Source organism: Brevundimonas sp. D3-1P (genome assembly GCF_055809335.1).
The window spans coordinates 165,194-220,490 of the sequence record NZ_CM147908.1 but is presented as its reverse complement, the minus strand read 5'-3'; the positions used below and the strand labels follow the sequence as shown (position 1 = coordinate 220,490).

Genomic DNA, 55,297 nt, shown 5'->3' with positions numbered 1-55,297 from the left:
TCTCGGGCGTCGTCACCAATGTCCAGGTCGGCCCGGGCGGCTTCGTCGCCCAGGGCGGCGTGGTCGCCGAGGTGACAAATCCGGCCCGCGTCGAGCTGGTCTTCAACGCACCGCCGCAACTGGCGGCCCAGGTCCGCGTCGGCTCGCGCATGCGCGTTACCGGCCCTCAGGGCGAGTTCGACGCCCTGGTGGTCGGGGTTGCGGCCGACGCCGGCCTGCAGGACAGCGGCGCGACCGTGATCCGCGCCCGTCCGGACGGCGGCGGCCTGCCGCCGGCGGGTTCGCCCGTCACCGGCGCTGTCGTCACCGGAAATCCTTCCGGCGGCGCCCTGACCGTGCCGTCCGAAGCAGTGCAGACGGTCGACGGCGCCACAGTGGTTTTCGTCCGAAATGATCACGGTTTCCGCGCTCAGCCCGTGCTGGCCGGACGTCAGGCCGGCGGCTCCACCGAGATCCTGCGCGGCCTGACCGGAACCGAACGCGTCGCGGCGGCCAACGCCTTCCTGCTCAAGGCCGAACTGGCCAAGGGCGAAGCCGAGCACGGCCACTAAGGGAGGGCGATCATGTTCAAAGCCATCATCGAAGCGTCCGTCCGCTTCCGCTGGTTCATCGTCCTGGCCACGACCCTGGTCGCGGCCTGGGGCCTGTTCCAGTTGACCAAGCTGCCGATCGACGCCGTTCCGGACATCACCAACCGGCAGGTGCAGATCAACACCGTGGCCCCGGCCCTGGCCCCCGAACAGATGGAGCGTCAGGTCACCTACCCGCTGGAAACGGCGATGGCGGGCATTCCTGGAATCCAGAGCACCCGCTCCCTGACCCGCAACGGCTTCAGCCAGGTCACCGTCATCTTCAGCGACGCGACCGACATCTATTTCGCCCGCCAGCAGGTGGCCGAGCGGATGGCCCAGGCGCGTGAGAACCTGCCCGAGGGCGTCGAACCGGCCCTGTCGCCGATCACTACCGGCCTGGGCGAAGTCCTGATGTGGACGGTCGACCTCAAGCCCTTCGACGCCAAGACGGCGCGGGCGGGCCGCCCCGGCTGGCAACCCGACGGCGCCTATCTGACGCCCGAGGGCGAGCGGCTGGCGACCCCCCAGGCGCGCGCCACCTATCTGCGCACCGTGCAGGACTGGATCATCGCGCCCCGGATGCGGACCGCGCCCGGTCTGGCGGGCGTCGACGTCAACGGCGGCTATGTGAAGGAGTACGCCGTCCGCCCTGATCCGGCGCGGCTTGCCGGCTATGGCTTGGGCTTGGGCGACCTAATCCAGGCACTGGATCGCGCCAACACCCAGGCCGGCGCCGGATACGTGCAGCGGGCCGGCGAGGCCCTGACCGTGCGTACAGACGCCCTGGCCCAGACGGTCGAGGATCTGGCCCAGGCGCCCGTGGTCAATCGCAACGGCCTGGTCGTGCGCGTCGCCGACGTGGCGGTGGTCGAAATCGGCCAGGCGCCGCGTCTGGGCGGGGCCAGCCGCGACGGCCATGAAGCGGTCATCGGTACGGCCCTGATGCTTGCGGGCGAGAACAGCCGCACCGTGGCTCAGGCCGCCGCCGAGCGGCTGGAGCAGATCAGCGCCAGCCTGCCGCCCGACATCGTGGCCGAGCCGGTGCTGAACCGCAGCGCCCTGGTCAACTCCACCATCAAGACGGTGGCCAAGAACCTGACCGAAGGCGCCCTGCTGGTCATCGTCGTGCTGTTCCTGCTGCTGGGGAACATCCGCGCGGCGACGATCACGGCCCTGATGATCCCGATCAGCTTCCTGTTCGCGGTCATCGGCATGAACCGCTTCGGCATCAGCGGGAACCTGATGAGCCTCGGCGCCCTGGACTTCGGCCTTCTGGTCGACGGCGCCGTGGTGGTGGTCGAGAACACCCTGCTCATGCTCAGCCAGCGCCGAGCGGATGTGGGCCGCGCCCTGACCCGCCACGAACGTCTGGGCGTCGCCGCCAACGCCGCGCGCCAGATGGTCAAGCCCGCCGCCTTCGGCCAGCTGATCATCCTGCTGGTCTTCACCCCCCTGCTGATGCTGGAAGGGGTCGAGGGCAAGACCTTCATCCCCATGGGCGCCACGGTCATGCTGGCTCTGGTCGGGGCCTTCATCTTCTCCTTCACCTTCGTCCCGGCCATGACGGCCCTGCTCGTGCGCGAACCCAAGACCGTCCATGTCGATGACAAGGGCGAAGCCCTGGAGCATGAAACCTTCCTGCTGCGCCACGCGCGCCGCTGGATCGAACCGGCCATCCGTGCGGCCGTCGATCGCCCCAAGGTGGTCCTCGCCGCCGCGGTCGGCGCCCTCGTTATCGGCGGTGTGGTTTTCACCACTCTGGGCCGGGAGTTCATCCCGACCCTGGACGAAGGCGACATCGCCATGCAGGCCCTGCGCGTGCCCTCGGCCTCGCTGGAGCAATCCCTCGCCATGCAGATGGCGCTGGAACGCGCCATCACGGCCCAGCCCGAAGTCCAGACCATGTTCTCCCGGACGGGCACGGCCGAGGCGGCGGTCGACCCCATGCCGGCGAACATCTCCGACGCCGTCATCGTCTTGAAGGACCGCAGGGAATGGCCTGATCCGAAACTGCCGAAGGAGGAGTTGATCGCCCGCATCGAAAAGGCCGCCTCCACCCAGTTGGGTAACAGCTTCGAGTTCAGCCAGCCGATCGAGCTGCGCTTCAACGAGCTGATCTCGGGCGTCCGCACCGATCTGGCCGTCATGGTCTATGGCGACGATTTCGCGCAACTCCAGGCGACGGCGGATCAGGTGGCCAACGCCCTGCGCGACACGCCCGGTTCGGCCGACGTGCGGGTGGAGCAGGCGTCGGGCCTGCCGACCCTGACGGTCAGCGTCGACCGCTTCGCCGCCGCCAACTACGGCCTGGCGGCTGCAGACGTGTCGGAAGCGGTCTCGGCCGCGATCGGCGGCGCCGAGGCAGGACAAATCTTCGAGGGGGACCGTCGTTTCGACGTCGTGGTCCGTCTTGACGATACGCAGCGGAACAACCCCGCCGCCCTCGCCGCCCTGCCCGTCACCACGGCGGCCGGTCTGACGGTGCCCCTGTCTTCGATCGCCCGCATCCAGGTGGCCGAGGGCCAGAACCAGATCAGCCGCAACGACGGCAGTCGCCGCATGGTGGTCCAGGCCAACGTCCGCGGCCGCGATCTGGGCGGCTTTGTCGGGGACGCCCAGGACAGGGTCGGCGCCCAGGTCAAGCTGCCGACCGGCTATTCGCTCAAATGGGGCGGGCAGTTCGAGAACCTGAAGCGAGCCGAACAGCGGCTCGGCCTGGTCATCCCGGTGGTTTTCGTCCTGATCGGCATCCTGCTGTTCATGGCCCTGGGGTCGTTCGCGGAGGCGGGGCTGGTCTTCGCCTGTGTTCCCCTGGCCCTGGTCGGCGGGGCGCTGGCCCTGTTGCTCAGGGGCATGCCTTTCTCGGTCTCGGCGGCGGTCGGCTTCATCGCTGTGTCCGGCGTCGCGACCCTGAACGGTCTGGTCCTGATGCAGGCCATTCGCGAGCGGCTGCAGGCGGGTCAGAACCCGCACGACGCCGCCCTCTTCGGCGCCTTCAGCCGCCTGCGGGCGGTGCTGACAACGGCCCTGGTGGCCATCGTCGGCTTCATCCCAATGGCGCTGGCGCACGGAGCCGGGGCCGAGGTGCAGAAGCCTCTGGCCACCGTGGTCATCGGCGGTCTTCTGACGGCCACGGCCTTGACGCTGCTGGTGCTGCCGACCTTCGCGGCCAAGGCCGTCAAACATCGCAAGGCGGAAGGGATCGAGGACTGATGGGCGGATCCCGGGAACAGGATACGCTTCAACGTCGCACGCTTGTCGTCGTTCTGGCGCTCAACGTCCTCCTGTTCGTGGGTCTCGGAGTCGGCGGCCTGTTCGCCGACTCCAGCGCCCTCCTCGCCAACCCGCTCGACAACGGCTCCAACGCCGCGGTTTATATGATAAGCTTCCTGGCCATCGGCCGGACGGTGTTTTGGAAGACCTGCGCCGCCCGGCTGTCGGGGATCATGCTGTTGATCTTCGCCGCCGGCGTCCTGCTGGCCGTAGGACGGCGCTGGATCGTAGGGACCGAACCGGTCGGCTGGACCATGATGGGTCTCGCCGTCATATCGGCGGTCGTGAACCTGATCTGCCTTGTCCTGCTCAAGCGTCAGGACGGCGACGACGTCAACCTGGAGGCGGCGCAGACCTTCAGCGTCAATGACTTCGCCTCGAACGGCGGCATGCTCGTCGCCGGCGGACTGGTCACGGCCCTGAGTCAGGCCTGGCCAAATCGAGCGGCAGGCCTCGCCTTCAAAGGCGGAATGGACATCCTCCGCGACGCGAGCAGCGTCGCCGTTGAAGGAACAATCTCGTGAATCCTCCCAAACAGCACGGGCGTGAAGGCTCCGCCGTCCCTATCGACATCCAGGGCGTCCAGAAATGGCGCAAGCTCTTCATCCTGGCGGGCCTTTTCGCCCTCCTGGCCTGGACGCCGCTGGTCAAGGCCCGCCCCGAATTTGAACACCCCGTCGAACATCTCGGCCTCATCGCCATCATGATCTGCATCTTCGGCCGCGCCTGGTGCTCCCTTTACATTGGGGGGCGCAAGAAACAGGAAATCGTCTCCAACGGCCCCTATTCCCTCTGCCGCAATCCGCTCTACGTCTTCAGCTTCATCGGCGCCTTCGGCGTCGGCGCCATGTCAGGCAGCCTGACCATCGGCCTGGTGTTCGCCCTGGCCTGCTGGGGGGTCTTCCGGGCGGTCGTCGAAAGGGAGGAGCGCTTCCTCGCCGGCGCCTTCGGCGCGACCTATGAACGTTACCGCCTCCGGACGCCGCGTTTCCTTCCGGATCTCCGACTGTGGCGCGATGAGGCGGAACTTACGATCCGCCCCGCCTTCTTCCTTCGCACCCTGAGAGACGGCCTCGTCTTTCTCCTGGCCCTGCCCCTGTTTGAACTTCTGGAGGGCCTCCAACAGTTCGGCTGGTTCAGCGTCATCTTCCAACTTCCCTAAGGCGAAGCATGGATCGCCAGCGTCTTGTGACCTCTCTCGCCGCTCTTCTTGCGGCGCTCGCCTTCCTTGCGGGCGCCGCCGTTCGCCTCGCTTCGCACGAGCGCGACGTTCAGGCGGAGTCGCCGCCCTCGCCTTCAGCCCCCTCTCCCTCATCCGAGGAGTTCAAGCATGCCTAGTACCGTCAGACTCGACATACCGGTTCTTCTCCCCGAAGCGCCTGATGCCTCGGACGCCTGCGTGGAACGGCTCGTCAAACGCCTGTCTGGCGCTCCGGGCCTGTCCCAGGTCCATGTCGCGGAATCCCCTTCCGGGCCCCAGCTCTGCCTGCACTACGACCCCGAGCTCCTGTCGCCGGACGAGGTGCGCCGCAAAGCGCTCCAGGCCGGAGCCGAGATCAGCCAGCGCTTCGGCCACCTGGTTGGCTGGACCCAAGGCGTGCGCCACGCGCGGCACGCCCGTTCGCTCGAGACCGATCTCAAGGCCGAGCCCGGCGTCCTCGAGGTCGGGCTAGACGCCGCCGGCGCGGTCCGCGTCGAGTTCGACCAGAACCGGACCACCCGCGACCAGTTGATGAAAACGCTCGCCGGCCACGGCCTCGCCTTCTCCCTTCAGCCCTTCTCGGCCAGGTCTGAACATGCCGCCGGCGACCACGCTGGCCACGACCACGGCCACGGCCACGGGAAAGAGGATCACGCCGACCATGATCACGCCCATGGAGGGATTTTCGGCGCCAACACCGAACTGATCTTCGCCCTCGCCGCCGGCGGCGCCCTCGGTCTCGGCTTCGCCCTGGAAAAACTGGCCTCGGGCTTGCCGGGCTGGATCCCGCTCGCGCTCTTTCTCTGCGCCTACGGCCTGGGCGGATTCTTCACTGTGCGTGAGGCGATCGACAACCTCAGACGCAAGCGCTTCGAGATCGACACCCTGATGCTGGTGGCGGCGGCGGGCGCGGCCGCGCTCGGCGCCTGGGCGGAAGGCGCCCTGCTCCTCTTCCTCTTCAGCCTCGGCCACGCCCTCGAGCACTACGCCATGGGCCGGGCCAAGCGCGCCATCGAAGCCCTGGCGGAACTGGCCCCGCGCACAGCCCGGGTGCGGCGTGACGGCGAGGTGATCGAAATACCCGTTGAGGCGCTCGAGGTCGGCGAGGTGGTGGTGGTCAGGCCCAATGAACGCCTGCCCGCCGATGGCTTCGTCATCAAGGGCGCCACCAGCGTCAATCAGGCCCCGGTCACCGGGGAGAGCATGCCGGTCGACAAGCAGCCGGTCGACGATCTCGCCGAGGCCCGGGCCCGCCCCGCCTCCATCCTCGCCGCATCCGCCGTCTTCGCAGGTACAATCAACGGCGCCGGCGCCATCGAGATCGAGACCACCCGCAAGTCCAGCGACACCACCCTGGCCAAGGTCGTGCGCATGGTCAGCGAGGCGGAGACCCAGAAGTCGCCGACACAGAGGTTCACCGACCGGTTCGAGCGCGTCTTCGTTCCCCTCGTCCTGGGCCTGGCCTTCATCCTGCTCTTCGCCTGGGTGGTGGTCGACGAACCCTTCCGCGACAGCTTCTACCGCGCCATGGCGGTCCTGGTGGCCGCCAGCCCCTGCGCCCTGGCCATCGCCACGCCGAGCGCCGTCCTGTCGGGCGTCGCCCGCGCCGCCCGCGCCGGCGTCCTGATCAAGGGCGGCGCGCCGCTTGAGAACCTCGGCGCCGTCGACGCCATCGCCTTCGACAAGACCGGCACCCTGACGGAAGGCCGCCCGCGGATCACCGACGTCATCCCCGTCGACGGGGCCGACGAACGCGCCCTGCTGACGGTGGCGGTCGCCGTGGAACGGCTCAGCGACCACCCCCTGGCCGAAGCGATCGCCCGGGACGGCGCGGCGCGTCTCGACGGCGCCGCCGTCCCTGCCGCTTCAAGCCTGCAGAGCCTGACCGGCAAGGGCGTCGCCGCCGAGCTCGAGGGCGTCACGGTCCAGATCGGCAAGCCCGAGATGTTCGGATCGGACGGCGTGCCGGTTCTCGGCGCCCAGGCGACCAAGGCGGTCGATCGCCTTCGCGCCCAGGGCCGCACCCTGATGGTGGTGCGCCAGGGCGAACGCGATCTCGGCGTGATCGGCCTGCTGGACACGCCGCGTGCGGCCGCGCGCGACGCCCTGACAAGACTGAGATCTCTAGGCGTCCGGCGCATGATCATGATCTCGGGCGACCACCAGGAGGCGGCCGAAGCCATCGCCGGCCAGGTCGGGCTGACGGAGGCCTGGGGCGACCTCATGCCCGACGACAAGGTCGAGGCGATCAAGCGCCTCCGCGCCGAGACCAAGGTCGCCATGGTCGGCGACGGGGTCAACGACGCCCCCGCCATGGCCACGGCCACGGTCGGCGTGGCCATGGGCGCGGCGGGCTCCGACGTCGCTCTGGAAACCGCCGACGTGGCCCTCATGGCCGATGATCTGTCCAATCTCCCATTCACGGTCGGTCTGAGCCGTCGCACCCGAACCGTCATCCGCCAGAACCTGTTCGTTAGCCTCGGCGTGGTCGCCTTCCTCGTGCCGGCCACCATCCTCGGTCTCGGCATCGGCCCGGCCGTCGCCCTGCACGAAGGCTCCACTCTCCTGGTGGTGTTCAACGCGCTGCGCCTGCTCGCCTACCGCGATCGACAGGCGCCCGCATCCTATCCGGTATAAAGCCCATGAAACGCCTTAGCTGGCTTACCCTCATCGCAGCCTTCCTGGCGGCTGCAGCCTTTCTGTTCGGCATGATGTCGCGTCAATCCTCGCCCGATCGTCCGGCGGCTGCGGCCGTCCAGCCGATCGACGAGCACGCTGGCCATGCCGACGCCCCGGGAGACACGCCCTCGACCCGCTCCTTCAAGGAGGCTAATGAACATCTTCACCAAGCCACTGACATCCGCTGGACCGGCGACGCCGACGTCGATTTCATGCGCGCCATGATCGCTCATCATGAGGGCGAAATCGCCCTGGCCCGGATCCAGTTGCAGCACGGCTCTGACAAGGACGCCCGTGGGTTGGCCCAGGACCTCATCCGGGCGCGCGACACGGAAATCCTGCGAATGCGCCTCTGGCTGGCGCGACGCGAAACTCAGCCGGCGCCGAAGAGCGGCGCCTGACATGGCGCGCACCGTTCGATGGAGGGAAGGCCGGCCCGGCAAGCGTCGTGGCAGGCGGCTGCCGCCGCCCCGGGCGAATCCGCTTCTCGACGGGCTCGCTGTCCTGACGGCGAGTTTCGTGAGCGCCGGCGCTGTTCTCACCTTCGCCATCTTCTGCTTCAGCACGCTCGGATGGCCGGTGCACGTGGTCTATGGCGTCGGCCTTCCCCTACTCGCCCTGGCCGGTCTGCGGCTCGCACCACGCGCCCGTCCGGGACTCACCCTGACCCTTCTGTTCAGCCTGCTCTGGCTCGGAGGCTCTGGCTTTCTCTACGTCGTGCGCGACGACCTGAACCCTGTACGCCACTATCACGGCCCGCCCGGCGCGGCTCACGGGGACGCCGGCGTTTCGCGCCCAAGCGAGGCCTCCGGTCCCTCAGGTCATGCTCAAGGCGCCGAGACGGCGTCCTCTGGCTGAGACGTCTCACGCAAGGCGTCCAACACCCGATAGTCCTCGACGGTCGTGCGGCCCAGCGATCCAGGACGGAGACGAGGGTGTCCTCCAGCCGCACCAAGCCTCTTTCGCGATCAGCTGTGAAAGCTCGTAGCCTGGTCTTCACGCCCTGACGCAGCGGCCGGCGCGAGAGACTTGATGAAACGGACGCGCTCCAGGTGGAAATCCAGCTCCGGCTTGTAGCCCGCCTCGGCGAACGCTCGCTGTTGAGGCGGCGCCAAGGCGGCGCCATCGACTAGCCACCATTGCGGATTGGCCGAGGCCTTGGGCAGGAGGCCGCCCAAGATGCGTTCGATGTCGCGAAAGCTCAGTTCAACCTCAAGCGCCTTCTGACGACGCAGATACCGAACAAGCGGGTCATATTTGGCCATGTTTCAGCCTGCTCCCGTTCTTCGGCGCATCGAGCCGCCGGTCCTTGAACGCCTGCGCCTATAACGGCGCCCGTCGCTTCGGAAAAGACCGGCCCTGTGGAACAGCTCGGCTTGAAAACACCCCGCAGCTTCACCGCGACAGAAACCAAGACCCAAGGCGTTCCGAAGACCGCTAGCAAACTCTCCCGCAAACGCGGTGGTTCCGCGATTGAACGTTGGATCAACCGGTTCATGTTCACGTCACTGGCGAAGCCGCTCAGCTCCGGCTATCTTCCCTCCATGGCCAATTCCTTCGCGACGCCCTCGAAATCGGTCCAGAAACGCGGCTCTGTGGTTTCCCGGCGCGCGACCAAGGGCGCGAGCTCCAAGGTCACCTTCAGCGGCGTGACGGTTATCGCTCCTGTCCGTCGTCGAAACATTTGGCGCAGGTTTGGCGTGGCGTTAACGGAGAGCGGGCCTCGTCAGGGGTTGGCTTTTAGGCGGCGAGCTTGCGGTGCTGCAAGCGGCGATGTTCGATGGTCTGTTTCTTGATGGCGGCGCGCTGGGCGTGGATCTGCCGATCGCGGCCAAAGTAGGCATCTGCGGGCGTCACATTGCCCAGGCTTTCGTGATAGCGCTGGTGGTTGTAGTGCTCGATGAAGGCTTCGATCTGGGCTTCGAGATCGCCGGGCAGGTAATAATTCTCCAGTAGGATGCGGTTTTTCAAGGTCTGGTGCCAGCGCTCGATCTTGCCCTGTGTCTGGGGGTGAAAGGGGGCGCCGCGCACGTGGCTCATGGACTGGGCCTCGATATAGGCGGCCAGTTCGCCCGCGACATAGCTCGGGCCATTGTCCGAGAGCAGGCGCGGCATGTGCAGCACGGTGGCGCTGTCACAACCTGATGCGGCCAGCGCCAAGTCCAGCGTGTCGGTGACATCGCCCGCCGTCATGGTGGTGCACAGCTTCCACGAGATGATGTAGCGGGAATAGTCGTCGAGCACGGTTGAGAGGTAAACCCAGCCCCAACCGATCAGCTTGAAATAGGTGAAGTCGGTCTGCCACATCTCGTTTGGTCGCATCGTCTTGGTGTGGAACTCGTCGCGGGCCTTGATGACGATATAGGCTGGGCTGGCGATCAGATCCTGTGCCTTGAGCAGGCGATAAACCGTGGCCTCGCAGACAAAGTACTGCTTCTCATCGGTAAATTTGGTGGCCAACTCGCGGGGCGAGAGTTCGCTTTCCTCCAGCGCCATGTCGATGATCTGTTTGCGCACATTCTCGGGCAGCCGGTTCCATACCCGGCTTGGCGCCGAGGGGCGGTCTTCCAGCGCCTCAGGCCCACCATCAAGGTAGCGGGCATACCAGCGGGCAAAGGTGCGGCGTGGGATGCCCAGTTTCTCCAGCGTCTGTCGGGTGGGCAGATGGGATTGCTCGACGAGGCGGATGATCTCGAGCTTTTCTGCGGCGGGATACCTCATTCTTGGTCGCCCCCATCCGCGATCATGCTTTTTTTAAGCAGGCGGTTCTCGAGCGTCAGGTCGGCCACGCATTCCTTGAGAGCCAGTGCTTCACGGCGCAGATCCTTGACCTCGTCACTGGTGGCGGCACGGGCCGTGTCCCCGGCCAGACGGCGTTTGCCAGCCTCAAGGAATTCTTTTGACGCAGGAATAATACACGCTCTGGGCGATGCCTTCGCGGCGGCACAGTTCAGCGATGCTCTCCTCGCCGCGCAGGCCTTCGAGCACGATGCGGATTTTATCCTCGGCCGAGAAATGCCGGCGTGTGGCACGGCGAATATCTTTCACCACCACCTCGGCGGGCTTCTTGGTGGGCTTGGCAGCCAATTTTGGGCTGGAGGGATTGGGTCTCATCTGCGTTCCTTACGTCACTGCGACGAGACCCAATCCCTCCATTATCCGCAACCCCAGATCTGTGCCAAAGGCGCTGACGCCGAACAATCGCTCCCAAACCCGCGTCCGCCGATGTCAAACGCAATGTGGCGATGAGCAGCGAAGCGCTTGAACGCGCCAAGAAGCGACTGATGCGCCCTGGCGTCCGTCTCTACGCCCGCAAGGATGTTCCGCTCTATTCCGCCGACCCTGACCGTCCCGGCGTCTTCATTCGCGAACTGAACGGCAAGACGGAGCGCGGCGTGCTGGAGAACGGGACCTTCAAGGTCACGGGTTGACCAGCCTCCGCGTCGCGGTAGACGCCATTCTCGCCGCCCAGATGCAGACAGAAAAACCGCTCGCCATCATCCTGGCGGGGCACAATGGCTCGGGTAAGTCCACCATGTGGCGCCGGTCCCTGGCCGACACTCTGCGGATTCCGCTGATCAATGCGGACCGGATGATGCTGTCCATTCTTCCCGAGGCCGGCGACGATGGATTCCTCGCGGCGTGGGCCGCTGAGCTTCGTGACACGGATCGCGGCTGGATGAGCGTGGCCCAGCAGGGCGTCAACGCCTTCGCGGGTCACGCGATGGCCGCTCAGGTGCCCTTCGCCATGGAGACGGTCTTCTCCTACTGGGAACCGCAGGAAGACGGCCGGATCCTGTCCAAAGTCGACCTAGTCCGAGACATGCAGGCGGCAGGCTATTTCGTGCTGCTGTTCTTCGTCGGCTTGGCCAATCCCGAACTATCCATCCTGCGCGTCCAGACGCGCGTGAGCAGCGGCGGCCACGGGATCGAGGAAGGCGTCTTACGACGCCGTTTCCCCAGGACTCAGCAGGCGATCAAGCTGGCCGTCGATGTCGCCGACGCCTCCATCCTCACGGACAACAGCCGGTCCCATAGGGAGGCCTTCACCGTCTGCCGCGTCCAGATCGGCGGCCAGGAGGAGTTCGACGTGCGGCGCTCCGCCTCCCCCGCCGCCCTGATTCTCAACTGGCTGGAGATCGTGGGGCCGGACGCTGAGGCTCAGGCTCCGCTCGAGACCGACCCAGGCAGGCAGTAGGCCGACCAAGCCTGCATGACCTCCCGTCGCTTTCGCAAGGCGTCGCTACGTCTGTAGGCCCGCTCGGTTTCGTCGCCGACGGCGTGGGCGAGGCATTCCTCGATGACCTCCCGGGCGTAATGCGTCTCGTCCCCCGCCCAGTCCCGGAAGGTCGAACGCATGCCATGAGGCGTGCAGCCCGGCGCCAGGTCCCGCAACAGCATGTCCATCGCCATGTTGGACATCACCCCGCCCTTGGGGCCCGGGAAGATCAGTTGATTGGGTCTGACCCGCGCGGGTCGGATCGCCTCCAGCACGGCCAGGGCGCCGACTGACAGGGGCTGGCGAAAGGCCCGCTCCTTCATACGGCTCTTGTCGAGCTCCCAGACGTCGTCCCGGATCTCGCCCCAGGTCGCCTCAAGCGTCATGGTCTCCCGCGACGCCGTGAGGATGGTGAACTCCAGCGCCCGAGCCGACATTCCCTGACTGTCTGCCAGACGCTTCATGAAGGCCGGTATCTGAACATAGGGCATGGCCGGCATATGCCCGCGCTGCAGCCGGGGACGCGGCGGCAACAGGTGGTTCAGATTGCCCTTCCACAGGGCCGGGTTTTCTCCGGTGCGCAGCTTCATGACCCGAGCGTAGTCCAGCACGCGCTCCAGCCGCTCGCGCAACTTGCCCGCGGATTCGGCCTTGGTCAGCCACATGGGCTGAACGACGGACAACACAGTCTCGACGTCGATCTCATCGATCGGCCTGTTCTTGATGGCCGCGGCATGACGCTCGATCGAGCGCATCCAGCCCGCCTTGGTCTTTCGGCCCCGCCAGCCGCCTTCCTGGGCCGCCACATAGTCCTTCCAGCACGCCAACAGCGTCGGCCGCCCTTCGACCCGAACCGGCCGGGGCGGATCCATAGGCGCCACGGGCGCGGGAATGGGGGCGGACTGACCGCACTCAAGAGGATCCCGCCCTGCCGCAACGGCCCGTTTCGCGGCGTCACGGGCGAGCCGGGCGTCAACCAGGGAGACGTCGAGGAAAGAACCCAGTCCCAGGTCCCTTCGTGCCCCACCCGAACGATAGCGATAGATCCAGCTGCGTCCGCCGGTCCCGGAGACGACGAGATAGAGACCGTCGCCGTCGGAATAGTAGCCCTTGCTCTTGAAGCCTCGGACACTTCGATCCGTGAGCTTGTTGACCTTCAAAGCCATGAACACGCCCCCCCGCAAATCAATCCGGAAACCTGATTCTAGTGGCTCCTCATTTCATTTCCACAGCCTTCCTTCCCATCCAGCTTCCCATCCACCAGACAAAAGCTTGTAGAAACGCGCCGAAACGGCTCGAAACGAAATGAAAAACACAACACATTGTATTGAAGCAGTTTTCGCGGAACCAACCGCACCTCGGCGACACGATATGGAAAACTATTTCCAGCCTCTACCCGCGGAGCCATCTCGGTCTTGTCGTCGGTGGCTATCAGCAGGCGCACGCGGGCTGCACGGCTTGAGCGGAGATCGAGGCGACGCGGTGTCGCTGATCTGGATGCCCTGATCGCAAATTTCGACAAGCAAATCGCGGCTGCGCCTGGCAAGGCATCCAAGCGGCTGCACAGGTTCAGATGAATTTCGACAATCGCGCGCCGGCCAGGCTCAATCTCGGCGTTGTTCGCCTACGTCATAGCCAAGCGAAACGACGCGCCCCCTATGTTCAAGGGCGACGACTTCAGCCGCACCGATCTCGCGACCGTCTTGCCTGTCTGACTGGGCCGATCAGTCGTCGCGGTGAACACGCTCGCGGCGCTCGTGGCGCTCCTGGGCTTCGACCGACAGGGTGGCGGTCGGACGGGCTTCCAGGCGTCCCAGGCCGATGGGTTCGCCCGTATCCTCGCAATAGCCGTAGGTGCCGTCCTCGATCCGACGCAAGGCGTCGTCGATCTTGGAGATCAGCTTGCGCTGGCGATCGCGCGTGCGCAGTTCCAGCGCGCGGTCGGATTCGGACGAGGCCCGGTCCACCAGATCGGGGTGGTTCTCGGTCTCGGCCTTCAGATTGACCACCGTGCCCTTGGACTCGCGGAGGATGTCCTCTTTCCAGTCCAGCAGCTTCTTCTTGAAATAGGCCTGCTGCCGTTCGTTCATGAACGGCTCGTCGTCGGACGGGCGATATGGGCCTGGTTCGTCGGTCACAACGGACGCCAAAGCGTTCATCGATCTCACGCTCTCTAACACGCCCCCCTGTGGCGCAGAAGGCCGTATAGTCAGCCTGACGAGTCGCGGCAACGCGGTTCTCGATTCCGTGATGCAAATGGGGCCGGCAGACGAACAAAGTGACATTTGTCACTCACCTCACAAGCTTAGCCGCCTGACATCCGTGGGTTTTTCAGCCTCGGCCGGCGGGGCGGCGCATTTCCGCCTTGGCCAGTTCGACCGAGGCGCGCAGGTCGATCTGGTCCAGCACGGCGTTCAGCCCCGTATCGCCGTCGTCCGCCCGCTCCTCGCGAAGACTGCGCGCCAGTCGGTCCAGCAAGGCCTCGTCCGCCTCGCCGCCCAGCAGCGCCAGTTTCAGTTCGTCCAATCGATCCAGCAGCCCGCCGCCTCTGCGGATGGCGCGCCGGCGCCGCTCCAGCGGCCCTTCCACGCCCTGCAGCGCCATAAGGGCCGATACATCCGACACCCCGCCCGTCGCGGCGCTGGCGGTCGCGGCGGCGGGCGCAGCCGGCGCGGCCGCCTGTCCCAGCGAAAAGCCGCTGGCGGATCGCGCCGTGCGCGTGCTGGTCGGCGTGCTGACGCCGTTTGGCCCGACAACCTTCATGCCCAGGTGCTCCGCATCATGGGCCATGGATGACGGACGGCGATGACTGTTTGGTTAACGCCCCGGCAAATCCTGCCGCATCCACCTCGCGTGAGAGCCGATGGGCGTTGAATTCCCTTGGTTAATCGTGCGGCATGATCCTGGCATGGCGTGTGACGTAAAGCTGCGTGGACGTTCGACCGATGCAAAATCTGCTTGCCCGCCTTGCCGCCTGCGCCGTCGCCGCCCTGACGGCCTCGGCCGGACCGACGCTGGCCCAGGCCCAGATGCAGTCGCGCATCAAGGACATCGCGGCCGTGGAGGGCGTGCGCGGCAACCAGCTGGTCGGCTACGGCATGGTCATGGGGCTGAACGGCACGGGCGACTCCTTGCGCAACTGCCCCTTCACCCGCCAGTCGCTGGAAGGCATGACCGAGCGGCTGGGCGTCAATATCCGCGGCTCCAACGCCAACACCAAGAACATGGCCGCCGTCATGGTGACGGCCGACCTGCCCGCCTTCGCCACGCCGGGTTCACGCATCGACGTCTCCGTCGCCTCAATGTGCGACGCCAAGAGCCTGTTGGGCGGATCGCTGGTCGTGACCAGCCTGCAAGGGGCCGACGGCCAGGTCTATGCGGTGGCGCAAGGGTCGGTGCAGACCGGCGCGGTGTCGGCGTCCGGCGGATCGGGCTCTTCGGTGACGCGCGGCGTTCCGACCGCCGGCCGCATCGCCTCGGGCGCCCTGGTCGAGCGCGAGACCGGTTTCCAGATGGCGAACATGAACGAGGTTCGCCTGAACCTGCGCAACCCGGACTTCACCACCGCCCAGCGCGTCGCGGCCGTGGTCAACGCCGCCTATCCGGGCGCGGCCCTGGCCGAGAACGGCACGGTGGTCGCCCTGCGCGCCCCAGCCCAGCTGGGCATGGCGGGCTTCATCAGCCGGATCGAAAACCTGCCGGTCAGCGTGGATACGCCGGCCAAGGTCATCATCGACGAGGTGAACGGCGTCATCGTCATGGGCGATGCGGTGCGCATCTCGCGCGTCGCCATCGCCCAGGGCAATCTGACCATATCGGTGGACGAGCAGCCCATCGTCAGCCAGCCCGCGCCCTTCAGCCAGGGCCAGACCGCCATCGTCCCCTCCAGCCAGGTCAATGTCGAAGAGGACCTGGGCACCCAGATGCGCCTGGTCGGCGGCGGCGCCAATCTGTCGACCCTGGTCAACGGCCTGAACGCCCTGGGGGTCAGCCCGCGCGACATGATCAGCATCCTTCAGGCCATCAAGGCCGCCGGCGCCCTTCAGGCCGACATCGAGGTGATGTGAGCATGAGCGACCTGACCGTCTCCGCCGACCTGCTGCGCCCCGCCGCCGCCGCGCCCACGCCCGCCAACCGCGACAAGATCAGGGAAACCGCCCAGGCCTTCGAGGCCACCTTCATCTCCCAGATGCTGAAGCCCATGTTCGACGGCCTGTCGACCGACGGCCTGTTCGGCGGCGGTCAGGCCGAAGCGACCTGGCGCAGCTTCATGCTGGACGAGATGGCCAAGACCACGGTGAAAGCCGGCGGCATCGGCCTGAGCGGCCCGGTCATGTCGGAAATGCTGAAGATGCAGGAAGGACGCCCATGACCGACCATGAGCTGTCGCAGGCGCGTGTGCGCCAGTTGATCGTCCTGACCCGCCGCCTGACCGAGCGCCTGTCCGCCGAGACCCAGGCCTTCGCCGACCGCCGCCCCCAGGATGTCGCCGCTGGCCTGGCCGAAACGCAGGAGATGGCCAACCTCTATCGGCGCGACACCGCCCATGTGAAGGCCAACCCCGCCCTGCTGCGCGGCGCACCGCCGGAGGACAGGAAGGCGCTGACCGAGGCCACACGCGCCTTCGACGCGGTGCTGAGCGTCCACGCCCGCGCCGTCGACGCGGCCCGCCAGATCTCCGAAGGCCTTGTGCGCGCCATCGCCGCAGAGGTCACGGCCGCCCGCACTCCGGCCAGCGCCTACGCCGCCGACGGACGCGCGGCCCAGGGCGACGGTCGGGCCGTGGCCTTCAATCGGACCGCCTGACGGCCGACTGTCCGCCATTGCCGATTTTTTAAGCGCGGCCGTGCCAGGGTGGCGCCATGACGCTGACCACTCGTCTTCTTGGCCTGGCCTTCGCATCCGCCGACACCCTGGTCGAGGTGGATCCCGGAGGCACGGTGTCCTTCGCCATCGGCGCGGGCGCCGTGGCGGGCGAAGATGCGGGCGCGACCTGGACGGGCCGGTCCCTGGCCGACCTGCTCCACGACGGATCTGCCACCCTGGCGGCCCTGAAGGCCGTGAAGCCGGGCGTTCGCATCCCGGCCGCATCCATCCTGGTGAAGGCCGGGCCGGACCGCGTGCGGCGCGCGGCCTTTCGCGCCTTCGTCCTGCCGCAGATGGCCCCGGCCGTGTCCTGCGCCATATCCTACGAAGGTCCAGCCTTCGCCTTGGCCGATCTGGAAACTCGTCCCCTGGTGCAGGCGGACGCCTTCCTGGCCGATGCGGGCCGTGTCCTGGACGCCAACGCCGACCTGGCCCTGTCCTTCCTGGACATCAAGGGGCTGGACGACGTCGGCGGCGACGTCGCGGACCGCCTGAACCGCCGTATCGAGGCCACCCTGCAATCGGCGGCGGTTCCCGGATCGAGCGCCGCCCAGCTGACCGGCGACCGCTTCGCCCTGCTCCGTCCCGCCAACGACCGCCGCGACATCGCCGCGGAAATCATGGAGGCCGGCCGCGCCGAAGGCCTGTCCTTGGGCGCCGAGGCGTTCAGCTCGCCCGTACCGCCCGGCTCGGATTCGCTGTGCGTGCTGCGCGCCATGCGTTTCGCCATCGAAGGCTGTCTGAAAGGCGACGGCTTGGCCAACCCCCAGATCGCGTTTGCGGATTCCCTGAAACGCACCTTCCGCGACGCCGAGACCTTCCGCAGCGTGGTCAAGTCGCGCGAGTTCCAGGTCCATTACCAGCCCATCGTCCATCTCGGGTCCCGCGCCGTCCATCATTTCGAGGCCCTGGCCCGGTTCAATCCCAATACCGGCCCCGCCGACGCCATCCGCATGGCCGAAGAGTTGGAGCTGATCGAATCCTTCGACCTGGCCGTGGCGGAAAAGGTGCTGAAACGAATGCGCCAGCCCGGCGCGGGCCTGCTGAAGATGGCGATCAACGTCTCGGGCGCCTCGCTGGGCGACGACGCCTATGTCGAACAGTTGCTTCGCATGACGGCCGGGGCGCCGGAGGAACGCCGCCGCCTGATCGTCGAAGTTACCGAGACCTCGGCCGTCGCGGACATCGAGGCGGCCAATCGCCGGCTTTCGGCCCTGCGCGAGGCGGGCATCAAGGTCTGCATCGACGATTTCGGCGCCGGGGCCGCCGCCTTCGACTATCTGCGAAAGCTGGCCGTGGACGCGGTCAAGGTCGACGGCGCCATCGTGCGCGACATCCTGACCGAGGAGCGGTCGAAGACCCTGTTGCACAGCATCGTGGAGATGTGCCGCTCGATGAAGCTCGAAACCATCGGCGAGATGATCGAGACCGAGGCGGTCGCCGCCGAACTGAAGTCGGCCGGCGTCGATTACGGCCAAGGCTGGCTGTTCGGTCGCGCCGAAGCCGAGCCGCGGGTCCAACTGTCCGCCCCGCCCGCCGCCCGCCGCCGCGGCACGGTCGAAGCCTGGGGCTGAGGCGCAGACCTAGAGTCCGACCGTCCGGTCGATGTTCGACGCCGCCGGAAAATCTGCGTCGCTCGGGCATCGATGTTCGACCCGCCAAGGCTCAGCCGCCGCTGGGCCGCGATCAACCGGCGTTCACGCCCCTCTCACGCAGCGGCAGGGCTCTGGCCGCCAGTCGCAGCAGAGTGATTTCGCCGGCGCCGTTGCGACCGACCACGCCGGTGCGTTCAGGTTCGGACGTCAGCCTAGATTGTCAAAAAGGGTCGCGTCCTCAGACGTCCGGGCGATTTTGTCGACGGTCGCGAATGCGGACGGGGACGCGCTTGGGCTGGGGCGCACGGGCGTGAACGATCACGAGCAGCATGGCGGACAGGGCGGAACCGGTTGCCAGTGCGATGATCATGGTCTTCAGGCCTTCTGCAAAAACGCTTCAGAACACGGAGGATGGGTCCAGATCGGACGATGCGCAAGTCCGACGACGAACACGGCCGCGTGAGGGAGGGCGGAACGTCCAGTGGCGCGGCCCCGCGCGTCCCTCTATCTGACGGCCATGTCCAGCCCCTTCCGCATCGACGATTCGGCCGGAGCCGACGCGCGCCGCGCGGCCGCCGTACAGCGCCTGCGCGACGAAACCGGCATAGACGAGCCGATGATCGACGCCCTTGTGGAGGCCTTCTACGCGCGTGTCCGCGACGACCGGCTGATCGGCCCGATCTTCGCCGCCCGCATCGACGACTGGGGCCCGCATCTGGCGCAGATGAAGCTGTTCTGGTCGTCCGTCGCCCTGTCCACCGGCGTCTATCAGGGCCGGCCCATGCCCAAGCACCTGCCCCTGCCCATCGACGCCCGCCACTTCGACCGTTGGCTGGAGATCTTCGTCGCGACCGCCAACGACCTCTGCCCGCCGGTTGCCTCCGCGCACTTCATCGAACGCGCCCGTCGTATCGCCGAAAGCCTGGAACTCGGCGTCGCCAACGCCAACAACGTCCTGCTGGCCAAGGGCGAACGCTACACCCGCCCCTTCGAAGGCTGGACGCCGGAATAGATCAGGCAGAACGATCTTCCAAAGTGTGGAAGATGCGAGTGACGACGACGTTAGCGCCCTCCACACGATAGCGAATGACATAGCCGGCCTGCCCAAATCGGACGATCATGTCGCGACCGCCGATCCGGTTCTTGGGCGCACGCTCTGGAAACGTCCCCAGAGTTCTCAACGCCCCGTCCAGCACATCCGCAGCGCGCAAGGCGGCTCCTGGCGACACATCGGCCAGAAAGTTCGAGACGCGAATCAGATCGCTACGCGCCGGCGGCAGCAGCCGAACCCGATAGTTCACGTCTTCTCCGCCAGTCTCCGCTCCAGATTGGCGTGAAAGTCACGAAGCGCGTCTTCCAATGGAATGGTCGCGCCCGTGCGCTCATACTCCGCCCAGCGTTCCTCATCTTCTGCGACCCAGGCCGCAGAATACTCGCTTACGCCCGCCATGTCAGTGTCGCCGATCACGTCTTCCAGCGCCCGTAGCGCATAGGCCGTTGGCTCCACGCCCGCAGCCTCGGCCGCTGCCTTCAGACGCCGCGCCTGATCCTCGTTCAGGTGAATGTCGAACCCATCAGCCATGCGGGACGATAACCCAACCGGCTGAACGTCGCAATGTTCCCACATTGTTCTTGCTGAAACGCGCGAATTGATCCCCATATAGCGTCGTCGCGCCGGAGCCGTCCGGCCCTCTCCGCGTTCCCGGATTCAATGACCGAAAAGCACAACTTCATCCGCGTTCGCGGCGCCCGCGAGCATAATCTCAAGGGCGTGGACCTGGATATTCCGCGCGAACAGCTGGTGGTGATGACCGGCCTGTCCGGTTCGGGCAAGTCGTCCCTGGCGTTCGACACCATCTACGCCGAAGGGCAGCGCCGCTATGTCGAGAGCCTGTCGGCCTATGCGCGCCAGTTCCTGGAACTGATGGGCAAGCCGGACGTGGACCTGATCGAGGGCCTGTCGCCGGCCATCTCCATCGAACAGAAGACGACCTCCAAGAACCCGCGCTCGACGGTCGGCACGGTGACGGAGATCCACGACTATATGCGTCTGCTGTGGGCGCGGGTCGGCGTGCCCTATTCGCCGGCCACCGGCCTGCCGATCGAGAGCCAGACCATCAGCCAGATGGTCGACAAGCTGACCGCCCTGCCCGACGGCGAGCGCATCCTGCTGCTGGCCCCCGTCGTTCGCGGCAGGAAGGGCGAGTACAGGAAGGAAATCGCCGAGTGGCAGCGCCAGGGTTTCCAGCGCCTGAAGATCGACGGCCAGTTCTTCCCGATCGACGAGGCGCCGACGCTGGACAAGAAGTTCAAGCACGACATCGACATCGTCGTGGACCGGATCGTCACCAAGCCGGATCAGGAAGGCCGCTACGCCGACAGCCTGCAGACGGCCCTGGGTCTGGCCGACGGGCTGGCGACCGCGGAATGGGCGTCGACGCCCGAGGGCGAGACCGCGCCGCGCACCCTGGTCTTTTCCGAACGGTTCGCCTGTCCGGTGTCCGGTTTCACGATCAGCGAGATCGAGCCGCGCCTGTTCTCGTTCAACAATCCGTTCGGCGCCTGTCCCGTCTGCGACGGCCTGGGGGTCAAGCTGGCCTTCGACGCCGATCTGGTCATCCCCGACCGCGACAAGACCCTGCACAAGGGCGCCGTCGCGCCCTGGGCGCGGGGGCCGTCGCCCCTCTACACCCAGACGCTGCAATCGCTGAGCCGCCACTACGGCTTCTCGATGGACAAGCCGTGGCGGGACCTGCCGGCCCAGGCGCACAAGGCCATCCTGCACGGCACGGGCGCGGAGAAGATCAAGTTCACCTACGACGACAACGCCCGGAAATACGAGGTCTCAAAGCCGTTCGAAGGCGTGCTGCCCAACCTGGAGCGCCGCTGGCGCGAGACCGACAGCGCCTGGGTGCGCGAGGAGCTGGCCCGCTATCAGTCCGAGACCCCGTGCGACGCCTGCCACGGCAAACGGCTGAAGCCCGAGGCCCTTGCGGTCAAGGTCGGGGGCGAGGACATCGCCGACATCTCCACCCTTTCGATCTCCAAGGCCTATCTGTGGTTCTCGACCCTGGAGGAGAGCCTGAGCGAAAAGCAGATGGAGATCGCCCGGCGCATCCTGAAGGAGATCTGCGACCGGCTGCGGTTCCTGAACAATGTCGGCCTGGACTATCTGAACCTGTCGCGGTCGTCCGGCACCCTGTCGGGCGGCGAGAGCCAGCGCATCCGTCTGGCGTCGCAGATTGGCTCGGGACTGACCGGCGTCCTCTATGTGCTGGACGAACCCTCCATCGGCCTGCACCAGCGCGACAACACCCGTCTGCTGGAAAGCCTGAAGGGGCTGCGCGACCTGGGCAATTCGGTCCTGGTCGTCGAGCACGACGAGGAAGCCATCCTGACCGCCGACTATGTCATCGACATGGGGCCGGCCGCCGGCGTGCACGGCGGCACGGTCTGCGCCGAGGGCACGCCCGAACAGGTCATGGCCAATCCGAACAGCCTGACCGGCAAGTATCTGACCGGCGCGCGCGAGATCGAAATCCCGGCCGAGGGTCGCCGACCGATCGACCGCAAGCGGATGCTGAAGATCAGCGGGGCCAGCGGCAACAATCTGAAGAGCGTGACAGGCGAAATCCCGGTCGGGGTCTTCACCTGCATCACCGGCGTCTCCGGCGGGGGGAAGTCGACCTTCACCATCGAGACCCTGTACAAGGCCGCCGCCCGTCGCCTGAACAATGCGTCCGAAGCCCCCGCCCCCTTCGACCGGATCGAGGGGCTGGAGCATTTCGACAAGGTCATCGACATCGACCAGTCGCCCATCGGCCGCACCCCCCGCTCGAACCCGGCGACCTACACCGGCGCCTTCGGCCCGATCCGCGACTGGTACGCCGGCCTGCCGGAATCCAAGGCGCGCGGCTATGGCCCCGGCCGGTTCAGCTTCAACGTCAAGGGCGGCCGCTGCGAGGCCTGCCAGGGCGACGGCGTCATCAAGATCGAGATGCACTTCCTGCCCGACGTCTATGTCACCTGCGACGTCTGCAAGGGCAAACGCTATAACCGCGAGACGTTGGAGATCGTGTTCAAGGGCAAGTCCATAAGCGACGTGCTGGACATGACGGTCGACGAAGCGGCGAACTTCTTCAAGGCCGTGCCGCCGATCCGCGACAAGATGCTGACGCTGGAGCGGGTGGGCCTGGGCTATGTCAAGGTGGGCCAGCCGGCGACGACCCTGTCGGGCGGCGAGGCCCAGCGGGTCAAACTGTCCAAGGAGCTGTCGAAACGCGCCACCGGCCGCACCCTGTATATCCTCGACGAGCCGACCACCGGGCTTCACTTCGAGGATACGCGCAAGCTGCTGGAGGTGCTCCAGGAACTGGTCGAGGCCGGCAACACCATCGTGGTGATCGAGCACAATCTCGATGTCATCAAGGTCGCCGACTATCTGCTCGACTTCGGTCCCGAAGGCGGCGACGGCGGCGGCGAGATCGTCGCCGTCGGCACGCCCGAACAGGTGGCGGACAACACCGCCAGCTGGACCGGCAAATACCTCAAGGAGGTGCTGGAGCGGCACGAAGCGCGCCGCAAGGCCCGGGTCGCGGCCCTGGGCACCCCTGCCGCGCCGGGCGGCGCGGCTCCGGCCAAGCCCGTGCGGAAGAAGGCGAAGGCCTCCGCCTGATCCGAACGACCGCCGTCAGCGCCCCCTGGACATGCGGATGGCTTGCCACGCCGCCGAGAAGGGGGCGTACAGCACGGCCAGTTGCAGCGCCGACAGGAAGGCGTTGACAACCGATGACACCAGCAGGGCCGGCCAGGCGCGGGCCAGAATTTGGCCTAGGCCCAGGTCGGCGTAGCGCGACAGGCTCTGGACGCCGCCGGTCGCCAGATCGGTCGCGGCGCCGATGATCATGCCCAGGATGCTGACGATAAGGGACATGACCACGGCGATGACCGCCATGCCGAGCAGGGCCCAGAAATGGCCCTTCGTGGCGGAAAAGGACTCCAGGATCACGATCTTGCGGCGATCCACTGTCATCGGCACGGCCAGGCTGAACTTGACCGCCAGCCAGACCACCAGGGCGAAGGCGGCGAAGATCAGCAAGACGCCGAGCAGGATCAGCAGCGGCTGGCCCGAGGCGGCGCCGAAGCCGATGGCGGCGCCCACCACCGTCATGGCCGCGCCGGACGACAGGCCGACGATCACGGCGACGGCCAGGGTCACGACCAGAACGCGCACCTCGTCCATGCCCAGCCGCAGATAGCCCCAGCGCGTCTCTTCCGGCCGCAGCACTGCGCGGGCCACCGCCGCGCTCAGCACCGCGCCGATCACCAGGCCCGCAGGCGCCGCCAGGGCGAAGGCGCTGGCGTAGACGGGACCGAGGGCCTGAAAGTCGGCCATCGACGGGTTGGCCGACTGTTCCAGCGCCTCGCCGGCCGCCATCAACGCCGCCCACTTGTCCGCACCCAGGCCGAACATGACCAGATACAGCAGCAGATAGGTCAGACCCCAGGCCAGGGCGACCACCGGACGACGGCGAACGACGCGGAACCCTTCGAAGGCCGCGTCGGTGGCGGAAAAACTCATGACAACTCCGGGTGCAGATTCGTCTCCACCCTAGCGCATCCGCGCCTCGGCGTCCTGCGTCAGGCCGCCGACTGAATTGTCCAGTCGGCGATCTGGGTGTTGATGTCGCGCGTGGCGGCGTCGAAGGCGGCGACGATAGCCGACACCCGGTTCTCGCCGGCGGGCTGGGTCACGGTGAAGACGCGCTCGACCGAACGCCCTTCCTCGGGGCGGATGGCCGCGCCGTCGGTCCGACGCTCGGGCGTCGAGCGCAGTTGGGCCCGGGCTGTGACGACCACGTCAGGCGCGGCCCCCGGCGCGGCGTAGCGGGCCTCGAACGTCGTCACCGTCACCTGCAACACCAGGGGCGGCGTGCCCGGCTCGCGGCGGCCCAGGACGCGAATTCGATCGGCCCGGTTGGCGAAGGCGGCCTTCAGGGTATCGTCGAACAGGGTGGACGCGGGCGAAACCCAGCGCGCCCCGCCGATATAGGCGGTCTCGAGCCCCGTCACGCCCAGGATGCGGTCGTCGCCGGCCGCCTCCGGGAATTCGATGCGGCGGATGGAGACCGTCAGGGGCGCAGGCGACGCCCCCACGGCGGAGGGCGCCGCCAGCGGCAGGCCGAAGCGATAATTCTGCACCGGGTCCGGCGTCGACAGCAGCGAACAGCCGCCAAGAGCCGCCACAGCGGCGAGACCCGCCGCCAGACGAAGGCCGGAACGAACGACGGAACGAGGGATCACGGCTGAACCTCCAGCTCTTTGGATTGGGGACGACCGATGAAGTCGCGGGGGCTGGCGCGCACCTGGTCGATCAGGGCCTGAAGAGAGCGGGTGGCGTCCTGCAGTTCCTCGATCGTGCCGGTCAGCTGCGGCAGGCTGGACGTCGCAAAGTCGCCGAGCGGCCGCTCCAGCCCCGTGATCGATCGGTTGGCCGAGGCGATGGCCGTGCGGGCCTCCGCCGTCGCCTGGTTGATGTTGGCGATGGCCTGACGGCCGTCGGTGTTGACGATCTGGCGCGTATCGACGGCCAGGGCCTGATATTCCTTCACGGCCGCATTGGCGCTGGTGACGGCTTCCTCCAGCTGCTGGAAGATAGCCTTGCGGGCCTCAAGCTCGGTGGTCAGGGCCTCGACATTCTTCACGCTGGTCGAGAAGCTGCGGATGTTGTCGTCCGACATGACGCGGTTGATGCGGTTCAGGGCGTCCACCGTCTGGGCCAGCACGGTGCCCGAACCGCTGAGCAGTTCGGCGATGGGCGACGGCTGGCTTTGCAGCACCGGCACGACATTGTCAGGATACTGGTCCTTCAGCAGGGCGCTGTCAGGCGAGCCGGCGGTGATCTGAATATAGTTCACGCCAGTGATGCCTTGCGTTTCCAGTTGGGCGCGCGAGGTGACGCGCACCGGCGTCGAGCCGTCCACGCGCACGCGGGCGATGACCTGGTCGCCGCGCTTGGTGTCGATGTGCACGTCGGTGACTTCGCCGACCCGGATGCCGTTGAAATGCACTTCCCCCCCCTCCGACAGCCCGTTCACCGGGCCGTAGAAGACGATGTCGTACAGGTCGTAGTCGCTGTTGAACTGCAACCGGGCCAGCCAGATGGTGAACACCGCCAGCGCCGCCAGCAGGGCGACGGTGGCGATGCCGACCGCGGCGTAATGTGCGTCTCTTTCCATGCTCGGCTCTCCTCAGGCCGCACTTCTGGCGACGGCGCGGCCGCGCGGCCCCAAAAAGTATTCCTTGATCCACGGATGATCGGAGCGTTCCAGCTCCTGCACCGTGGCCTTCTCGACCACCCGCTTGTCCGCCAGGACCGCCACCTTGTCGCAGATGGCGTAGAGGGTATCGAGATCATGGGTGATCATGAAGACCGACAGGCCCAGATCGTCCGCCAGCTGACGGATCAGATCGTCGAAGGCTGCGGCCCCGATCGGGTCCAGCCCCGCCGTCGGTTCGTCCAGGAAGACCAGTTCCGGGTCCAGCGCCAGGGCGCGGGCCAGGCCGGCGCGCTTCTTCATTCCGCCCGACAGTTCGGCCGGCTTCAGATAATGGTGCTCGGGCTTCAGACCGACCATGGCGATCTTCATCTCGGCCAGTTCGTAGATCACCGACTTCGGCAATTTGGTATGCTCGATCAACGGCGAAGCGACGTTCTCGAGCACCGACAGGGCCGAGAACAGCGCGCCCTGCTGGAACAGGATGCCGGTGCGACGCTCGATATCGGCAGCTTGATCGTCGGTCAGGGTGGCGCGGTCGTAGCCCAGCACCTTCACCGAGCCGCCCTCCGGCTCCTTCAGGCCGATGATGGTGTTCAACAGGACCGTCTTGCCCGCGCCCGATCCGCCTACGACGCCCATGACCTCGCCACGCTGCAGGTCGATGTCCAGGTTTTGGTGGATGACGCGGTCGCCGAACTGGCTCAAGAGGCCGCGCACCTCGATCAGATTTTCCGTCCCCGGCGCGTCGGCGGCACGGACGGCGGTCTCTGGCTTCGCGCCGCTCATATGTTCAGCTCCAGGAAGATCAGGGCGAACACCGCGTCCAGCAGGATTATGGCGAAGATGGCTTGGACGACGGCCGCCGTCACGCGCCGCCCCAGGCTTTCCACGTCGCCGGCGACCGACATGCCCTGGCGGCAGCCGATGGCGGCGATGACGAGGGCGAAGGCCGGCGCCTTCACCAAGCCGACCATCATGTGCTGAGGCATGCCGCCGACTTCCACTAGGCGCTGGAAGAAGAAGGACGGGCCGAGATTCAGCGAACTCCAGCAGACGACGAGGCCGCCCAGCAGACCGCCGATCATTCCCATGAAGGTGAGCAGCGGCAGCATCAGCACCAGGGCGGCCACGCGCGGCACCACCAGGGCCTGAAACGGATTGACGCCCATGACCTGCATGGCGTCGACCTCCTGGTTCATCCGCATCGAGCCGATCTCGGCGGCGAAGGCGGACGAAGACCGGCCGGCCAAGAGGACCGAGGCGATCACCACCGCGAACTCGCGGAACATGGCCACGCCGATCAACTGCACCGCAAAGACCTGAGCGCCGAAGTCGGCCAGCAGGTCCACGCCGATGAAGGCCACCACGGCGCCGATGAAGAAGTTTGTGATCACGACGATGGGAATGGCGTCCAAACCGGAGCGTTCGGCCTGGCTGACCCAGGCGGGCCAGCGGATGCCGCCCGGATGGCGCAACGCCTCGGCCACGGCGGCCATCAGACGGCCCAGGAAGGCCAGGGACAGCATCGCCTCGCCGGCGAAGTCATAAACGCCGCGGCCGATCTTGGCGAAGGTGCGCACAAAGGCGCTGGCGGGTTTGGGAGCCGGGGCGCTCTTGCGCTCCAGCAGTTCGATCATGTGATAAATGCGGCCCGCCTCGGGGCGCGCCTTCCACTGGCTCTTGGGCAGTCGCCCGCTGGACGCCTTCACCAGGGCCAGGGCGCCGGCGGTGTCGAAACGCCCCAGGCCCGAGGTGTCGATGCTGGCGATCTCGCGGCCTTCCAGGTCGCGGCTAAGCTCGGCGGGAAGACGGCCGAGCGCCGTCGTCGTCCAGTCGCCGGTCAGCCGCAGCCGCGCCGCGCCGTCCGCCTCCACGATCTCGTATTGCGCCTGGCTCATCGGGCCTCGAACGACAGGTCGGACATCGCGATCATCCCTTAGCCGATGCTTTGGGACCGCCAAGCCGCGCAGCCGGAATCCTTACGGCGCTAATGGTCAAGGCCGCCTTCGATGTCAACGGACGATGACATTTGCGCGGATGAATGTCGCTGAACCGTGTCGCGGCCGCCTCCCCCTGGATGGTTGCGCCAAACCGTGACGCTGGCGTGGATGGCAAACGCGGTCGAACGGGATTCGTTCTCTCGTCTCAGCCCATCAGGGCCCGGACAGCCGCTAGATCGTCGATGAACAGCCGTCGCGCCTGCGCCTTCGCGCCGGGGTCGGGCAGGCGAAGGAGATAAGACGGATGAACGGTCAGCATGGCCGTCCCGCCATCCGTCAGGGCCAGCGGCGTGCCGCGTTCGCGCATCACCGCCGGCTTGCGTCCCAGCACCGCCAGCCCGGCCGTGGCGCCCAGGGTCAGAACCACCTTCGGCTTCAGCAGCCGGCGCTCGGCGTCCAGCCACCAGCGGCAGGCCTGGACCTCGCCGGCGTCGGGCGTCTTGTGCAGCCGTCGCTTGCCGCGCGGCTCATGCTTGAAATGTTTGACGGCGTTGGTGACATAGACATCGGCGCGGTCGATCCCCGCCTCTTCAAGCGCGACGTCCAACACCGCGCCCGCCGGGCCGACGAAGGGACGCCCGGCAAGATCCTCCTGGTCGCCCGGCTGTTCGCCCACGATCATCAACCGCGCCTGTTTCGGCCCTTCGCCGCACACGCCCTGGGTCGCATCGCGATATAACGGGCAGCGACGGCAGGCCTTCACTCCTTCGGCCACTTCGACCAGACTTTCGGGAACGGCCTGCGCATCCGGGCGCGCGGCGTGCAGGTCGGGCGCCACGGCGCGGGCGAAACGGGCGTTGGGCGAAGGCGCGGGCGTGGCGACCATGGCTTCCGTTCGAACCGACGAGGCGGCCACGAGTTCCGGGATAAGCGCGGCCTCAGGCAGATTCTTCCAATAGGTTTTGGCCATCTCGCCCTGCATGGTCTTCACCTTCAGCCGGGCCGGATTGAAGGTCGAGGCGTAGTAGGTCTTCCAGAACGCTTCGACCTCGTCCTCGGCCGGCGCCATGTCGCGCGTCGCCGGCGGACCGAACCGCATGTTTTCGCCATCCCAGAAGGCCGAGCCGTCCGGCGTCAGGATCGACCAGCGCATGGTGGTGAAGCGACGCTGGAAAAACGGCGCGGTCTTTTCCAGCACGCGGTGCGGCGGCTCGAACCAGGCGACCCAAGCTTCGCCCCGGTCGTCGTGCGCCTGACGAAAGCGGACGAAGGCCTTCATCTTGTGCGAGGCGCGACTGACGGTCTTGGCCCGTTCCATCGCATCGGCCACATCGCGGTCGGAGACCACCCGGATCAGATCGGGTTCGTCCCTGAGTCGCCACAACAGCCGATACATCAGGTCGAACCGATCCTCGGCGCGGTGCAGGATCACCTCGCGGGCCAGGTCCACGAAAGATGCAGGAACGGCGAACGTGTTTTCGATCCGCTCATCTCCGCTTTCGCGGGGGCGATCGGAGCCGGGCAGGTCGAACAATCCGCCTTGAACGGCGGATGCCCCGCCCGCCACCACGAACCGCGCATCCGCCGGCCGCACGCCGGCCAGCCGGAACGCCCGCGCCGCCTTGCGCCAGCCGTCGAAGTCGGTCTCGCCGCCCAGCGTCGCCGTCGCCATCAGAACAGACTCAACTGTTTCGGGGCCCGGCCGCCCATCTGCGTCTTCAGATCGGCGGCGTCGGTCAGGGCGCCCGGCGTCCAGTCCAGGGCGGTGATGAAGGGGCGGACCTTGGCGACCGAGCGGGTCAGCCGTCCGATGTCCTCCAGGCGCAGGGTGCGATAGCGACGGACGGACACGATCCGGTCCACCGCCTTCACCCCCAATCCCGGCACCCGCAGCAGCATTTCGCGCGGCGCGCGGTTCACGTCGACGGGAAACTGCTCGCGCTTGTTCAGCGCCCAGGCCAGCTTGGGATCGACGGCCAGGTCCAGCATTCCGCCAGAGGCCCCCTCTGCGATCTCGGGCGCGGAAAAGCCGTAGAACCGCATCAGCCAGTCCGCTTGATACAATCGATGCTCGCGCATCAACGGCGGCTTGGACAAGGGCAGGACGGCGCTGGCGTCGGGGATGGGGCTGAAGGCCGAATAATAGACCCGCCGCAGGCCGTAACCACCGTACAGCGAGGCGCTGCGGTCCAGGATTTCGGTGTCCGCCGCCCCGTCCGCCCCGACGATCAACTGGGTGCTCTGGCCCCCAGGCGCGAATCTGGGCGGCTTTGTCTTGTCGCGCCGGGAAGGTCTGGCCGCCTCGACGCCTAGCCTCACCTGCCCCATCGCCTTCTTGATGACGCCCACGTCCTTCTGCGGCGCCAGCCGGGCCAGCGCCTCGTCGCGCGGAAGTTCGATATTGGCCGACAAACGGTCTGCGTAGAGGCCCGCCATCTCGACCAGACGCGGATCGGCCTCGGGGATCAATTTCAGATGGATATAGCCGCGAAAGTCGTGAACCTCGCGCAGCGTCTTGGCCACCAGGACCAGCTGCTCCATCGTATAGTCGCTGTTGCGGATGACGCCCGACGACAGGAACAGGCCCTCGATATAGTTGCGCCTGTAGAAGTTCAGCGTCAGGTCGACCACCTCGTTCACATCGAACCGCGCCCGCTCCACGTTCGACGACGCGCGATTGATGCAATAGGCACAGTCGTAGATGCAGAAGTTGGTCAGCAGTATCTTCAGCAGACTGATGCAGCGCCCGTCGGGCGTATAGGCATGGCAGATGCCCATCCCCTCGGTCGAACCGATCCCCTTGCCGTCGACCGAATTCCGCTTCGCCGTGCCCGACGACGAGCAGGAGGCGTCATATTTCGCCGCATCGGCCAGAACCGAGAGTTTTCGACGGAGATCGAGACGCGCCATGGTTCATGATATGTTCTCGTCCGAGATCAAGTCCAGCTTCACCGTTCTGCTTTATTTTCAGGGGCTTCAGCGCAGCAGGTTGAGCAGCGAAGTATTCTTCAGCGAATTGATGATCTGCGCCGAGGCTTCGATCGCCACCTGCGCCTGCTGAAGGTCGGTGATGGCCTGGGCGGGGTCGTAGCCGGTCTTGTCCTGCATCATCTTTTGCAGGGCGGTCTTCTGGCCCTGCTGGGCGTCCAGGGCGGCTTCGACATGGTTCTGCATAAGGCCGTTCCTGGCGGTCTGGTCGGTCAGGCCGGCGTTCGCCTTGTCCAGTTCGGCCAGTTGCGCCTTCAGGAAGGCGGTCACATCCGCATCGGGTTGGCCCGTCAGCGTCCCGGCGCCGGCCGGCGTGTAGGTCACGCCGTTCACCGTGACCGGCGCGCCGTTCTGGAAAGCCTGGATGTTGCGAAACACCTCGGTCAGCGGCCCGCCGACCTCGCTGGCCAGAAAGCCGGTCTCCAGCGTCGTCTTCTCGTCGATGCGCGACTTGTGCTTCAGGGTGTCGTTGGCGAAGGTCGAAGCAGTCGACGGCGCGGTCGCCAGATCGGCCAGGGTCGCCGCCTTCGCCGGCGCCACGTCCCCCTGCCCCCCGGCGAACAGATAGGCGCCCTGGTGCTCGGCGTTCAGCCCGCCCTGTACGGTCTGATAGTGCAGGCCCAGTTCGGTCATCAGATTGGTGATGTTTCCCGCGCCCAGGCCGTTGGCGATGGCGTCGCGGGCGCCTGCGCCGCCCTCGTAGATGCGGGTCAGGGCCAGGTCCTGGGCGCTGAGGCGCGCGGCGACCGTTTCTCCAGTCGAGATGAAGCCGTCAAGCCGCGCCTGGGTCGAGGTCAGGCTGGTCAGCTGTTCTGCGCCGCGACCGTAGCCGGCCATGTTGGTGGCGATCTTTTCGCTGTCGATCCGCTCCTGCGCCTGTTGGGCGCGGCTCTGGGCGCTCATCAGGCTGAGCAGGGCCGACTGGAAGTTTCCGTTCGTGGCGACGCGCGTCATTGCAGGATTCCGATCAGAACGTCGTACATGTCCTTGCTCGCCTGGATCAGGCGGGCGGAGGCGTTATAGGCCTGTTGGAAGGTGGTCATATTGACCAGTTCCTCATCCATATTGACCCCCTGGGCCGAGGTGCGACGGCTTTCCGCCTCGGTCGAAAGGGCGGCGGCGGTCTCGCTGCGGGTCTTGGCGGCCGAGGCCTTGCCGCCGATGTCGCCGGCGAAGTCCGCCGCATAGGCCGACAGGGTCTTCGTCCCCCCCGCATTGCCGCCGGCCGAGGCGAAGGCGACGTTGCGCTTGCCCACGTCGCCAAGGGCCAGGCCGCCGCGTCCGTCGCTCTTGCTCAGCGCCGGCGTTCCCGCCGCCGCCGCCAGGTTCAGTTGCGCCAGGGCCAGTTTGCCGGGGTCCTGTTGAATGTCGCTGCGAACGCTGTAGGCGCCGGCCCGCGTCGCGCCTGCAGCGCCCAGGCCGAACAGTTCGGATATGGAGACGCCGGACGGGCTCTGGGTCGTCGCATCCTTGACGACGCTCATCGTCGTGGCGGCCGGATCATAGGCCTTGAAAGCCAGTCTGCCGGCGGCGTCCAGGCTGAAGGCGCCGTAGCGGCCGACGCCGGTGATCGGATCGTTCAGCGCGCCCAGCAGCTCGCCCATCGTGCCCGCGCCTGCGGGGACGGAAACGGTGATGTCCCGCTGTCGTGCGCCGGATTCCCCGGCGAAGCGGAACGTCAGGCTCTCGCCCGCATCGAAACCATGCTGCGAAGTCAGCGTCAGCCCGGTCTCATAGAAGGTCGGCGTGGTCGTCGTGACCAGGTCGTTCAGCCCGAACCAATGGGAAAAGCCGCGGCCGCCCTTACTGCCAGGCGTCGTCGCATCGTCGGCGATGGCCACGCCGTTCCCGCCCGCGCCGTCAAGTTGCAGCCGCCCGTCGGCGAAGCTGGCCGTGACGGCCCCGCCCATCTGGGCGTTCAGCACCCCGAGGAAGGTCGATGGATCGGCCGCGACGCCGTTGATCGTCATCGTCGCGCCGGAAAAGACGATCTGGGCCGAGGCCTGAACGACGCCGGCGGCGTCGACGGCGGTGATGGTGGTCGCCCCCGAAAAGCCGTTGAGCGCGTTTTCCAGGGATTGGCCGGTGTTGCGGCCCGCCAGGGTCGTCGGGGCCGGCACGCTGCTGTTGGCGTTGTGGGCGCGGTTCAACTCGTCCGCCATCTTGGCCGTCAGTTCGCCCAGGCGCGCCGCCGCCGCCGGCGCATCCACGTCGCGCATCTCGACCAAGCCGCGAATCTGGCCCGACGATACGCCGTCCAGCAGCGGCCAGCGCGTGCCGCTGGGCTCGGTGATCATGATGTCCGAAAAGGCGGTGGTCGCATCGACCGTTCCGGCCGATTGGTAGGAGATCGTCGCATGGCCTTCGCCCACCAGGGTCGTGCCCGCATTGGTGCGCAGGGTGACGCCGCCGTTCGCGCGGGGCTCGACCTTCACGTCCATATATTTGGACAGTTCGTTGATTAGGCCCAGCTGGGCGTTCTGGGCGCCGGTCACGTCCTGATTGACCACCGAGCCCGAGGCGATGGTCTTGTTCAGCTTGTCGATCTGTTCCAGCAGCGGGTTGATCGTCTCGACCGCGCTTTGCAGCCGCCCGTCGGCCTCCTGGCGCGCGGATTGGATCTGGGCGGCGATGCCGGCCGCCTGGTTGAACATCGACTGGGTCTTGTAGATCGTGTCCTGGCGCGCGGCGGACGAGGTCGGGCTTTCGGCCAACGTCGCATAGCTGGCGAACAGCTTGTCGACCTGGGCGAAGAAGTTGGCGTCGCTGCTGGGGTCGCCGAACTGGCTCTGAATCTGGTCGTAGAGTTCGGATCGCACGCCCTGACGCGCCGCATCCGATCCCGCGCTCAGCGCCGCCGCCTGAAGGAAGCGGTCCGTCGCCAGCCGAACGCGCGTGATATCCACGCCCGCGCCGTATCCGTTGGTGACGGCGGCGGACTGGTCGGCGACCTTGCGAACATAGCCGGGGGTGTCGACGTTGGCGATATTGTCGGCGGCGACGCGCAATTGCGACTGGGCGGTCTGCATGCCCGAGGTCGCGATATTCATGATCGAGTTCAGCGACATGGACGCATCTCCCCCGCCCTACCCGGCAAGCCCTGCACTGCCGCGCGCAGTTCTTGCCCAGCCACGCCCCGACGCCGCTCGGACAGAGCGTTGTTTTTCAATGGGATCGTGGATCGGACATCCGTCATGACCGATGAGGCGCGCAAGCGCCGGGCCAGTTGGGGTTGACCGCAAGCCAGGCGTTCAAGCGGCGCGACCGTGACCCGCCAAGCCGGGCAAAAAGCGGCGACAGCGCGGCAATAATCGACCGCCATGCGTCGCGCACGGTCAAGAAATGTCGGATTCGCCGTTGTTTCTATTGACCTATTTCTTTGGCCCGCCCCTTGCGTCGGCCGTGCCGAACCTTGGCGCAGCAGGCGCCGTCCTCTTCGCCTTCGAAAGCCCCCGCCCGACCATGTCGATCGCATCCGCCCTGTTCGCGCCCGCCGCGCCGGTTTCGACCGGAACGTCCACGGCTGCGTCGGGCGCCGGAGCCGCCGATGCGGGCCTGTTCTCCACGAAGATGGCCGCCGCTGCGGAACAGGCGGCCAACGACAAGGGCGCCGCGCAGGCCCGGCCCGGCGTCGTGCATACGACGAGCATGCGTCTTGTCGCGAACGCAGAAACCGACATTGCGACTGACGATCCCGCCCTGATCGAAACGCCAGGCAAGCCCGTCGGCACAGATCGCCTGACGCCTCCGCCCCCTGAGACGGCGGACGTCCCGAAAGAAGAGGCGAAAGCGGCGCCGGAGCCGAATCCTCAGGCCAGGGAAACGGTTGAAGCCGTTGCGCCCTCCCCCTCCCCTCAGGTTTTCGGGCAGACCACGCCCGTCTCACCCGCATCGACCCAGACGCCGGAGGCTGCGCCTGCAGTCGAAGGGGCCGCCGGCACCGATCAACCTCGACAGCCGACCACGAGCGTCGTTCCGCCTCCGCCGTCGGCTTCGACAGGTGCGGCCGCGATGTCGGACACGGCCGAAGCGGCGTCGCCGGTCGCGCTGAAAAGGGCTTCTGCGGAGCTGGGCGCGGACGCCGTCGAACGTCCGCTGCAGTCGCCCCCGTCTGTCGAGACGGCCAAGGCCGCCTCAGCTGTTGAAGCGGAGGCGAAGACGAATGTCGCCAAGCCGACGCCGGAGACTCCCGACGCCATGGCCGCGTCCAGGGGCTCTCAAACCGCGTTGGAACCCCATGAGACGGCCAAGCCGACCGTCGCGAGGCTTGCGGCCGAAGCGCCCACCGCTCCCCCCGCCCCCGCCTCATCCGTCGTCGCGCCTGCGGCGGCTCGGCAGAGCCCGGTCGCCTCCCATGCGGCGGCGCAAGCGGCCCTCGCCCGGCTGGCGGCCGACGCCCAGGTCCCTTCGGCACAGGTTCAGACGATTGTCGCCGTCGCGGCGCCGAAGCCGCTCGCCCCGACGACCGATCTGGCCGCCGCCGCATCGATACTGACGCTGGCCGAGCCGGACGGCCAGGCCGAGCCTGCCGATCAGTCGCCCGGCAGGCCGACGCCAGACGCGCCCGCCCCATTGCGCCCCAGTCGTCGCGACCTGCTTCAAAGCGCCGAAGCGGTCTTGAAGGCCGACGCCCCCGCGCCAACCGCCGCGCCCGCCGAGGGCAAGACGCCGGCCGAGGCCGCCACGACCGCCGCTCCTTCAAACCCAGCGTTCGGCGCCAAGCCTGCATCGCCGGAGATCGCATCGGCGGAGGCGCCGGCACCTGTCGACCTAGGCGCCGACGCTCAGCCCGCCTCCGCCGCGACCGGCGACGCCGCCCGTGCGCAATCGACCGCCGCCGATCATGGCCTGGGCCTGTCCACCCTGTCGCGCGTCACGGTGGAGACGACCGCGCATCTCGCCGCCCAGATCGCGCGCAGGCTTGAGGGCCGCTCGACCCGCTTCGACATGGTCCTGACGCCCGAGGATCTGGGCCGCGTCGACGTCAGTCTGGAAATCGACAAGGACGGTCAGCTTTCCGCACGCCTGGCCTTCGACAATCCCGCCGCCGCCGCCGATCTGCGCGGACGGGCGGACGAACTGCGTCGCCAGCTTCAGGACGCCGGCTTCCAGGTGGCGGGCGATGCGCTGGACTTCTCGCAGCGCGACCCTTCGGCCGGCGGCGGCGCCTTCGAACGCCAGCAGCAACGCAACGCCCTGTTCGCCGGCGGCGGCCGCCTGGCGGCCCAGGCCGACGCCCCCGTCCTTCCGGCGCCCGGCGCCTGGACCAACCATTCCCTGACGCCCGAGCGCGTCGATCTGAAGGTCTGACCCATGGTCGACGCCGTCTCCACCTCAACCGCGACCAGCCGCATCGGCAGCGGAACGACCGCCCTGGCCTCGAACTTCGAGACCTTCCTCACCCTGCTGACCACGCAGATGAAGAACCAGGACCCGCTGTCGCCGCTCGACTCCAACGAGTTCACGGCCCAGCTGACGCAGATGGCGGGCGTCGAGCAGCAACTGCTGACCAACGACCTTTTGACCAGCCTTCTGGCCGCGCAATCGGCGGGCGGGCTGGACAACGCCTCCAACTACATCGGCAAACAGGTCACGGCGGCCTGGACGGCGACCGAATACAACGACGGCAAGGCGACCTGGGCCTACGAACTGGGCAAGGACGCCGACAAGGCCACGCTGCAGGTCGTCGACAGCAAGGGCGCCGTGGTCTGGGAAGGCGCCGCGCCCGACAAATCCTCCGGCCTGCACACCTTCACCTGGGACGGTCAGATGAAGGACGGCGGCGCGGCCGAGGACGGCGGCGTCTATACGCTGAAGGTCGCCGCCACCGACGCCACGGGCGCCAAGGTCGACAGCCAGGCCCTGATCCAGGGCCGCGTCACCGGCGTCGAAATGTACGACGGCGCGCCGTATCTGGTGATCGGCGATTCCATCCTGCCCCTTTCGACCGTGATTTCGCTGAACGAAATCAAGGCCCAAACCACCAACGACGATACGGAGAATCCGAACGTCCCCACCGGGGAGGCGGCCGCATGATGCGCTCCGCCGCCTTTTCGATGATCTCTTTGTAAGGAGCGTTCTTCCATGAGCCTCAACAGCGCCATGCTGGCCGGCGTGTCCGGTCTCGCCGCCAACTCCGCCGCCCTGGCGGCCATTTCCCAGAACATCGCCAATGTGAACACCGTGGGCTACAAACGCACGGCGGGCGAATTCCAGACCCTGGTCAACAGCCACACCAAGTCCGGCGGCGGCTATTCCGCCGGCGGCGTCGCGGCCAACACCCGATCCTTCATCAGCCAGGAAGGTCAGCTGCAACGCACGACCGAAAGCACCGACCTGGCCGTCAACGGCCAAGGGTTCTTCGTCACCACCACCCAGCCCGAAGGCGTGTCCGCGACGGACACCCGCCTGTTCACCCGCGCCGGCGCCTTCCGCGTCGACAAGCTGGGCTATCTGAAGAACAGCGCCGGTCTCTACCTTCAAGGCTGGCCGGTGGACTCCAACGGCGACATCTCGACCGACCCCTCGGACCTGTCGCGCCTGCGCTCGATCAACATCGGCTCGGTCGGCGGCACGGCCGAACCCACGACGCGGGTCCAGATCAACGCCAACCTGCGCTCCACCCAGGCCGTGTCCAGCGCGGCGGCGGCCCAGTCGTACAAGGGCGTGGAGGACACCACCGCCCCCACCCCCGCCAAGCACGACGTGTCGGTCGCCTATTCGCGCATCGACGCCAACCATTATGCGGTCACGATCAAGACGGGGATCACCAAGATCACCGGCGTGGCGACCTACGACGCCGCCGGCGCCCTGACGGCCTTCGCGCCCGACAATGCGGCCAGCACCAACGGCACGGCGACCAGCACCGCCACCCAGATGACCATCACCCCCACCAGCGCAGGCGTGCCCGGCGCGCCCTATACGCTGAACCTTGCGGATGTGGGCTTGACCACCAACGGCATCGCCAAGACCAAATACGATCCGACGGTCAACTCGATGGCGATGTACGACGCCGACGACGACAATCCGTCGGGGGTGAAGCCGGACTTCAAGATGAACATCCCGGTTTCGGACTCCAAGGGCGGTCAGCGCAACCTGGAAATCCGCTTCCTGAAGAGCGACCAGCCGAACCAGTGGTACGCCGAAATCGTCGCCGTGCCGGCCGAGGACGTCGTCACCGGCGCGCCCTACGCCAACGGCCAGATCAAGACCGGCCTGATCGCCTTCACCCCGGCCGGTCGCCTGGACATGGACACGATGAAGTCCTGGCCGGCGGGCACGGGCCTGTTCGATGATCCCGAGAACGCCACCTTGTCCTTCCTGAAGTCGGATCCCAACAACACCATCGACCCCAACGATCCGACCGACAACGGCAAGATCAAATGGGCCGACGGCCTGGGCATCGCCGACCAGACCGTCACCCTGGACCTGAACACCTCGGCGGGCGGCCTCAGCCAGCTGAACACCGCCTCGGTGGTGCAGTCGACCGTAACCAACGGCACCGCCTTCGGCAATCTGAGCGAGATCACCATCGACGAGAGCGGCTTCGTCACCGCCATCTTCGACAACGGCGTCATGCGCCGCATCGCCCAGGTCGCCATCGCCACCTTCCCCAGCCCCGACAGCCTGAAGGAGGTGTCCGGCAACGCCTACGCCGTAAGCCTTCAATCCGGCACCTTTAACCTTAAGGCGGCGGGCACCGGCGGCGCGGGCGCCATCGCCGCCCAGCAACTGGAATCCTCGACCGTCGATCTGTCGGCCGAATTCACAGGCCTGATCACCACCCAGCGGGCCTATTCCGCCTCGTCCAAGATCATCACCACGGCCGATGAAATGCTGGCCGAGCTGATCAACATCAAACGCTGATCGGCGAGTAAGTAAGCGTTAGTCTCGATGAATCGTCGCGAAAGCAAGGTTTACGGAGTCGCTCGCGGAGGGACGGATTTTATCCGTTCCTTCACCACGACGCTTAAACGGACCTTAGTCGGGGCCGCCTACCTTCATGACACTTCGGTGTTGGTGAAAGAGGCATAAGCCCATGTTGCAAGAGCGACGCCTTAATAGCAAAGGCGAACAATACGTGGTCGGACCGACTGGCACGCCCCTGACCCTGAACGACCTGCCGCCGTCCAACACGGATCGGTGGGTGATCCGGCGCAAGGCCGAGGTCGTCGCCGCCGTCCGCGGCGGCCTGCTCAGCCTCGACGACGCCCTGGCGAAATATCGCCTGACGGCGGAAGAGTTCCTGGCCTGGCAAAAGGCGATCGACAAATGGGGCATGCAGGGCCTGCGCACGACGCGCATTCAGAGCTACCGCTCCTAAACGACTTGTCCGAAAGACGGCGAGGGCCGCGTCCGGCGACGGAGGCGGCCTTTTCGCGTCAGGGCCTCGAAATCGCGCGGGTTCGATCCTAAATGGCCGCGATGACCCTGGTCGAAGACATCTGTCCCGTTCCGAACGTCGTCCGCACCGACATGGATGCGGCGGTCGAAAGCGCGCGGGCGGCGGTCGGCCTGCCGGTCGGGTCGCGGGTGGTCGCGGCCATGTCGGGCGGCGTGGATTCCACCGTCGTCGCAGCCCTGCTGCACAAGGCCGGCTACGACGTCGTCGGCGTGACCCTGCAGCTCTACGACCACGGCGCGGCTCTGAAGAAGAAGGGCGCCTGCTGCGCGGGCCAGGACATCCACGACGCCCGTCTGGCCGCCGACATGATCGGCATCCCCCATTACGTTCTGGACTACGAAAGCCGGTTCAAGGACGCGGTGATCGACCAGTTCGCCGACAGCTATCTGAAGGGACAGACCCCGGTCCCATGCATCCGCTGCAATCAAACCGTGAAGTTCCGCGACCTGCTGGACGTCGCCCGCGACCTGGGCGCGGAGGCGATGGCCACGGGCCACTACGTCCGTCGCGCCGCCGTCGGCAACCGCTCGCAGATGAGGAAGGCGGTCGATCATTCCCGCGACCAGTCCTATTTCCTGTTCGCCACCACCCAGGACCAACTCGACTACCTCCGCTTTCCGCTGGCCGATCTGGAAAAGCCCCAGGTGCGCGGCGTCGCCGCCGAACTGGGGCTGAAGATCGCCGCCAAGCCGGACAGCCAGGACATCTGCTTCGTCCCCTCGGGCGACTATCGCACCCTGATCGACCGGTTGCGCCCGCAGGGCCGAGAGGCCGGCGAGATCGTCCACATGGACGGCCGGGTGCTCGGCCGCCACGCCGGCATCACCGACTACACCATCGGCCAACGCCGGGGCCTGAACGTCGCCGTGGGCGAGCCCCTGTTCGTCACCAGGCTGGATCCCGAGGGCCGCCGGGTCATCGTCGGCCCGCGCGAGGCCCTGCTGACCGCGGCTCTGACGCTGGAGGAGACCAACTGGCTGGGCGACGAGGCCACCATCGTCGAGGCCGCCGAAGCCGGCGTTCCAGTCCTGGCCCGTGTCCGCTCCACCCGCCAGCCGTCCCCCGCCCGTCTGACCTTGGTCGACGGCGCGATTTCGGTCGTGTTCGACCAGGGCGAGGAAGGCGTCGCCCCCGGCCAGGCCTGCGCCCTCTACGATCCCGCCGACCCCGACCGCATCCTGGGCGGCGGCTTCATCGGCGACACCCGGGCGGCGGCGTAACCTTGCTGGTAGTCTCCGAAAACTGGGCAGGCCGACATCGATCAACTCAAGTGTGGAGGCCGCGTGGAGATTTGCTGGATTTTTGCGCTATGTTGATCGTCACATCGGACATCAAACTTGCATCTGAGTGTCGCGTGGCTGTGAACTGCCTATTGCAATGACGGCGTAATCCCCGGCTCGACTAAGCAGGGGATAAAAATGCATCGTCAAACCAAACTGCGCCTCCAGCTGATGCTGGGGACCGCGCTTCTCTCCACGCCTGTTTCCGCCCTCGCCCAAACCGCTCCGAGCCAACCCGCTCAAACCCAGCCTGCCCCGGCGGCCGCCGCCAATGCGCCCGTCGGCCTGGACGACATCGTCGTGACCGCCACCAAGCGGGAAACCAATCTGCAGGACACGCCGATCTCGATCTCGGTGCTTGGCTCGGAAGCCCTGGCGAACCGCCACGTCCAGAGCCTGATGGACCTGGCCGACGGCGCCGTGCCCAGCCTGCGCGTCGCCACCTTCGAGGCCCGCCAGTCCGCCCTGACCATCGGCATCCGCGGCATCGTCCCCAACGACGCCAACCAGCCCGCCCGCGAACAGGGCGTCGGCGTCTATGTCGACGGCGTCTATCTGGCCCGCCAGCACGGCCTGGCCTCCGCCTTGCTCGACATCGAGCGCGTCGAGGTCCTGAAGGGTCCGCAAGGCACGCTGTTCGGCCGCAACACCGAAGGCGGCGCCCTGTCGCTGGTCACGAAGAAGCCCACGGGCGTCTTCGGCATGCGCGCCGTCGCCGGCGTGGGCAATCTGGACTCCTACAACTCCGAACTGCACGTCGACTTCCCGGCCCTGGGCGACTTCGCTTTCAAGGTCGACGGCGTGATCCAGGTTCAAGGCCCCGTCACCAAGAATATCCTTCCGGGCGAGGAAGGCTTTGGCCAGTACGACCGTCGCGGCCTGCGCTTCCAGACCCGCTGGACCCCGAGCGACGACTTCACCGCCACCCTGGCCGCCGATATCGGCAAGGACAAGAACACCCCGTTCTACAGCCAACTGCTGAACTTCAACCCGAACGGCCTGCCGGTCGTGCCGTGGACTTCGACCACCGTTCCCTCGGGCAGCATCCGCGACCTGGCGCCGATCGTTCAGGTCGAAGGCTCCGAGCGCATGACGCAGGCCGACATCGGCGTGCCTCAGCAATGGAGCGTCGACGATACGCGCGGCGTCGATCTGCACCTGTCGTATCGCCCGAACGACTCTCTGGAAATCCGCTCGATCACCGCCTATCGCGACCTGGACGTCGAGCAGTACGATAACATCGCCGGCGCGCACCGTCCGCCGGTCGTCGGTCCGAACGGCAACTTCAGCCGCTACTCGCTGGCTGGCTTCTGGCAGCATCAGTTCAGCCAGGAACTGCAGGCCGTCGGTTCGCTGGGCGACAGCATCGACTACGTCGGCGGCGTCTTCTACTTCAAGGAGACGGTGTCCGACGACGCCTCGACGCCCTCGACCAACCGGTGGAACGCCGACGGCACGGGCTACACCATCCTCGATCCGACCCCGACCATCCGGGGCTTCCGCTCTCTGGACCGCAAGTCGACGGCCCATTCGGAATCCAAGGCGATCTACGGCCAGGCGACCTGGACCCCGGCGCAGATGCAGGCTCTGCACCTGACGGTCGGCGGCCGCTACACCTGGGACGACAAGGACGGCACGCTGGAACTGATCAACAACAAGCTGCCGGTCTACGCCGGCGTGACGGGCGAGCTTCACTTCGCCACCTCGGTCGACCGCTTCGATCCGCTGGTCACTCTGGCTTACGATCTGAGCGACAACGTCAACGTCTACGGCAAATATTCGACCGGCTATCGCGCCGGCGGCGCGTCCTCGCGTTCGCTCAGCTACCGCTCGTTCGATCCCGAGGAGGTCAAGGCCTACGAACTGGGCCTGAAGAGCGACCTGTTCGATCGCCGCGTCCGTCTGAACGCCGCCATCTACCAGATGGACCGCACCGACAGCCAGATCGACTTCAGCTATGTGGAAGACGGCGGGCGCAACACTCTGGACACGATGAACGCCGAAGGCACGACTAAGATTCGCGGCGTGGAGCTGGAAGGTCAGTTCCGAGCGACCGAGAACCTGACCCTGTCGGCCGGTTATGCCTTCACCGACATTTCGATCCCGGATGCGGTGAACCCCAGAACGGGCACGAGCCAGCCGGTTTTCATCATCTACACGCCGGAGAACGCCGCCAACGTCGCCGCCGATTGGTCTTCGCCCTTCATGGGCGGCACGCTGAAGGCGCACATCGACGCCAACTACGCCGATGCGACCCACAGCTTCGAGCAATACGCCGTCAAGAACGACTCCTCGTTCATCGTGAACGCCCGGGTCGCGGTCGCCGACATCCAGACCGGCGCCGGCGGTCCCCTGCTGGAAGTGGCCCTCTGGTCGCGCAACCTTCTGGACGAGACCTATGTCTACCGTCGGGATCCGGCAAACCGGAACACCCTGGGCGACTACGGCAACTTCAACAATCCGCGCACCTTCGGCATCGAACTGCGCGCCTCCTACTGATCCTCCCAGAGGCTCGAAACTGGCCCCTCTCGCTCGTCGAGAGGGGCTTTTTCGTATGGTTCGTGAAGCCTTTGCGACGCGCCGATGAAACTTGTCCGAAGGCGTACGGTTTTTCTGGATTTTGCGGCGGACGCCGGTCATGGCGGCGAAACGGAGGCGCCATGAGCAGCTTGATCCTGATCGCCGATGAAGACCGCGAAGGCGCCGATGCGCTGGATGTCGTCCTGCGCCGCGAGGGCCTGCGCACCGTCGTCGTCGAGGACGGCCAGCAGGCCATCGACATCCACGCCGCCCTGAAGCCGGATCTGGTGCTGCTGGGCGTCGCCCTGCCCGTGCGCGACGGCTGGGACGTGCTGGGCGAACTGCGGCGGCTCGGCGAGACGCCGGTCGTCATGATCGGCGCCGACGGCCAGCCCCGCCAACGGCTTCATGCGCTGCGGATCGGGGCCGACGACCACCTGGCCAGGCCCGTCGATCCCATCGAGGTCGCGGCCCGCGTTCAATCGCTCCTGCGTCGTTCTGGCGGCGGCCGCGCAGCCAAGGTGCTGCGCGTCGGGCCGCTGGAGGTCCAGCTGGAGAACTATATGGCGGCGGTGCTGACCGCCGAAGGGCGCCGACGGCTGGACCTGACGCTGACCGAATTCCGCATCCTGGCCCATATGGCGCGAACGCCGCTGCGCGTCTTCAGCCGTGCGGAAATCATGCAGGCCTGTTTCGCCAATCAGACGGTTCTGGAGCGCACCATCGACAGCCACGTCAGCCACCTGCGCCGCAAGCTGGAGGGCGCCGACGCGGCCGGCCTGCTGACCAATGTGCGCGGCGTCGGCTATCGCCTGGAGGCGGAGGCCTGAACGCCTACGCCGCTTCCTTGGGCATCACGTCGCCGACCGTGGGCCGGTTTTCGGCGCGGGTCAGCTTGATGTCGCGCGGCTTGACGATCTCGTTGCAGCAACCGCAGGCGATACGGGGCGTCAGAGTGTGGCCGCAGGTCTGGTGAACCATGTCGATGCCGCTGTCGGCGTCGCCATAGACGTGTTTGGCGCCCCAGCCGTGCAGCGTCACCAGAACGCCGTACAGGTCCTTGCCCTTGGAAGTCAGCACATATTCATTGCGCGGCGGGCGCTCGGAATAGAGGCGCGGTTCCAGCACCCCGTGCTGGACCAGGCTTTTCAGGCGGGCGGCCAGGACGTTGCGCGCCACGCCCAGGTTCTCCTGCCACTGTTCGAAACGGCTGACGCCGTTGAAGGCGTCACGGATGACCAGCAGGGTCCACGGATCGCCGATCACCTCCAGCGTGGCGGCGATGGAGCAGCTCTGGCGGCTATAGTCGGCGGTGCGTCCCATGGACGAGAAAGTGACCCCGCGTCAGCCGTTTGGCAAGGGTTGCGAATCCGAACGCATAGAGTAAGTCTTGTTTGGCAACGGACGTGCGGGCCTGAGGGTTCGTCAGCCTTGTTCCTTGACTGGCGGAAGCTCAGGTCAGGCTCCAAAAGCCGTGATCGAACGATCGGGGGCTTCCGCCGACTTTCCACCTGCCGCAGGATCGCGCCATGACCGACGCTGTTCAATCGCCCGTCTCGCTCGACGCCGCCTTGAGGTTCAAGACGTTGGACGACGGCGGTCTGTCGGCGCCGGTCCCGGGCCATTTCTCGAACGGCCCCGCCGCGCTGGCGCCGGAAAAAGGGTTTCCGTTCGGCGGCCTGCTGGCGGCGCTGTGCGCCCGATCCATGCGTCAGGGGCTGGCTGTGGCCGCGCCGCTTCGGTCGCTGTCGGTGCAGTATCTGTCGGCGGCGGCTTTCGACGAACAGATCGCCTTCCGCCCGCGCCTGCTGCGCGGCGGACGCAACGTCGTCTATGCGGCGGTCGAGGCCGAGCAGGCCGGTCGCCTGACCCATCACGCCACCGGAACCTACGGGCTGGACGCCCCGACGCCCGCCGTCTCGCCGCTGCACGCCCCGCCGCCGGCTCTGGGCGGGCTGGACCCCAGGGCCGCGATCCATGGCCCGATGGCCCCGCGTTTTTCTCGGCACGTCGAATATCGGTTCGACGGCGGCCCCAACATCCTGGGCGGAAACGCCGACAGGGCTGCGGTGGAAAGAACCTGGATGCGGATGGCGGATCGGCGTCCGCTGGACGAGGTCGGACTGTGCTATCTGCTGGACGCCCTCTATCCCCCGGCATGGACCCTGTCGAAGACGCCGGCGGCCATGACGACGGTGGACCTGCGCATCGACATCCTGACCGATCCGACGCCGGAGAACGCCCCCGACGGCTGGGCCTTCTTCGAGTTTCGGATGCTGGACCTCGGCCTGGGCTGGACGGTGGACGAGGCCGCGGCCTGGGGCGCGGACGGGACGCCGCTGGCCCTGTCGCGACAGCGGCGAAAACTGCTGCCGCAAAGAAAGGCCTGAAGTCGGCCTCCATTCGTGCTTATCAGCGACTATTCAAAGTCTCTGGAGTCCCGCTGCATGAGTCGTCGAAATCCCCTTCTCGACCTGGGTCGGATCGCCGTCGCCGCGATGGGCTGCCTGATGCTTCAGGGCTGCCTGGTCGGGGCCGTCGCCGGGGGGACCGCCGCCGTCGTGGGCGGCACGGCCAAGGCCACGGGGGCGGTCGTCGGCGCCGGTTTCGACGCCGTCACCACCTCCGACGAGGAAACCCGGCTGAAACGCGAACGCGAGCAACGCGACTATGAGCGTGAACAGCGCCGCTGCGAACAGCGGCGGCGCCAGGGACGGCCCTGTTGACGCCATGACCCCGATCCTCCTGATACCCGGCCTGATCTGCACGGCCGAACTGTTCGTCCCCCAGTTGCCGGCCCTGTGGACGCACGGTCCCGCTACCGTCGCCTCGACGCTGGAGGGCGAGACGATGGCGCATATGGCCGCCGCTGTCCTGCGCGACGCCCCGCCCCGCTTCGCCCTGGGCGGGCTGTCCATGGGCGGCTATGTGGCGCTGGAGATCCTCCGCCAGGCGCCGGACCGCGTGGTCAGGCTGGCGCTCATGGACACCACCGCGCGACCGGATGCTCCCGAACAGAGCCGTCTGCGCCGCGCCATGATCGAGAAGGCGGTCAGTGGCGGCTATGACGACGTCCTGGCCCAGACCATTCCAAACCTCGTTCACCCCAGCCGCCGCGACGACGCCGAATTGATCGGGACACAGACGCGGATGGGCCGCTCGGTGGGGGTCGAGGGCTTCGTGCGCCAGCAGACGGCCATCATGAACCGGATCGACAGCCGCCCCTTCCTGTCCGCCATCGCGGCGCCGACCCTGGCGCTTGTCGGAGACAAGGACGCCTTGACCCCGCCCGACCGCGCGCAGGAAATGGCCGACGCCATTCCCGACGCCCGTCTGGTCGTCGTGCCGGAGTGCGGCCACATCTCCACTCTGGAACGGCCCGAGGCGGTCAACGCCGCCCTGGTCCAATGGCTGTCGGCCTAAAGGCTCAGCACACACCGCTCGTTTATCGTCGGGCGCGCCACCTGCACCCGGCACAGGCCCGGCCAGGCGGGCTTCAGCGTCTTGGCGAACCACAGGCACAGATTTTCCAGGCTGGGCAGCTCCAGCCCCTCGTGCTCGTTGAGCATGCCGTGGTCCAGCTGCTGCGCCGCCGCCCTCAGCGCCCGGTCCAGCGCGCCCAGGTCCGCGACCCAGTTGTGCTCGGCGTCCAGGGTCTCGGACCGGATCGTCGCCTCGACCGTGAAGGAATGGCCGTGAACGCGGCGATAGATGCTGCCTTCGGGCTCGTTGGGGAAATGGTGAGCGGCGTCGAACGTCGCCTGTTTGGTGATCTCGAAGACGGGCATTAGCGGACGCCGATATATTTGTGGGTCTGGACGCTGAGGCGCCACTGGGGATGGGTCAGGCAGTATTCGATGGCGGCGGCGGTGTTCTCCGCCTGGTCGGGACCATCCAGGGGCTGCAGCCAGAATCGCTCGAAATCGAGGTGTTCGAACCGCTCCGGCATGGCCTTGGCCTGCGGATAGACCAGCTTCAGTTCCTGGCCCTTGATCTGGATCACCTCTGCGTCCGCCTTGGGACTGACGCAGACCCAGTCGATTCCGTCGGGCGCCTCAAGCGTGCCGTTGCTTTCGATGGCGATCTCGAATCCGCGCGTCTTCAAGGCCGCGATCAGCGGCGGATCCAGTTGCAGCAGCGGCTCCCCGCCGGTGCAGACCACCAGTTTCGGATCGCCCTGGCGCCCTCGCCACATCCCGGCGACATGGTCAGCCAACAGGTCTGGCGTCCTGAACTTGCCGCCCCCGCCGCCGTCGACGCCGACGAAATCCGTATCGCAGAAGGTGCAGACGGCTATCTCCCGATCCTGCTCGCGCCCGCTCCACAAATTGCAGCCGGAAAAGCGCAGGAAGACCGCAGGCCGCCCCGCCTGCCCGCCCTCGCCCTGAACCGTCAGGAAGACTTCCTTCGCCGAATAGGTCACTTGGCGGCGGCCCATTCCTGGTATCCGGCCTCACGCAGTTCGCACGCCGGACATTCGCCGCAGCCATACCCCCAGACGTGCCGATGGGCCCGGTCGCCCCGATAGCAGGTGTGGGTGTCCTCGACGATCAACCGCACCAGCGGCTCGCCCCCGATCCGATCCGCCAGTTCCCACGTCTGGGCCTTGGTCAGCCACATCAGCGGCGTGTCGATGATCACCGGCTTGTCCAGCCCCAGGGACAAGGCCCGCGCCATGGCCTCCATCGTTTCGTGGCGGCAATCGGGATAGCCGGAAAAGTCGGTCTCGCACATGCCGCCGACCAGAACCTCCAGCCCGCGCCGATCCGCCAGGGCCGCCGCCGCGACCAGGAAGATCAGATTGCGGCCGGGCACGAAAGTCGTCGGCAGGCCGCGCGCGTCCATCTCGATCTTGCGGTCGGCGGTCAGGGCGCTGTCGGCGATCCGCCCATAGCCGGTCAGGTCCACCACATGATCCTCGCCCAGACGGCTGGCGTATTGCGGCAGGGCCTTGGTCATGCCGGCGCGCACGGCTTGGCGAGCCTGCATCTCCACGACATGGCGCTGGCCATAGTCGAAACCGACCGTCTCGACCCGGTCGAACCGTTCCAGCGCCCAGGCCAGACAGGTGGCGCTGTCCTGCCCGCCCGAAAACAGGACGAGCGCCGTCTTCTGCGCGATCTGTTCGGCGGTTGGAACGGTCGTTTCCAGGATAGCGCTCATGGTGAATCTGCGGTCGGCCGGTCGGCCGCGCGCATGCGTGAAAGAGATGAAGACCCCCAGATGGGTCGGGCGCGCCTCATACACCAGATGCGCCGCAGGGGCAAAAAAGGCGGATTCGCGTCGCCCCTGTCGCAGCTTAACCAATCCGCAAGCGATTTCTGGCCTAAGTCCCCGGAGAGTATGGAGTTCCGGGCAGTATGCCGACCATCGAGACCCTTTCCGAGCGTCCAAAGCCGGTGGCGCCGACGACGCTCGGGTGCGAGGTGCTGGCGCGTTTCGAACGCGAGCCGGACACGCTGGTCATACCCGTCGTCGATGGCGACCGGCCCATCGGCCTGGTCGAGCGCACCGCCTTCCTGCAAAAGATCGCCGCCAGGTTCGGCCACGCCCTTTATGATCTGCGCCCCATAACCTTCGCCATGGATCCCGAACCGGCGGTGGTGGAGGCCGGCGTCCGCATCGACGCCTTTTGCGACTTCATGGTGAAGGGCGGTCCTGCGGCCTTGCTGCGGGGCTTCATCGTCACCCACAACGGGGCCTATCTGGGCGTCGGCACGGCCGCCACCTTGCTGCAGGCGGTCAATACGCGCCAGCGCGAACAGAACGCGCAGTTGGCCGAACAGGCGGCCCTCCTCAGCGACACCCGCACCCAGGCCCTCGCCGCCGCGCGCGCCAAGAGCCAGTTCCTGGCCATCATGAGCCATGAGTTGCGCACACCGATGAACGGCGTCCTGGCCGTCGCCGAACTTCTGCGTCGTCAGCCGCTGACGTCGGCGGCCCAGGCCCATGTGCAGACCATTGTGGATTCCTCCGAAACCCTCCTGCGCATCCTTCAGGACGCGGTGGATCTGTCCAAGGCCGAGGCGGGCGAATTGGAACTGTCCAGCAAGCCCACGCCTCTGCGCGCCGTCATGGACGACATCCAGTCGATGTGGGAGCCGCGAGCGTCTCAGGACGGAGTCACCCTGCTGGTCGGCTACGAAGGCGATACGGAACTGGCGGCCGTGATCGACGGCGTGCGCCTGAAACAGGTATTCAACAATCTGATCGGCAACGCCTTGAAGTTCGCCCGAAACGGCGTCGTCGAGGCCGGACTGAAGGCCTGGGCAGAGGGCGACCGCATCCATATGGAGGCCCGCGTCCGCGACGACGGACCGGGCGTCGATGTCGATCGAGTCGATTCCATCTTCGAGCCCTTCGTCCACGGTTCCGGCCCGGACGGCGCCGGCCTTGGCCTGTCGATCTGCCGGCAGGTCATCGACCGTATGGCCGGCCGGATTTGGGCCGAGAACAACAAGGGCCGCGGCGCGACCTTCGCCTTCGACCTGACCGCCCCTCGCGCCGTGGCGGAGGCCGAGGTCCAGTCGAATGTCTCGGACCTGTCCAGCTTCGATCTGAAGGCGGCGCCGCATATATTGATCGTCGACGACAACGCCACCAACCGCGTGGTGGCCCAGGCGCTATGCGAAATGTTCGGCTGCAGTTCGGAACTGGCCGAGGACGGGCTGGAAGCGCTGCAGGCGGTGCAGGAAAGCCGGTACGATCTGGTCCTGATGGACATTAAGATGCCGCGCATGGACGGCGTTCAGGCCACCCAGGCCATCCGCGCCCTGCCCGGCGCAATGGGTCGGGTGCCGATCGTCGCCCTGACGGCCAACGCCGACCCGGAAGACGCCAAACACTATCTGTCCATCGGCATGGCGGCCGTCGTTGAAAAGCCGATCAAGCCCGAACGGCTGCGCATGGCGATGAACGCCGCCCTGGCGGTTGCGCAAGACGCCGGGGACCAGGACGCATCGGGCCGTTCCGCCGCCTGATCCAGAGCGCGTCCTCAGTCGGGCCTGACATCCACCGCCTCCTCGTCTTCCTCGTCATAACCGACCAGGCGCAGGGCCCTGGCCTTCTGGCCGTTGATCTCGGCCCAGCGCAGCAGCCCCTCCTCCCGCCCGTGGGTGATCCAGACCTCCTCGGGCCGCAGTTCCATGAAGGTCGACGTCAGTTCGTTCCAGTCCGCGTGGTCCGAGACGATCAGCGGCAGTTCCACGCCGCGCTGGCGCGCCCGCGCCTTGACGCCCATCCATCCCGACGCGAAGGCCGTGACCGGATCGGCGAACCGCCGCGCCCAGCGGTCCTGAATCGCGGAAGGCGGAGCGATGGCGACCTCTCCGCCCAAGGCGTTTCTGGGCAGGTCGCGGGTCGGAAGCAAGGATCCGAGATCGATGCCTTCGCGTTCGTAGAGCGCGTTCAGCCGCTCCATCGCGCCGTGATAATAGATGGGCCGGTCCCATCCTGCCTCGCGCAATAGCCGTATGATGCGTTGCGCCTTTCCCAGCGCATAGGCCCCGACCAGATGCGCCCGGTCGGGAAACTGGGCCAGCGAGCGCACCAGACGCCCCACCTCCTCCTCGGCAGGCGGGTGATTGAACACCGGCAGGCCGAAGGTGGCCTCGGAAATGAAGACGTTGCACGGAACCGGCTCGAACGGCGCGCAGGTCGGGTCGCGACGGCGCTTGTAGTCGCCGGACACCACCATGGTCAGGCCCTTCCATCGCACCTCGACCTGGGCGGAACCCAGCACGTGTCCCGCCGGCGCCAGCCTGAGATCGACGCCGTCGATCGCCGTCGCCTGGCCGTATTCCACCGGCTGCGCCCGGCCGGTGAAGTCGGCGCCATAGCGTTCGGCCATGATCGCCAGCGTCTGGCGCGTCGCCAACACCGCGCCATGGCCTGCGCGCGCGTGGTCGGAATGGCCGTGGGTGATCACCGCCCGGTCCACCGGCCGCACCGGATCGACATAGAAGTTGCCGGGCGGACAATACAGGCCCGCAGGCGTCGGATGCAGCAGGTCTTCGGCTCGGATCATGGCTCCCTAACGCACTCGACGCCGTCCGGTCGCCGATCCATACAGGACGATCCGAGAATCCGTGAAAGGCCGCCCCGCCCGATGTCCGAGAGTTTCCTGACCTCCATCCTGCCCCAGCTGGCGGCGGGAGCGGCCCATACGGGGGCCTTGGGCTTCGCCTTCGACGGTCTGCATGACGGGGAGCCGCGCATTCGTGTGCCGTGGCGAGAGGATCTGGTCGGCGATCCCGCCAGCGGGGTGTTCGCCGGCGGGCTGGTGACGACCCTGCTGGATCATATCGGCGGCCTGGCGGTCTGGACGGCCCTGGACACGTTTCAACCCATCGCGACGGTGGACCTGCGGGTCGACTACATGCGCGCGGCCCGGCCGCGACAGGACCTGCTGGCCCAGAGCGTCTGCTACCGGATGACCCACACCATCGCCTTCGTTCGCGCCTGGGCGTTCGAGGAGGATCCTTCCGATCCGGTGGCGGCGGCGCAGTCGGCCTATATCTTCAACCCGTCGCGCGAACGGGCGGCCGGAGCGGCGGCATGACCGATCTTCTCGCCACCCTGCCCTATGCCCGGTTCCTGGGCCTGAAGACTCTGCTCAACGGGGATGAAGTCACCGTCGTCATGCCGTTCGCCGACAGGCTGATCGGCAATCCGATGCTGCCGGCCCTGCATGGCGGATCGACCGCCGCCCTTCTCGAGATGACGGCCATGGCGCAGTTGGCGCTTGCGTTTCCCAGCGCGCGCTTGCCGCGCCCCATCAACGTCACTGTCGCTTATCTGCGCACGGGCCGCCCCATCGACGTCTTCGCCCGCGCCAAGATCAGCCGAGCCGGACGTCGTCTCGCCCATGTCCAGGCCGAGGCTTGGCAGGAAGAACGCGCCCAGCCCATCGCCAGCCTGACGGCGCATTTTCTGCTGGACAACCAGGACTGATCCTTGGGTCGCAGCCGCCCGATCGGCGCCGAAGCCCAACAGCGCCTCACACCCCGCGCTTCACGGCCGGCGTTTCAACGCGCGATTGCTGGAAGGATGAAAATAGCACTACCAAACAAGGTTAAGACGTGATAACCATAAGCCTATCGTAAACCATACTTTGAGGGGCTTTCATGGACCGGACTGAAGTCGTCACCAGCGTTGCTGGCGATCTGCATGCTACCGAACTCGCGATCGACGCCGCGATCACGCGCGCGACGACCCTCGTGCAATCCTTCATCGGCGCCCGCGCCGCCCTCTCCCTCTCGCCGGTCAGCGGCACGGGTTCTCAGGCGAAGGCCATGGAAGCCATCGCCGCCCTGTCGGCCGCGCGCGAATCCATCGTCGCCTGCCACGCCGAACTGCAAAAGGACCACCGTCGCCTCGGCTACGGTACCTATGCTGCCGGTCCGATCGCCAAACCCGACGATTGGCTGGACCCGCAATCGGCTCTGACGCCCACGCATCTCCACCGCGTCGCGTGAATTCTTGGTAAGCTTGGCTTACCAAGGCTTCCGTTTGCAGTGAGTTCGGTCATTATCGCCCCCGCGCATTTCTGCACGGGGGCGATTTGCCATGCTCAACATCGCCTACGCGGTTGTCGGCGCCGTCTTCATGGTCGGCATGGCGCTGTTCGCCTTTTTGAAGGGTGGCCGGGCAGAACGATTTGGCGCAGGCGCTTATCTTTCCGCTTGGTTCGCCTCGATCGTACTGCAAGAGAACAGCGGATTTCGGGGAATGCCCGCCGGACTCTTTTTGATAGATCTGGCAGCCTTGATCGTGTTCATCGCCATCGCTTGGCGTTATCGACAGTCGTGGCCTGTATGGGCGAGCGGAGTCCAATTGATCACCGTGATGTGTCACGTGATGATCCTGACCAAACAACCCGTGCTGTTGGGGTCGCTGATCACCGTAATGAACTTGAACAGCTATCTTATAATCGGCTTCCTCATTTTTGGCACACTTGTCTCTTGGCAAGAACGTCATGCAGAAGAGATGGCTAGGTAGAAATTCCTATCGGCAGGCGGTAATCTGGGGCGAATCAGTCGCTGAGACGCCATGCCTCTGTCGCACGCCAAATTGTGGAAAGCTGTCGACGGCCTGGCGCGGCGCGAGGGGCTGACGCCGTCCGGCCTTGCGCGTCGTGCGGGGCTGGACGCCACCAGTTTCAATCCCTCCAAACGCTTCGGGACCGGCGATCCGCCGCGTCCACGCTGGCCCTCGACCGAGAGCGTCACCCTGATTCTTCAAGCGACGGGGGTCTCCCTGGCCGATTTCGCCGCCCTGGCCGAGGATGCGCCGGCCAAGCCCGCAACGGTGCCCTTGCTGGGTTTGGCCAAGGCGGGCGAAGACGGTTTCTTCGACGATGCGGGACTGCCGATGGGCGACGGCTGGGACCAGACCGAACTGCCCCAGGCCAAGGACACCTTGTTCAGCCTGACGATCAGCGGGGATTCCATGTCGCCGCTCTATCGCGAGGGCGACCGGGTCATTGTCGATCAGGAAGCGACCCGCCCGCGTCGTGGAGACCGTGTGGTCGTGCGGCTTTTGTCCGGCGAGACCATCGCCAAGGAAGTGACCAGCCTGACCAGTCGCGCCGTCACCCTGTCGTCCATCAACCCCGACTACCCGCCCCGGATCGTGCCCCGCCGGGAAATCGAATGGATGGCGCGCATATTGTGGGTCAGCCAGTGACACAATACGAAAGCCCCGCCCGGCGAACCGGGCGGGGCTTTGCATCTATCTTAAGCTCAGTAGGCGGTGACGTAGTGGGCGTTCACCCAGCCGCCGCCGGCGATCTGCACCCATTCGCCCTGGGAGCCGATAGCGGTGAACGGCTGGCCCGCCGACAGACTGCCCGCCTGGCGATAGTTGGCGCCGGGGCCGCTGCGGATGCGCAGGTTGGACGAGGCGCGATACTGCGTGCCGTTCGAGACCGAGGCCGCGCGAGCCCTTTGCTGGTTGCAGCCGATGTAGGACCCCGCTGCGGCCCCCGCCCCCGCGCCGACGATGGTGCCGGCCGTGCGCTCGTTACGGGCCAGATTCGATCCCACCACGCCGCCGACGACGGCGCCGATCAGGGCGCCCGCGCGCTGACGGCCGCCCGGCGCGTCGCAGTTGGTCACGCCGTTGGCCTGAGCCTGGGCGGCCATGGGCGCGGCGGTCACGAGGGCGGCCAGGGCCGCAGCCGTGGCCAGACCGGTTTTGAAAATCCTGTTCGACATAACTCTTCTCCTGTCATGGCGTTTGCCGATGGGGCGTCTGCCGATGGGTGGAGAATGCGCGGACGAAGCTGAAGGCTCCCGGAGCTTCGCCGTTATTTTCGGTTCATCTTCACAGCGACGCCGTCAGGCCGCCAGTTCGCCCTCGGCGCCCTGTTCGATCAACCGGATGGTCTGGGGCAGGCCGTAGATGGCGGCGAAGGAGCCGAAGCGCGGCCCCTGGCTCGCGCCCAGCAGCACTTCGTACAAGGCGGCGAACCAGGCCCTCAGCGGCTCGAAGGCGTGCGCCTTGCCGACCGCATAGACTTCGTTCTGGATCAGTTCGCCATCGGTCGTATCGGCCGGCAGGCCTTTCAGACGCCCAGCCAGATCGAGCAGGGCCGCCTTTTCCTTGTCGTCCGGCAGGCGGTACGACTTGGAGGGCTTCACGAAGTCCTCGTAGTAGTTCAGCGCATGATCCATCAGCCGGTCCAGCAGCGGCTCGGTCGCGGACGTCGCCTCCGGCAGATATCTGGCGAAATAGGCCCACAGCTGGTCTTTGGTCGAGGCGTTGGCCACGCCCACCAGGTTCAACAACAGGGCGAAGGACACCGGCGAGGTGTGGGTCGGTGGATCGCCCGCGTGGATCGACCAGACGGCGTTGTCGATCCGCTTGGCGGCCTCTTGCGTCTTATAGGCCTCGATGAAGGCCAGATAGTCGTCGATCGCGCGCGGAATGACGTTGAAGTGCAGGCTCTTGGCCGATTTCGGCGACTGGAACATGTACCAGGACAGGCTTTCGGGCGTGCCGTAACGCAGCCACTCGTCCATCGTCAGGCCGTTGCCCTTGGACTTGGAGATCTTCTTGCCCTCGATGTCGAGGAAGAGCTCGTAGTTGAAGCCTTCCGGCGGCACGCCGCCCAGGGCGCGACAGACCTTGGAGCTTTCGCGCACGCTTTCGATCAGGTCCTTGCCCGACATCTCGTAATCGACGTCCAGGGCGGTCCAGCGCATGGCCCAGTCGGGCTTCCATTGCAGCTTCACATGACCGCCGGTCACGGGGACCTCGGTGCGGTTTCCCGGTTCGCCCGCCGGGTCCTCGAAGGTGATCGTGCCCTTTTCGATGTCGCGCGCCAGGGTCGGAACCTGCAACACATGGCCGGTGATCGGGCTGATCGGCAGGAAGGGCGAATAGGTGGCGCGTCGTTCCTCGCCCAGGGTCGGCAGCATGATGGCCTGGACCGCGTCGAACCGCTCCAGCAGCGTCAGCAGGGTCGCGTCGAACCGG

55 protein-coding genes and 2 pseudogenes (2 of these 57 cut by a window edge) are annotated in these 55,297 nt (G+C 66.8%); 32 read left to right on the top strand and 25 right to left on the bottom strand.

What is annotated here, in order from left to right:
- The 7 genes from AC0L6G_RS01150 to AC0L6G_RS01120 all read left to right on the top strand — a co-directional run.
- On the top strand, positions 1-551 hold the 3' portion of the coding sequence (locus AC0L6G_RS01150) for an efflux RND transporter periplasmic adaptor subunit (protein WP_184273048.1). The gene continues 652 nt to the left of window position 1, outside the view; 551 of the gene's 1,203 nt are visible here — the last part of the coding sequence; its start codon lies off the left edge, out of view; it ends in the stop codon at positions 549-551.
- Positions 552-563: 12 nt separating this feature from the next.
- Complete coding sequence (locus tag AC0L6G_RS01145; protein WP_376856397.1) at positions 564-3,785, top strand: efflux RND transporter permease subunit; 3,222 nt, start codon at positions 564-566, stop codon at positions 3,783-3,785.
- Entirely contained in the window at positions 3,785-4,369 is a 585-nt protein-coding gene (locus AC0L6G_RS01140; protein ID WP_184273042.1) for a cation efflux transmembrane domain-containing protein, read from the top strand. Before AC0L6G_RS01145 ends, AC0L6G_RS01140 begins: the two co-directional genes overlap by 1 nt.
- Positions 4,366-5,007, top strand: a complete 642-nt coding sequence (locus AC0L6G_RS01135; protein WP_184273039.1) for a methyltransferase family protein — start codon at positions 4,366-4,368, stop codon at positions 5,005-5,007. The genes AC0L6G_RS01140 and AC0L6G_RS01135 overlap by 4 nt, the downstream gene beginning before the upstream one ends.
- A gap of 237 nt (positions 5,008-5,244) precedes the next feature.
- Entirely contained in the window at positions 5,245-7,683 is a 2,439-nt protein-coding gene (locus tag AC0L6G_RS01130) for a heavy metal translocating P-type ATPase (protein ID WP_433956295.1), read from the top strand.
- A gap of 5 nt (positions 7,684-7,688) precedes the next feature.
- Entirely contained in the window at positions 7,689-8,126 is a 438-nt protein-coding gene (locus AC0L6G_RS01125; RefSeq protein ID WP_184273032.1) for a DUF305 domain-containing protein, read from the top strand.
- A gap of 118 nt (positions 8,127-8,244) precedes the next feature.
- Complete coding sequence (locus tag AC0L6G_RS01120) at positions 8,245-8,583, top strand: hypothetical protein (protein WP_184273029.1); 339 nt, start codon at positions 8,245-8,247, stop codon at positions 8,581-8,583.
- A 110-nt stretch (positions 8,584-8,693) separates the two neighbouring features.
- On the opposite strand, the gene AC0L6G_RS01115 is transcribed toward AC0L6G_RS01120, so the two are convergent.
- Positions 8,694-8,990, bottom strand: a complete 297-nt coding sequence (locus AC0L6G_RS01115) for a DUF7662 domain-containing protein (RefSeq protein ID WP_184273027.1) — start codon at positions 8,988-8,990, stop codon at positions 8,694-8,696.
- 96 nt (positions 8,991-9,086) lie between these two features.
- Between AC0L6G_RS01115 and AC0L6G_RS01110 the strand changes: the two genes are divergently transcribed.
- Positions 9,087-9,521, top strand: coding sequence for a hypothetical protein (locus tag AC0L6G_RS01110; protein ID WP_473252731.1), 435 nt, complete (start codon positions 9,087-9,089; stop codon positions 9,519-9,521).
- Here the strand turns inward: AC0L6G_RS01110 and AC0L6G_RS01105 are convergent.
- A pseudogene (locus tag AC0L6G_RS01105) lies at positions 9,466-10,839 on the bottom strand (IS3 family transposase). The gene AC0L6G_RS01110 and the pseudogene AC0L6G_RS01105 overlap by 56 nt on opposite strands.
- Positions 10,840-11,009: 170 nt before the next feature.
- Here AC0L6G_RS01105 and AC0L6G_RS01100 point away from each other — a divergent pair.
- Both AC0L6G_RS01100 and AC0L6G_RS01095 read left to right on the top strand, forming a co-directional pair.
- Entirely contained in the window at positions 11,010-11,156 is a 147-nt protein-coding gene (locus AC0L6G_RS01100) for a hypothetical protein (RefSeq protein WP_473252730.1), read from the top strand.
- Positions 11,153-11,923 carry a hypothetical protein gene (locus AC0L6G_RS01095; RefSeq protein WP_221415959.1) on the top strand — a complete coding sequence of 257 codons (771 nt, stop codon included), beginning with the start codon at positions 11,153-11,155 and terminating at the stop codon, positions 11,921-11,923. The genes AC0L6G_RS01100 and AC0L6G_RS01095 overlap by 4 nt, the downstream gene beginning before the upstream one ends.
- Here AC0L6G_RS01095 and AC0L6G_RS01090 read toward each other — a convergent pair.
- The 4 genes and pseudogenes from AC0L6G_RS01090 to AC0L6G_RS01075 form a co-directional block, all read right to left on the bottom strand.
- Positions 11,887-12,816: a tyrosine-type recombinase/integrase gene (locus AC0L6G_RS01090; RefSeq protein ID WP_312205248.1), complete on the bottom strand. Its 930-nt coding sequence runs from the start codon at positions 12,814-12,816 to the stop codon at positions 11,887-11,889. The two genes, AC0L6G_RS01095 and AC0L6G_RS01090, sit on opposite strands and share 37 nt — an antisense overlap.
- Before the next feature lie 51 nt (positions 12,817-12,867).
- Positions 12,868-13,110: pseudogene (locus AC0L6G_RS01085) on the bottom strand (Arm DNA-binding domain-containing protein); the annotation flags it as partial.
- Between the two features lie 558 nt (positions 13,111-13,668).
- Positions 13,669-14,103 carry an RNA polymerase-binding protein DksA gene (gene dksA, locus AC0L6G_RS01080; RefSeq protein ID WP_293824490.1) on the bottom strand — a complete coding sequence of 145 codons (435 nt, stop codon included), beginning with the start codon at positions 14,101-14,103 and terminating at the stop codon, positions 13,669-13,671.
- Between the two features lie 172 nt (positions 14,104-14,275).
- Positions 14,276-14,707 (bottom strand): flagellar assembly protein FliX, encoded by a 432-nt coding sequence (locus tag AC0L6G_RS01075; RefSeq protein WP_293824488.1) that lies wholly within the window; start codon positions 14,705-14,707, stop codon positions 14,276-14,278.
- 182 nt (positions 14,708-14,889) lie between these two features.
- Here AC0L6G_RS01075 and AC0L6G_RS01070 point away from each other — a divergent pair, with 182 nt between their 5' ends.
- The 4 genes from AC0L6G_RS01070 to AC0L6G_RS01055 are packed head-to-tail and all read left to right on the top strand — an operon-like array spanning position 14,890 to position 18,384.
- Positions 14,890-16,011, top strand: a complete 1,122-nt coding sequence (locus AC0L6G_RS01070; protein WP_291537859.1) for a flagellar basal body P-ring protein FlgI — start codon at positions 14,890-14,892, stop codon at positions 16,009-16,011.
- Between the two features lie 2 nt (positions 16,012-16,013).
- Positions 16,014-16,316, top strand: a complete 303-nt coding sequence (locus tag AC0L6G_RS01065; protein WP_291537861.1) for a rod-binding protein — start codon at positions 16,014-16,016, stop codon at positions 16,314-16,316.
- Positions 16,313-16,750: a flagellar basal-body protein FlbY gene (locus AC0L6G_RS01060; protein ID WP_293824485.1), complete on the top strand. Its 438-nt coding sequence runs from the start codon at positions 16,313-16,315 to the stop codon at positions 16,748-16,750. The genes AC0L6G_RS01065 and AC0L6G_RS01060 overlap by 4 nt, the downstream gene beginning before the upstream one ends.
- Before the next feature lie 56 nt (positions 16,751-16,806).
- Complete coding sequence (locus AC0L6G_RS01055; protein WP_293824483.1) at positions 16,807-18,384, top strand: EAL domain-containing protein; 1,578 nt, start codon at positions 16,807-16,809, stop codon at positions 18,382-18,384.
- Positions 18,385-18,643: 259 nt separating this feature from the next.
- Here the strand turns inward: AC0L6G_RS01055 and AC0L6G_RS01050 are convergent, their stop codons facing one another.
- On the bottom strand, positions 18,644-18,775 hold the full coding sequence (locus tag AC0L6G_RS01050) for a hypothetical protein (RefSeq protein WP_293824482.1): 132 nt from the start codon (positions 18,773-18,775) through the stop codon (positions 18,644-18,646).
- 111 nt (positions 18,776-18,886) lie between these two features.
- On the opposite strand from AC0L6G_RS01050, the gene AC0L6G_RS01045 reads away from it, so the two are divergent.
- Positions 18,887-19,417 carry a group III truncated hemoglobin gene (locus tag AC0L6G_RS01045; protein WP_293824480.1) on the top strand — a complete coding sequence of 177 codons (531 nt, stop codon included), beginning with the start codon at positions 18,887-18,889 and terminating at the stop codon, positions 19,415-19,417.
- A 1-nt stretch (position 19,418) separates the two neighbouring features.
- Here the strand turns inward: AC0L6G_RS01045 and AC0L6G_RS01040 are convergent, their stop codons facing one another.
- Positions 19,419-19,706, bottom strand: a complete 288-nt coding sequence (locus AC0L6G_RS01040) for a type II toxin-antitoxin system RelE/ParE family toxin (protein ID WP_293824478.1) — start codon at positions 19,704-19,706, stop codon at positions 19,419-19,421.
- On the bottom strand, positions 19,703-19,987 hold the full coding sequence (locus AC0L6G_RS01035; protein ID WP_473252729.1) for a hypothetical protein: 285 nt from the start codon (positions 19,985-19,987) through the stop codon (positions 19,703-19,705). The genes AC0L6G_RS01040 and AC0L6G_RS01035 overlap by 4 nt, the downstream gene beginning before the upstream one ends.
- A 129-nt stretch (positions 19,988-20,116) precedes the next feature.
- On the opposite strand from AC0L6G_RS01035, the gene uvrA reads away from it, so the two are divergent.
- Positions 20,117-23,080 carry an excinuclease ABC subunit UvrA gene (gene uvrA / locus AC0L6G_RS01030; protein WP_293824474.1) on the top strand — a complete coding sequence of 988 codons (2,964 nt, stop codon included), beginning with the start codon at positions 20,117-20,119 and terminating at the stop codon, positions 23,078-23,080.
- 15 nt (positions 23,081-23,095) lie between these two features.
- Here uvrA and AC0L6G_RS01025 read toward each other — a convergent pair whose 3' ends face one another.
- The 9 genes from AC0L6G_RS01025 to flgK all read right to left on the bottom strand — a co-directional run bounded on the left by AC0L6G_RS01025 (position 23,096) and on the right by flgK (position 33,681).
- Positions 23,096-23,986 (bottom strand): hypothetical protein, encoded by an 891-nt coding sequence (locus AC0L6G_RS01025; protein ID WP_293824472.1) that lies wholly within the window; start codon positions 23,984-23,986, stop codon positions 23,096-23,098.
- Positions 23,987-24,045: 59 nt separating this feature from the next.
- Positions 24,046-24,708 (bottom strand): ABC-type transport auxiliary lipoprotein family protein, encoded by a 663-nt coding sequence (locus AC0L6G_RS01020; RefSeq protein ID WP_473252728.1) that lies wholly within the window; start codon positions 24,706-24,708, stop codon positions 24,046-24,048.
- Positions 24,705-25,643, bottom strand: a complete 939-nt coding sequence (locus tag AC0L6G_RS01015) for an MlaD family protein (protein WP_473252727.1) — start codon at positions 25,641-25,643, stop codon at positions 24,705-24,707. The genes AC0L6G_RS01020 and AC0L6G_RS01015 overlap by 4 nt, the downstream gene beginning before the upstream one ends.
- Before the next feature lie 12 nt (positions 25,644-25,655).
- Positions 25,656-26,471, bottom strand: a complete 816-nt coding sequence (locus AC0L6G_RS01010; protein WP_291537880.1) for an ABC transporter ATP-binding protein — start codon at positions 26,469-26,471, stop codon at positions 25,656-25,658.
- Positions 26,468-27,583, bottom strand: coding sequence for an ABC transporter permease (locus tag AC0L6G_RS01005; RefSeq protein WP_293824466.1), 1,116 nt, complete (start codon positions 27,581-27,583; stop codon positions 26,468-26,470). The genes AC0L6G_RS01010 and AC0L6G_RS01005 overlap by 4 nt, the downstream gene beginning before the upstream one ends.
- A gap of 247 nt (positions 27,584-27,830) precedes the next feature.
- A complete protein-coding gene (locus tag AC0L6G_RS01000) occupies positions 27,831-29,297 on the bottom strand; it encodes a UdgX family uracil-DNA binding protein (protein WP_293824464.1) in 1,467 nt (488 codons plus the stop codon).
- Positions 29,297-30,535, bottom strand: a complete 1,239-nt coding sequence (locus AC0L6G_RS00995; RefSeq protein ID WP_473252726.1) for a putative DNA modification/repair radical SAM protein — start codon at positions 30,533-30,535, stop codon at positions 29,297-29,299. Before AC0L6G_RS00995 ends, AC0L6G_RS01000 begins: the two co-directional genes overlap by 1 nt.
- A gap of 66 nt (positions 30,536-30,601) precedes the next feature.
- Entirely contained in the window at positions 30,602-31,567 is a 966-nt protein-coding gene (locus tag AC0L6G_RS00990; RefSeq protein WP_293824460.1) for a flagellin, read from the bottom strand.
- On the bottom strand, positions 31,564-33,681 hold the full coding sequence (gene flgK, locus AC0L6G_RS00985; RefSeq protein ID WP_293824458.1) for a flagellar hook-associated protein FlgK: 2,118 nt from the start codon (positions 33,679-33,681) through the stop codon (positions 31,564-31,566). The genes AC0L6G_RS00990 and flgK overlap by 4 nt, the downstream gene beginning before the upstream one ends.
- A 394-nt stretch (positions 33,682-34,075) precedes the next feature.
- Between flgK and AC0L6G_RS00980 the strand changes: the two genes are divergently transcribed.
- The 7 genes from AC0L6G_RS00980 (at position 34,076) to AC0L6G_RS00950 (ending at position 43,647) form a co-directional block, all read left to right on the top strand.
- On the top strand, positions 34,076-35,923 hold the full coding sequence (locus AC0L6G_RS00980) for a flagellar hook-length control protein FliK (protein WP_473252725.1): 1,848 nt from the start codon (positions 34,076-34,078) through the stop codon (positions 35,921-35,923).
- Positions 35,924-35,926: 3 nt separating this feature from the next.
- Positions 35,927-36,649, top strand: coding sequence for a flagellar hook assembly protein FlgD (locus tag AC0L6G_RS00975; RefSeq protein WP_293824455.1), 723 nt, complete (start codon positions 35,927-35,929; stop codon positions 36,647-36,649).
- Positions 36,650-36,697: 48 nt separating this feature from the next.
- Positions 36,698-38,479 (top strand): flagellar hook protein FlgE, encoded by a 1,782-nt coding sequence (gene flgE, locus AC0L6G_RS00970; RefSeq protein ID WP_473252724.1) that lies wholly within the window; start codon positions 36,698-36,700, stop codon positions 38,477-38,479.
- Between the two features lie 172 nt (positions 38,480-38,651).
- Positions 38,652-38,936, top strand: a complete 285-nt coding sequence (gene sciP, locus AC0L6G_RS00965; protein WP_026108337.1) for a CtrA inhibitor SciP — start codon at positions 38,652-38,654, stop codon at positions 38,934-38,936.
- Positions 38,937-39,028: 92 nt separating this feature from the next.
- A complete protein-coding gene (mnmA, locus tag AC0L6G_RS00960) occupies positions 39,029-40,237 on the top strand; it encodes a tRNA 2-thiouridine(34) synthase MnmA (protein ID WP_293824436.1) in 1,209 nt (402 codons plus the stop codon).
- A 198-nt stretch (positions 40,238-40,435) separates the two neighbouring features.
- The gene (locus AC0L6G_RS00955; RefSeq protein WP_293824434.1) at positions 40,436-42,796 is read left to right on the top strand and encodes a TonB-dependent receptor; all 2,361 of its coding nucleotides are present in this window, start codon (positions 40,436-40,438) and stop codon (positions 42,794-42,796) included.
- Between the two features lie 161 nt (positions 42,797-42,957).
- Positions 42,958-43,647, top strand: a complete 690-nt coding sequence (locus tag AC0L6G_RS00950; RefSeq protein ID WP_291537915.1) for a response regulator — start codon at positions 42,958-42,960, stop codon at positions 43,645-43,647.
- Positions 43,648-43,651: 4 nt separating this feature from the next.
- Here AC0L6G_RS00950 and AC0L6G_RS00945 read toward each other — a convergent pair whose 3' ends face one another.
- A complete protein-coding gene (locus AC0L6G_RS00945) occupies positions 43,652-44,140 on the bottom strand; it encodes a winged helix-turn-helix transcriptional regulator (RefSeq protein ID WP_293824432.1) in 489 nt (162 codons plus the stop codon).
- A gap of 206 nt (positions 44,141-44,346) precedes the next feature.
- Here AC0L6G_RS00945 and AC0L6G_RS00940 point away from each other — a divergent pair, with 206 nt between their 5' ends.
- The 3 genes from AC0L6G_RS00940 to AC0L6G_RS00930 are packed head-to-tail and all read left to right on the top strand — an operon-like array spanning position 44,347 to position 46,240.
- Positions 44,347-45,207: an acyl-CoA thioesterase gene (locus AC0L6G_RS00940; RefSeq protein WP_293824430.1), complete on the top strand. Its 861-nt coding sequence runs from the start codon at positions 44,347-44,349 to the stop codon at positions 45,205-45,207.
- A gap of 57 nt (positions 45,208-45,264) precedes the next feature.
- Positions 45,265-45,543, top strand: a complete 279-nt coding sequence (locus AC0L6G_RS00935) for a hypothetical protein (RefSeq protein ID WP_291537944.1) — start codon at positions 45,265-45,267, stop codon at positions 45,541-45,543.
- 4 nt (positions 45,544-45,547) lie between these two features.
- Entirely contained in the window at positions 45,548-46,240 is a 693-nt protein-coding gene (locus tag AC0L6G_RS00930) for an alpha/beta fold hydrolase (protein WP_473252722.1), read from the top strand.
- On the opposite strand, the gene AC0L6G_RS00925 is transcribed toward AC0L6G_RS00930, so the two are convergent.
- Genes AC0L6G_RS00925 through queC form a run of 3 tightly spaced genes read right to left on the bottom strand, consistent with a single transcriptional unit; the run spans position 46,237 to position 47,980 of the window.
- Positions 46,237-46,605 (bottom strand): 6-pyruvoyl trahydropterin synthase family protein, encoded by a 369-nt coding sequence (locus AC0L6G_RS00925; protein ID WP_291537948.1) that lies wholly within the window; start codon positions 46,603-46,605, stop codon positions 46,237-46,239. The genes AC0L6G_RS00930 and AC0L6G_RS00925 overlap by 4 nt on opposite strands.
- Positions 46,605-47,240 carry a 7-carboxy-7-deazaguanine synthase gene (gene queE / locus AC0L6G_RS00920; protein ID WP_473253200.1) on the bottom strand — a complete coding sequence of 212 codons (636 nt, stop codon included), beginning with the start codon at positions 47,238-47,240 and terminating at the stop codon, positions 46,605-46,607. Before queE ends, AC0L6G_RS00925 begins: the two co-directional genes overlap by 1 nt.
- Entirely contained in the window at positions 47,237-47,980 is a 744-nt protein-coding gene (gene queC / locus AC0L6G_RS00915) for a 7-cyano-7-deazaguanine synthase QueC (RefSeq protein WP_293824427.1), read from the bottom strand. Before queC ends, queE begins: the two co-directional genes overlap by 4 nt.
- 197 nt (positions 47,981-48,177) lie before the next feature.
- On the opposite strand from queC, the gene AC0L6G_RS00910 reads away from it, so the two are divergent.
- Entirely contained in the window at positions 48,178-49,797 is a 1,620-nt protein-coding gene (locus AC0L6G_RS00910; RefSeq protein WP_473252721.1) for a response regulator, read from the top strand.
- A 14-nt stretch (positions 49,798-49,811) separates the two neighbouring features.
- Here AC0L6G_RS00910 and AC0L6G_RS00905 read toward each other — a convergent pair whose 3' ends face one another.
- The gene (locus tag AC0L6G_RS00905) at positions 49,812-50,843 is read right to left on the bottom strand and encodes a ligase-associated DNA damage response exonuclease (RefSeq protein WP_293824423.1); all 1,032 of its coding nucleotides are present in this window, start codon (positions 50,841-50,843) and stop codon (positions 49,812-49,814) included.
- A gap of 81 nt (positions 50,844-50,924) precedes the next feature.
- On the opposite strand from AC0L6G_RS00905, the gene AC0L6G_RS00900 reads away from it, so the two are divergent.
- From AC0L6G_RS00900 to AC0L6G_RS00880, 5 genes are all read left to right on the top strand, one after another.
- Complete coding sequence (locus AC0L6G_RS00900; RefSeq protein WP_293824421.1) at positions 50,925-51,377, top strand: PaaI family thioesterase; 453 nt, start codon at positions 50,925-50,927, stop codon at positions 51,375-51,377.
- Positions 51,374-51,769, top strand: coding sequence for a PaaI family thioesterase (locus AC0L6G_RS00895; protein WP_293824419.1), 396 nt, complete (start codon positions 51,374-51,376; stop codon positions 51,767-51,769). Before AC0L6G_RS00900 ends, AC0L6G_RS00895 begins: the two co-directional genes overlap by 4 nt.
- 173 nt (positions 51,770-51,942) lie before the next feature.
- A complete protein-coding gene (locus tag AC0L6G_RS00890) occupies positions 51,943-52,293 on the top strand; it encodes a hypothetical protein (RefSeq protein ID WP_293824417.1) in 351 nt (116 codons plus the stop codon).
- A 91-nt stretch (positions 52,294-52,384) separates the two neighbouring features.
- Positions 52,385-52,816: a hypothetical protein gene (locus AC0L6G_RS00885; protein WP_293824415.1), complete on the top strand. Its 432-nt coding sequence runs from the start codon at positions 52,385-52,387 to the stop codon at positions 52,814-52,816.
- Positions 52,817-52,867: 51 nt separating this feature from the next.
- A complete protein-coding gene (locus AC0L6G_RS00880) occupies positions 52,868-53,503 on the top strand; it encodes a S24 family peptidase (protein ID WP_473252720.1) in 636 nt (211 codons plus the stop codon).
- Positions 53,504-53,559: 56 nt separating this feature from the next.
- Here AC0L6G_RS00880 and AC0L6G_RS00875 read toward each other — a convergent pair whose 3' ends face one another.
- Both AC0L6G_RS00875 and AC0L6G_RS00870 read right to left on the bottom strand, forming a co-directional pair.
- Entirely contained in the window at positions 53,560-54,033 is a 474-nt protein-coding gene (locus tag AC0L6G_RS00875; RefSeq protein WP_291537966.1) for an SH3 domain-containing protein, read from the bottom strand.
- 123 nt (positions 54,034-54,156) lie between these two features.
- On the bottom strand, positions 54,157-55,297 hold the 3' portion of the coding sequence (locus AC0L6G_RS00870) for a lysine--tRNA ligase (RefSeq protein ID WP_293824409.1). It continues 539 nt past the right edge of the window; the window shows 1,141 of its 1,680 coding nt (coding positions 540-1,680); its start codon lies off the right edge, out of view; it ends in the stop codon at positions 54,157-54,159.

Coding starts and splice junctions, on each gene's coding strand:
- AC0L6G_RS01065 (WP_291537861.1), top strand. CDS start 16,014: ATGAGCGACCTGACCGTCTCCGCCGACCTGCTGCGCCCCGCCGCCGCC.
- AC0L6G_RS00945 (WP_293824432.1), bottom strand. CDS start 44,140: ATGGGACGCACCGCCGACTATAGCCGCCAGAGCTGCTCCATCGCCGCC.
- uvrA (WP_293824474.1), top strand. CDS start 20,117: ATGACCGAAAAGCACAACTTCATCCGCGTTCGCGGCGCCCGCGAGCAT.
- AC0L6G_RS00890 (WP_293824417.1), top strand. CDS start 51,943: ATGGACCGGACTGAAGTCGTCACCAGCGTTGCTGGCGATCTGCATGCT.
- AC0L6G_RS01050 (WP_293824482.1), bottom strand. CDS start 18,775: ATGATCATCGCACTGGCAACCGGTTCCGCCCTGTCCGCCATGCTGCTC.
- AC0L6G_RS00950 (WP_291537915.1), top strand. CDS start 42,958: ATGAGCAGCTTGATCCTGATCGCCGATGAAGACCGCGAAGGCGCCGAT.
- AC0L6G_RS00905 (WP_293824423.1), bottom strand. CDS start 50,843: ATGATCCGAGCCGAAGACCTGCTGCATCCGACGCCTGCGGGCCTGTAT.
- AC0L6G_RS01010 (WP_291537880.1), bottom strand. CDS start 26,471: ATGAGCGGCGCGAAGCCAGAGACCGCCGTCCGTGCCGCCGACGCGCCG.
- mnmA (WP_293824436.1), top strand. CDS start 39,029: ATGGCCGCGATGACCCTGGTCGAAGACATCTGTCCCGTTCCGAACGTC.
- AC0L6G_RS01070 (WP_291537859.1), top strand. CDS start 14,890: ATGCAAAATCTGCTTGCCCGCCTTGCCGCCTGCGCCGTCGCCGCCCTG.
- AC0L6G_RS00995 (WP_473252726.1), bottom strand. CDS start 30,535: ATGGCGCGTCTCGATCTCCGTCGAAAACTCTCGGTTCTGGCCGATGCG.
- AC0L6G_RS01015 (WP_473252727.1), bottom strand. CDS start 25,643: ATGGAAAGAGACGCACATTACGCCGCGGTCGGCATCGCCACCGTCGCC.
- AC0L6G_RS00900 (WP_293824421.1), top strand. CDS start 50,925: ATGTCCGAGAGTTTCCTGACCTCCATCCTGCCCCAGCTGGCGGCGGGA.
- AC0L6G_RS00885 (WP_293824415.1), top strand. CDS start 52,385: ATGCTCAACATCGCCTACGCGGTTGTCGGCGCCGTCTTCATGGTCGGC.
- AC0L6G_RS00910 (WP_473252721.1), top strand. CDS start 48,178: ATGCCGACCATCGAGACCCTTTCCGAGCGTCCAAAGCCGGTGGCGCCG.
- AC0L6G_RS01145 (WP_376856397.1), top strand. CDS start 564: ATGTTCAAAGCCATCATCGAAGCGTCCGTCCGCTTCCGCTGGTTCATC.
- AC0L6G_RS00925 (WP_291537948.1), bottom strand. CDS start 46,605: ATGCCCGTCTTCGAGATCACCAAACAGGCGACGTTCGACGCCGCTCAC.
- flgK (WP_293824458.1), bottom strand. CDS start 33,681: ATGTCGCTGAACTCGATCATGAATATCGCGACCTCGGGCATGCAGACC.
- AC0L6G_RS01140 (WP_184273042.1), top strand. CDS start 3,785: ATGGGCGGATCCCGGGAACAGGATACGCTTCAACGTCGCACGCTTGTC.
- AC0L6G_RS01060 (WP_293824485.1), top strand. CDS start 16,313: ATGACCGACCATGAGCTGTCGCAGGCGCGTGTGCGCCAGTTGATCGTC.
- flgE (WP_473252724.1), top strand. CDS start 36,698: ATGAGCCTCAACAGCGCCATGCTGGCCGGCGTGTCCGGTCTCGCCGCC.
- AC0L6G_RS00990 (WP_293824460.1), bottom strand. CDS start 31,567: ATGACGCGCGTCGCCACGAACGGAAACTTCCAGTCGGCCCTGCTCAGC.
- AC0L6G_RS00955 (WP_293824434.1), top strand. CDS start 40,436: ATGCATCGTCAAACCAAACTGCGCCTCCAGCTGATGCTGGGGACCGCG.
- AC0L6G_RS00975 (WP_293824455.1), top strand. CDS start 35,927: ATGGTCGACGCCGTCTCCACCTCAACCGCGACCAGCCGCATCGGCAGC.
- AC0L6G_RS01075 (WP_293824488.1), bottom strand. CDS start 14,707: ATGAAGGTTGTCGGGCCAAACGGCGTCAGCACGCCGACCAGCACGCGC.
- queC (WP_293824427.1), bottom strand. CDS start 47,980: ATGAGCGCTATCCTGGAAACGACCGTTCCAACCGCCGAACAGATCGCG.
- AC0L6G_RS00930 (WP_473252722.1), top strand. CDS start 45,548: ATGACCCCGATCCTCCTGATACCCGGCCTGATCTGCACGGCCGAACTG.
- sciP (WP_026108337.1), top strand. CDS start 38,652: ATGTTGCAAGAGCGACGCCTTAATAGCAAAGGCGAACAATACGTGGTC.
- AC0L6G_RS00980 (WP_473252725.1), top strand. CDS start 34,076: ATGTCGATCGCATCCGCCCTGTTCGCGCCCGCCGCGCCGGTTTCGACC.
- AC0L6G_RS00940 (WP_293824430.1), top strand. CDS start 44,347: ATGACCGACGCTGTTCAATCGCCCGTCTCGCTCGACGCCGCCTTGAGG.
- AC0L6G_RS01090 (WP_312205248.1), bottom strand. CDS start 12,816: ATGGATCCGCCCCGGCCGGTTCGGGTCGAAGGGCGGCCGACGCTGTTG.
- AC0L6G_RS01005 (WP_293824466.1), bottom strand. CDS start 27,583: ATGAGCCAGGCGCAATACGAGATCGTGGAGGCGGACGGCGCGGCGCGG.
- AC0L6G_RS00935 (WP_291537944.1), top strand. CDS start 45,265: ATGAGTCGTCGAAATCCCCTTCTCGACCTGGGTCGGATCGCCGTCGCC.
- dksA (WP_293824490.1), bottom strand. CDS start 14,103: ATGAACGCTTTGGCGTCCGTTGTGACCGACGAACCAGGCCCATATCGC.
- AC0L6G_RS00875 (WP_291537966.1), bottom strand. CDS start 54,033: ATGTCGAACAGGATTTTCAAAACCGGTCTGGCCACGGCTGCGGCCCTG.
- AC0L6G_RS01100 (WP_473252730.1), top strand. CDS start 11,010: ATGCGCCCTGGCGTCCGTCTCTACGCCCGCAAGGATGTTCCGCTCTAT.
- AC0L6G_RS00895 (WP_293824419.1), top strand. CDS start 51,374: ATGACCGATCTTCTCGCCACCCTGCCCTATGCCCGGTTCCTGGGCCTG.
- AC0L6G_RS01025 (WP_293824472.1), bottom strand. CDS start 23,986: ATGAGTTTTTCCGCCACCGACGCGGCCTTCGAAGGGTTCCGCGTCGTT.
- AC0L6G_RS00880 (WP_473252720.1), top strand. CDS start 52,868: ATGCCTCTGTCGCACGCCAAATTGTGGAAAGCTGTCGACGGCCTGGCG.
- AC0L6G_RS01000 (WP_293824464.1), bottom strand. CDS start 29,297: ATGGCGACGGCGACGCTGGGCGGCGAGACCGACTTCGACGGCTGGCGC.
- AC0L6G_RS01035 (WP_473252729.1), bottom strand. CDS start 19,987: ATGGCTGATGGGTTCGACATTCACCTGAACGAGGATCAGGCGCGGCGT.
- AC0L6G_RS01055 (WP_293824483.1), top strand. CDS start 16,807: ATGACGCTGACCACTCGTCTTCTTGGCCTGGCCTTCGCATCCGCCGAC.
- AC0L6G_RS01125 (WP_184273032.1), top strand. CDS start 7,689: ATGAAACGCCTTAGCTGGCTTACCCTCATCGCAGCCTTCCTGGCGGCT.
- AC0L6G_RS01115 (WP_184273027.1), bottom strand. CDS start 8,990: ATGGCCAAATATGACCCGCTTGTTCGGTATCTGCGTCGTCAGAAGGCG.